The following is a 47,930-nucleotide window of genomic DNA, read 5'->3' on the forward strand; positions in this document are numbered from 1 at the left end:
GGATTCGCGGAAGGGGCATCCTGCCCCTGCCGCGAACGGCGCACATCCATGTGCGCCGCCCTTCGGGTTTTTCCCCGGTCCATCCGCCGCTGCGGAAGGGAACCCGGTAAAAGCAACAGCAGAAGCAACAGCAAAGCAGAGCAAAGCAGAAGCAGAGCAGAAGCAGAGCAGAGGCAGAGCAGAGGCAGAGCAGAGGCAGAGCAGAGGCAGAGCAGAGGCAGAGCAGAGGCAGAGCAGAGGCAGAGCAAAAGCAGGTGGCAACCGGGATCTGTTTAGCGTTTCAGATGCGTGTGCCGAAGTCCCGGTGGTTGTTCGCCCTGGCGCGCAATGGCGTCACAGCGATACGTGGTGATGGCAAGCGCGATCGCGATGGAAGCTGTCGCATGCATCGGCGGTGCGCATTGCAGCGCAGGCGCCAGCGCGCCCAGATCACCCGCGCGGCGGCAGCAGTTCCAGGCCGCGGATCTCGCGGATGCCCAGGCCCGGCGCGTCGGTGATCGTGATCTGCGAGTCGTTGAACAGCACTCCGCCCTGCACCGGGTCGAACAGGCCCAGCGACGGGCCGTCCAGGTCCACCTTGGTGATGACCTCCGCCTTGGCCACCGCCAGGTGCACCGCCGCCGCCACGCTGATGCTCGACTCGAGCATGCAGCCGATCATGCACTCCACCCCGTACAGCGCGGCGATGTCGGCGATGCGGATCGCGTTGGACAGGCCGCCGGTCTTCATCAGCTTGATGTTGACGATGTCCGCGGCGCGGCGCTGGATCAGGTCGAACACCTGCGCCGGCCCGAACACGCTCTCGTCCGCCATCACCGGCGTGTTCACGCGCTCGGTCACGTACTTCAGCCCGTCGATGTCCCAGGCCTTGACCGGTTGCTCCAGCAGCTCCAGCGCCACGCCGGCGTCTTCCAGCGCACGCATCGCGTACACCGCCTGTTTCGGCGTCCAGCCCTGGTTGGCGTCCAGTCGCAGCGAGGCGCGGCCTGCGACCGCGGTGTGGATCGCCTTGACCCGCGCGATGTCCACGTCGATGTCCTTGCCGACCTTGATCTTCAGCGCCGCGAAGCCGCGCGCGAGCGCCGACAGCGCATCGGCCACCATCTTGTCGATGGCGTCCACGCTGATGGTGATGTCGGTGGTGATGGCCGGCGTGCCGCCGCCGAGCATCCTGTACAGCGGCGCGCCGTACAGCTGCGCCCACAGGTCGTAGACCGCGATCTCCACCGCGGCCTTGGCGCTGCTGTTGCGCTCCAGCGCGCCCTGGATCCGCCCGGTGATCCGGTTGAGGTCGGCCACGTCCTCGCCGATCAGGCGCGGTGTGATGAAGCGGTCGATCGCCGCGATGATCGAACCGTGGGTGTCGCCGGTGATCGGCGCGGTGGCCGGCGCTTCGCCATAGCCGATGTGGCCGCTGTCGGTATGCACCAGCACCACCACGTCTTCGACCGTCTCCACGGTCCGCAACGCGGTCTTGAACGGGGTCTTCAACGGCACGCGCAGCATGCCCAGTTGGATGTCGGTGATCTTCATTCGATAGATAACGGGCGGACGCGTTGGATGCGGGTGATGCGGTCGATGAAGGGCGTGCCGTCGCCCAGCAGCATCGGCTCCAGCGGCGTCACCGAGACGCCGTTGAGGCGCACGCGCTGCAACTGTCCGGACGCGTCGCGGTAGCCGGCGCCGGCCACGTCGTGGATCACCCAGGTGTGGCCGCGGTCGTGGCCGATCACCATCATCACGTGGCCGGGGATGTACACCAGATCGCCGGCCTGCAGTCGCGCCAGCGTTCGCTGCCGTTGCGCCAGCGGCGCGGCAGCGACGTAGGGCACGCTGGCGAGAGTAGGGCTGCGCGCCTGGTCGCCGGTATTGCGCGGCAACGCGATGCCCAGGCTGCGGTAGATGTCGGAGACGAAGCCGCTGCAGTCGCGCGCGTCGTAGTCGTTGCCCCAGCCGTAGCGTTCGCCGAGGAACTTGAAGGCCTGCCGCAGCAGGTTGCGTTGCGTCGCCGCCAGCGGCGCGGCGGCGACGTCGGCACCGCGCGGCACCAGCGCGGGCGCCAGCCGCAGTCGGCCATCGTCGTCGCGCAAGGGCAGTTGCACCACGTAGGCGGCCAGCGGCGACTGGCCGTTGACCGCCTGTTGCGCCGGCCAGTCCTGCAGCAGCGGCAGGCTGCTGCCCATGTCCAGCGACAGGTGCGACGCCGCGGGCAATTCCGGGGTGAAGGCGGTCAGCGCGCGCGCGCCGGTTACCACCAGCCGGGGCGTGCGCTGCGCGTAGTCCAGCACCGTGGCGCGATCGCCTTCGGCCACGCGTTCGCGCGCGATCCACGCCGCGTAGTTCGGCGCCAGCACGAACAGCCACTGGCCGTCGCGGCTGGCATGCAGGATCGCCACCGCGGTGCCGGGATACAGCGCCGATTCCTGGAAGCGATCGATGTCGTGGTCGTCGCGGGTGCTGAAAACGCGTTGCCGGGTCGGGAAGGTACGCAGATCGGCGCGGCGCACCACCAGCGCGTAGCGCGGCGCGACCTGCGCGGGAATCGCATCCAGGGCGAGCGCCGATTGCAGGGCGGCCAGCTGCGCGGCGTCGAGTGCGGCGCCGTGCGCGTCGTAGAGCGTGCGCGTCGGCGGTGCCGACAGCGCCAGTACTTGCGCGCGCACCTGCGCTGCGCTGTAGCGCTCGGGCAGCGCCTGCAGGTCGTGCATCGAGGCATCGTGGCGCAGCAGGTGCGCGTTGAAGGCCTGCACCTGCGCCGCGTCGAGCAGCGGGCGCGGCGCATCGGGCAACCGCGCGATCCAGTACTCCGCCTGCAGTTGGCTGGCCTGCAACTGGAACGGCGCCTCGCTGGCGACGCTGGCCGCGGCGATGGGCGCGCTGAATGCGGCGGCCAGTAACAGGCACAGGCCACGCATCGTATTCATCGGACCCCGGGCGGTGGAAAGAATGCCGGACCGCTGCGCGCCGGCTTCCGAATAGTCTTTTCCTCGATGGGGCTTGTCAAGAATGCGCGATTGACATGCGATTTCGCAGCGTGCTACACCCGAAACGCAGGGGCGAGGAAGCGGAGGCGACAGGCGCCGTTCCCGTCAGCAGCGAGGCGCTGGCCTGGGGATCACGGGCGTACGTCGCAGGGGGCGCTGTTGGGCATCCGCACCTGGGGAAAGTAGCGAGTACAGAGAACGGCGCCGTGCTACGGCCGTGCGCCATGTTGTCCGCGTGGGTGCCCAGGGAAGGCGGCCGGCTGCCGGCCTGCGTCGACTTGGGGCGCCGTTGTCAGCGTCCGTCGTCGATTGCAGGAGAGAGCCGCATGCCCATCCGAGTCCAGCATTCCCGTTGCCACGTCCGACCGTCCCGCCTCGCGCTCGCGCTGCTGGCCGGATGCGCATTGCCGCCGCTCGCCGCGGCGCAGGACACCGCCGTCGCCACGCGCGACCTGGACAAGGTCACCGTCACCGGTTCGCGCATCGCGCGCTCGCAGGTGGAAGGGCCGGCGCCGGTGACCGTCATCACCGCGCAGGACATCCAGAAGCAGGGCTTCAGCACGGTGTGGGAATCGCTCGGCACGCTGACCCAGTTCAGCGGCAGCGCCTTCAACGAAAGCGACCAGACCGGCAGTTCGCCCAACGGCCAGTACCTCAACCTGCGCGGCCTGGGGCCCGGCTACCAGTTGATCCTGCTCAACGGCAAGCGCATGGCCGACTACCCGCAGTCCTACAACGCCAACGGCACCGCGGTCAGCCTGGGCAGCATTCCGGCGGCGGCGGTGGAGCGCATCGAGGTGATGAGCGGCGGCGCCTCGGCGATCTACGGTTCCGACGCGGTGGCCGGCGTGGTCAACATCATCACCAAGCGCGATTTCAGCGGCGACACGCTGCGCCTGCGCGGCGGCACCACCACGCGCGGCGGCGGCGACAGCGGCCAGCTGCAATGGAGCGGCGGGCGTACCGGCGATCGCTGGAGCCTGACCTACGCGTTCGAACGCCTGGACCGCGAAGCCATCGTCGCCAGCCAGCGCGACTTCCTGGATTCGTACGACGACCACCCCGGCAACAAGGCCGATCCGTCCAGCCCCAATGCCTCGATTTCCGGCGTCTACCTGCGTCGCGGCAATACCTATCTGTGGCCCAGCGGCGGCGCGCTGTCCACGTCGGCCGGGGCGCTGGACGCGGCGTGTGCGGCGACCAACCCGGCATTCAGGCCGTACAAGACCGCCGACAGCCTGGCCGCGGCCAACCGCTGCGGTGCGTTCGGCTACTACGAAGGCCGCTCGGTGCAGAACGGCTACGGCAAGACGTCCGCGTATCTGTCCGGCAGTTTCGATTTCAGCGAAGAAGTCACCGGCTATGCGCAGGTGCTGGCCAACCGCTCCAAGGACGAAAGCTCCAGCCAGACCCACTACTACATCGGCGAAGGCGCGTTCACCGTCTACGATCCGGACCTGGGCCTGGTCACCGCGCAGCGCATCTTCCTGCCCTCGGAAGTGGGCGGCATCAAGAACATCGAGTACGACGAGAAATCCTGGAACCTCAACGCCGGCGTGCGCGGCAAGCTGTTCGACGGCCGCTTCGACTGGGACGCGAGCGTGTCGATGTCGCGCTACGACATCACCACGCGGCGCCCGCGCTTCCTCACCAACGCGGTGCGCGATTACTACATGGGGCCGCTGCTCGGCTATCGGCCCGACGGCACCGAGATCCGCGAGTTCTACGCCGACAAACTGTTTGCGCCGGGCAGCGCGGCGTTGTACGACCAGCTCACCACCGAGGTGGTGAGCCGCGGCGAATCCAGCACCGACCAGGCCCAGTTCGTGTTCAGCGGCGACCTGTTCGCCCTGCCGGCCGGCATGGTGCAGATCGCCACCGTGCTGGAGGCGGCGCGGCAGAAGTACGACCTCGCGCCGGATCCGCGCACCACCGTGGACTACACCGGCAGCGAACGCATCTACAACCTGACCCAGACCCCGGGCGGCGGCCCGCGCGACCGCTACGCCGCAGGTCTGGAACTGCGCGTGCCGATCTTCCGCCGGCTCAGCGCGACGCTGGCCGCGCGCTACGACAAGTACGACGACATCACCGCGGTCGACGATGCCGCGACCTGGCAGGCGGGATTGGAGTGGCGGCCGTTCGACAGCCTGCTGCTGCGCGGCAGCCACGCCACCAGTTTCCGCGCGCCGGACCTGCTGTGGATCTACGCCGGCACCAGCGCCAACAATCCCACCGTCACCGACGAATACCTGTGCCGCCGCGACGGCCTGGATCCGCTGTCCGATGCCTGTTCGGCCGCGCACGAATACCAGACCTTTTCCACCCAGTCGTCCAATCCGCTGCTGGAAGAAGAGAAGGGCAAGTCGACCACGCTGGGTTTCGTGTGGGACGTGCTGCCGACCCTGTCGCTGAGCGCGGACTACTACCGCATCGAACTGGAAGGCCGGGTCGAGTCGATTTCCAGCGAGACCCTGCTGGAGAACAACGCCAACTGCCTGCTCGGCAGCGACCGCGCCGGCAATGCGGTCGATACCGCATCGGCGGCTTGCCAGTTCTACATCCAGTCGGTGACCCGCAGCCCGGGTACCGACCTCACCGCCGAAGGCCAGATCACCGCGTTCGAGACCTTCCCGATCAACCAGTCGCTGATGCGGACCGACGGCGTGGACGCCAACCTGCGCTACAGCTTCGACCTCGGCGACTGGGGTGCGTTCGGGTTGCAGGCCGGCTATACCCGCGTGCTGAAGATGGAAGTGGCGCAGTTCGCCGGGGCCAGGCCGGTGGACGTGATGAACGACGTCGACTACCTGGCGTTCCGCACCCGCGCCAACTGGCGTGCGAACTGGAGCGTCGGCGACTGGTCGACCAGCCTGTACGGCTACCGCTACGGCTCGCGTCCCAACTACGCCGAGAGCGGACGCGTGGCGCCGTACGTGATCTGGAACGCGGACATCGCCAAGCGGATCACCGACAAGGCCACGCTCGGCATCAGCGTGCTCAACGTGTTCGACAAGATCCATCCGCGCGACGACACCTACACCGCCTGGCCGTACTTCCCGCGCGTGTACAGTGCGATCGGGCGGCAGTTGTACGCCAATTTCACCTACACCTTTTGAGGGCGCGCGTGCGAGGCGACGCTGCCACGCTGGAGTCGACGAGACCGGGGACGCCATCGCGCAGCATTGCAAGCGCGGGACGCCTGCGCAGCGCGTTGCTCGCGGTCTGCCTGGTGTTGCCGGCGTTGGCGGCGGCCGCGCCTGGCGCTGCGGACGCGCCGCCGCCGCGCGCCGAGCTCGACCGCCTGTTCGAACAGGCCATGACCCGCTACCGGCTGCCGGGGTTGGCAGTCGGCGTGATCGACAACGGCGAAGTGGTCTACACGCGCAGCGCCGGCGAGCTGCGTGCCGGCAGCGGCGAGCGCATCGATGGCGCGACGCTGTTCAAGATCGCCTCCAACAGCAAGGCGATGACCACCGCATTGCTGGCGCGGCTGGTCGATGCCGGCAAGCTGCGCTGGGACGATCCGGTGACCCGGTATGTGCCGGAATTCCGCATGTACGATCCGTGGGTCACGCGCAACATCCAGGTGCGCGACCTGCTGATCCACAACAGCGGCCTGGGCCTGGGCGCCGGCGATCTGATGCTGTGGCCGGAACCCAACGCGTTCGGCCGCGCCGACATCATCGCCGGGCTGGCCTACCTGAAGCCGACCCACAGCTTCCGCGCGCACTACGCCTACGACAACCTGCTGTACGTGGTCGCGGGCGAAGTGGCCGCGCGCGCCGGCGGCAAGCCCTACGAGCAACTGCTGCGCGAGCAGGTGTTCGCGCCGCTGGGCATGCGCCGCTGCCAGGTCGGCGCCTGGGAGCGCGACGCGGTCGGCAACGTCGCCCAGCCGCATATGCGCCAGGGCGAGGCCAACGTCGTGGTGCGCGCGGACCCGGCGCGGATCGCGGATACGCCGTCGATGGCGGCTGGCGGCGTGCGCTGCAGTCTCGACGACATGCTGACCTGGATGCGCGCCTGGCTGTCGCCCGACACCGGCACTGCGCCCTGGCTGTCGCCGGCGCAGCGCCAGGCGTTGTGGACGCTGCACACGCCGATGCCGATCTCGGCGCAGATGCGCGACTGGGACGGCACGCGCCTGTACGGCTATGGCTACGGCTGGCGCCTGTCCGACGTGGACGGGCAGTGGCAGGTCGCGCACACCGGCACCCTGATGGGCATGTATTCGGCGCTGGTGCTGCTGCCGGATCGGCGCAGCGGCTTCGTCATCCTCAGCAACGGCGAGGGCGGCGAGATGCGGACCGTGTTGGGCGAGGCGCTGCTCAAGCAGTTCACCCGTCCCGGCGAGCGTGCGCTGGATGTCGTGCACTACGCCACGTTGCTCGAACGCGCGCGTGCGCAGGCCGACAAGGCGGCGCCTGCCGCAGTGGATACGTCTGCGCGCACACCGGTCGCCAGCGCCGCCTCGCGCGATCGGCAAGGCGTGTGGCGCGATCCGTGGTTCGGCGAGGTCGTGCTCTGCCCGCAGCAGGGACTGCTGCGCTTCCAGGCGCGCAAGTCGCCGCTGCTGCGCGGCCGGGTCATGCAGGCCGGCGCGCGCTGGCTGGTGGACTGGGACGACGCCAGCGTCGATGCCGAGCCGTGGCTGGACTTCGCTGTCGGTGCCGACGGCGTGCAACGGATGCAACTGGCGCATGTCGATCCGAACGCGGATTTCAGCTACGACTATGCCGACCTGGCGTTCGTGCGGGTGGGATCCTGTCCTGATCTTGTGGGAGGGACTTCAGTCCCGACGCTTTAGCGGTAAGGCCCGTCGGGACTGAAGTCCCTCCCACAACAAGCATCTCGTTCACCAAATTTCCAGATACTGCTATTGCTTGCGCTTGCCGCTCACTGTCAGATGCCCCGGAATCTTCTCCATGACCCGACGCTTCCCCCCTCCCGCATCGCCCCGCATCCGCTGGCTGGCACCGCTGGCGCTGGTCGCCCTGCTCGGCGCCTGCGCGCACGCGCCGCAGCGCAATCCGCTGGCCGAGTGGGTGCCGTCGCCGAACCAGGATCTGCGCCGGCCGATCCTGATCGTGATCCATTACACCGACCAGGACTCGGTGCAGCGCAGCCTGGACACGCTGCGTTCGCACAACAGCAAGGGCAAGGTCAGCGCGCATTACCTGATCGGTCGCGACGGCAAGCGCTACCAGCTGGTCAGCGACGAGCGCCGCGCCTGGCATGGCGGCGCCGGGCGCTGGGGCACGATCACCGACATCAATTCCGCCTCGATCGGCATCGAACTGGACAACGACGGCAAGACCCCGTTCGCCGCCGCGCAGATCGACAGCCTGCTGCTGTTGCTGGAGGACCTGTGCACGCGCCTGCGCATCCCGCGCACGCAGGTGGTCGGTCACGAGGACTTCGCACCCACGCGCAAGGTCGATCCGGGTCCGCTGTTTCCGTGGAAGCGCCTCGCCGACGCCGGTTTCGGCCGTTGGCCCGCCGCGGACACGCCCGCGGCGCCGCCCGGCTTCGACCCATGGCAGGCACTGGCGTTGATCGGCTATCCGATCGACGACCGCGCGGCCACGCTGCGCGCCTTCCACCACCATTACCGCGGCAACGACGCCACCGCGTTCGATGCCGAGGACCTGCGCATTCTCCATGCACTGACCCAGCCGGCGCAGGCGCGATCGCAGCCGCAGCCGACCCCGGCGCAGGAACAGGACGTGCCGTAGCGTTGCCGGGTCGTCCGGCACTGCATGCAGGCGACCACGCCTGTGGCGCCGCGCCGACCTGGCGCGGCATCCATTGGAGCCAACGCGTTCTTGGTAGCATGAGCGCGCCAAGAACTCCAAAGGACGCAGTGATGAGGCTCGCAAAGACAGCCCTGTGGGCGGCAACGCTCCTGTTGATCGGCGGTTGCACGGACAAGCACGCCGACCCCGCGCCGGCAGGCACGCAGGCGCAACCCGCGGCGACCGCTGCCGCCGCGCCTGCACCCGCGTCCGCGGCCGCACAACCCGAGCCGGTCGGCGTCGAGGTGCCGGCGCCCGGGCAGGTGCTCGCCGATATCTATGGCATGAAGGGCGACGGCTCGGCGTCCTACACGATCGACAACAACGCCCTGGCCAGCTTCTGGTACGGCTATCGCTTCGACCTCGGCGGCAAGCACTACTACACCGGCTTCGCCAATGCGGGTCCGGAGAAGTACGGCAAGTCGGAGGAAGAGAACACCCCGGATCCCGCCGTCGGCGTGAGCATCAGCCAGGCCACCTATGTGCTCGACAGCACCGACGGCAAGCCGACCTGGACGCTGTTCCATGCCCAGCAATGGGCCGGCGATTTCGGCAGCAACGAGAAGGCCGATACGCTGGACCAGAAGCGCAAGCCGCAGAGCACCGAGACCAAGGACGGCCACCTGCTGCTGGCGCTGCCGACCACGCACTTCGCCGACGGCATCACCAGCTCGGGGTTCGCCGTGTTCACCTTCGACCCCAACAAGAACGACCTGGGCGACTACAAGGGCTGGGTCTACCTGGGCACCGTGGCCACCGGCGAAGACAACGGCGCGGCCTGCGACGATCAGGGCACCATGAAGTGCGCGTCCAGCACCGGCACGCTGAGCTTCGAACCCGGCACCGGGCCGCTGCCGGGCCTGCGCGTGGCCATGAGCGGCACCGCCATCGCCGGCCCCGGCAAGGTCCGCACGCTCGGCCCCGCCGACGTGGCGACCTATACCTACGATCAGGCCAAGGGCAAGTACACGCCGCCGCTGGATCGCTGAACACCCGCCGACCGGCCCGCGCCGCGGCCGGTCGGAGGCAGGCGCGGAGGGGCGCTGCCCGCTGGTAGCCGGCAATGGAACTGGGTAAGATGCCGGCACGGGGCCTGATGATCAGGCGAGTCATTCGCGAGCGGCAATGGATGCTGCACTCGCCCGAAATGCCGGAGTGGATCGCCGGCTTGCGGTTCGCCATGCGCGAACGCCATCACCGCCCCTGCTTTGGGGCCGGATTGCAATCCACCGTTCTCTGTCCGAAGCCGCGCCTGCGAGGAGTTCTTCGTCCGCGTAGGTCGCGCTGTGTCTGCGATGCGCAAGATGGCGGCATCCGGATACGGCGGCGTGGCGTGTCGGGATTTTCAGGAGTGTTTTTCGGCTTCTTCAACGAATACAGGATGTTCTGCACATGTCCAATGACAACAAGCTCGCCGTCGCGACCGAAGCGCCGCCCTATCCGGGCAGCGTGCTGTATCTGATCTACGGGATCGACGGCGATGGCGCCCTCTCGTACGAGATCGACAACGGCGCCGTGGCCAGCTTCTGGCACGGTCAGCACTTCGATCTGGACGGCAAGCACTACTACACCGGCTTCGCCTATGCCACGCCGAACAAGTACGGCAACGACGACACCGAGACCTTTCCGGATCCGGGCGAAGGCGTGTCGATCAGCCAGGCCACGTTCCTGCTGACCGCGCCCGGCAGCGAGCGGCCGTGGATGCTGTGGCATGCGCAGCAGTACGTCGGCAGCTTCGGCGGCTACGAGCGCGCCGATGCGCTCGACGAGACGCGCAAGCCGCAGCAGCACGTCCTGGACAATGGCCACTTGCTGCTGGCGGTGCCGACCTCGAGCTTCGGCAATGGCGTCACCAGCGCCAGCTTCGCGTTGTTCACGTTCGATCCGGACAAGAACGACCTGGGCGACTACCGGGGCTGGGTATACCTGGGAACGGTCGCCGCCGGCGAGGACAACGAAGCCAGCAGCGACGAAGAAGGCGTCGTCCCGCATGTCTCCAGCGTCGGCACGCTGAGCTTCGAGACGGTACCGGGCGAACCCATGCCTGCTCTGCGCGTGGCGCTGAGCGGCACCGCGATCGCAGGTCCCGGCAGGGCGCACATGCTCGATGCATCCGACGCGGTGGTCTATGCGTACGACCAGGCGAGCGGACAGTACCTGCCGAAAGATGGCCCATGAATCCGCCGGCGCGCCGATCCGCCGATCGGCGCACCGGCAGCAGCAAGAACGCATTCCCCGCAGTACCCGAATTGTTTTGTTGACCGCGCACTAACAAGCTCACGGACGAGCTCGGTTGACCTTGTCGGCGCACGCCGCCGTATATCAACCTCAAGGAGTAACACGAGATGGCACGCGATTACACGAAGGCCGAGAACCTCGACATCATCGAGCGTGAGGCCAAGGAACGCCACATTCCGGTCGACGATTTCATGCGTTTCGCCTATATCGAAACCGGCGGCAAGTTCAACGAGCAAGCCAGCCGCGGCCCGAACAGCGCCAAGGGCCTGTTCCAGTTCACCCCCGGCACCGCAGCGGCCTACGGCATCAGCGGCCGCGAACTGGATGCAGTGGCCAATACCGACGCCGCGGCGCGCCTGTACCAGGACAACCAGCATTCGCTGACCCGGCAGCACGACAAGGACCACCGTCCGTACCTGTCCGGCAAGCCGCAGCCCGATGGCCTGGACATGTACATGGCGCACCAGCAGGGCGCCGGCGGCTACCGCTCGATCCAGGCCGCGGTCGCCACCGGCAGCTTCGCGCGCGAAGACACGCGTCCGAACATCCTCAACAACGTACCGCGCGAAAAGGATGCGGCCGGGGCCAGGCAGTTCGAGGCCTACACCGGATCTTCGCTGGCCGAGTTCAAGAAGATGTCCGACCAGGACATGGCCAAGACGTTCCTGAAGTACTGGGACACCAAGTTCGACCACATCGCGATCCCGGAAAAGGGCATCAAGCCGGTCACCGAGGGCCAGGCCCAGGCCACTCCGGCCCAGCACGCCGAGCAGCGCGCGCAGGCGCCGCAGGCTGCCGCGCAGGCCACGCCCGCCGCCGCCAAACAGCAGGGCGAGCATGCCGGCATCCAGCTCACCGCCGCGCACGCGATGGGCATCAAGTACGACGACGTGCAGTACGCGATCAATATCAAGGGCCACAAGCTTTACCACCCCGGCGTGGACGGCAAGCACCTGGAGCAGGGTTACATCGATTGCTCAGGCTGGGTGTCCGAGCTGCAGAACGCCACGATGCGGGAAATCAACCAGAAGGCCGGCCATACCGTGTTCGGCCGTCAGGACATGCTGTCGCAAGGCATGAACGGTTCCGGCGGCATCGTCAAGAAGGCCTTCGACAGTTCCGGCGTGCTGCTGCAGGGCCAGGACGTGTTCAAGCCTGGCGCGCTGAAGGAAGGCATGGTCATTGGTGTGGATGCCAGCCAGAAGTCAGGGCATGACCACTGGAAGGGCATCGACCACATCCTGATGGTGGTGCGCGATCCCAAGAACGGCGAACTGCTGGTCAGCCAGTCCAGCGGCAGCAAGGGCGTCAACACCATGCCGTTGGACGACTATCTGGCCGGCCACAAGAACGCCAAGCTGTTCGCGTCCGATCCGCTGGCCAAGGCACGCGACCTGCTGCAGGACAGGCAGCAGACGCAGTCGCAGACGCACGGCCAAGGCCATGACGCGCGCACCTCGCTGAAGCCGGGCGAGCAGGGCCCCGACGTGAAGGCGATGCAGCAGAGCCTGATCGAACTCGGCATCAAGGACAACAGCGGCAAGTTGCTGACCGGCACCGGCTACTACGGCGACAAGACCAAGGAAGTGGTGGCCAACCTGCAGCGCGAGAAGGGCATCGAGCCGACCGGCATCGCCGACAAGCTCACCCTCGATGCGCTGAGCAAGCTGCAGACGCAGGGCAAGACCGACGCCAAGCTCAACCCGGCCGCCGCCGAGGCGCAGCGTGCCGACAATCCGCTGTTCACCCAGGCTCTGGAGAAGCTGCAGAAACAGGGCCCGAACGGCGGGTTCAATAGCCGCGAGGAAATGCAGCGCGCGGCCGGGCAGGTGGCGTTCGAAGCCAAGGTCGGCGGCATGTCGCGCATCGACGACGTGGTCCACAGCACCGACGGCAAGGGCCTGATCGCGGTGGAGCGCAACCCGAACAACCCGCACGACGTGAACCGCGCCTACGTGGACAAGCAACATGCCGCGACGGTGCCGCTGGAACAGAGCCAGCAGCAGCTGGTAGCGGAAACCCAGCGGCAGGCGCAGGAGCAGAGCCAGGATCAGCGCACCCAGACGCAGTCGCAGACACCGACGCGCTGATGCCTGTCGCCAGCATCGGCTGCCGCCGGCGGGCGTGTCGGATGGCAGCCGATGCCGGTTCGGTCATCGATCGGACTGGCGTCCACGCGCGTTCGGAACTGCATGGCGTTCCTGCTGGGCGGCGCACGCGGCATCGAGCCGGTGCCGCGTGCGAAGCCCTCGATCGTGCCCGTGAAGTGGACGTTGCCGATGCAAGTCGCTTGCGGCTCGTCGAGACGTTGTCGGCAGACTGTCTGCGTTGTTTGAACGGCCGTGTAGCGGTGTCGTGGCAATCCGGCGATCCGATGGACACGGTTTCGACGATCGTTTAGAACTGCCCTCCCTTACACGCATCACCACAAGGCGAATTCCAACAGTGGCCATCGTCAAGGTTCTTCCCCTTTCCTGCCTGCTCGCGCTCTGCGGTCTGACCGCAGCATGCAACGGCGGGTCTTCCGCGCCGGCGCCGGCTGCGGCATCCGCCGCGCCAGCGCCAGCGCCAGCATCGGCACCGCCCGCGAGCGATGCGCCTGCGGCGAATCCGCAAGCGCCGAGCGCGCCGTCCACCCAGGCGGATGCCGCCGCCGCACCATCGAAACCTTCAGGAGAAAACGTCGTGCTGCGACCTTCCTATGACGCCTGCATCAGCGCCGCCGCAGGCGTGACCCCGACGATGCAGGACTGCATCGACACCGAATACGCGTACCAGGATGGCCGCCTGAACACGGTCTACAAGGCGCTGATGGCCAAGCTGGGCGACGCGGAAAAGAACGCGCTGCGCGAGCAGCAGCGCAAGTGGATCGCCGATCGCGACGAGAAGTGTTTCTACGATCCCGACAGCGGGCAGGCGGGGCGCGTGGATGCCGCCGAGTGCCGTCTCGACATGACCGCCAAGCGCGCGGACGAACTGGAAGCGCGCTGATTGCTGCAGTGGTTTTTGCGATGAACTTTTTTAGACAAGGAGATGGACGATGAGCGACAAGGATTGGGAACTGGGTCAGACCTCGAAGCATTACGAAACCGGCGGACGCGGCGCGAGCACGGTGTCCTCCGGCATCGACGATCCCGGCGGCGTGTCCTACGGTTCCTATCAGATGACCTCGCAGGTCAAGACCAAGGAAGGCACGGTCATCGTGGGCGGCACCGTCGCGGCCTTCGTGAAGGACAGCAAGTACGCCGACGACTTCGCCGGCCTGAAGCCCGGCTCGGTCGACTTCAGCGCGAAGTGGAAGGAGCTGGCCAGGACCGACGACAGCTTCGCGCAGGAACAGCACGACTACATCAAGCGCACGCACTACGACAAGCTGGTCGATCGGCTCAAGGACAAGGGCCTGGACCTGTCCGACCGCGGTCCGGCGGTGCAGGACGCGCTGTGGAGCACGGCGGTCCAGTACGGCCCCGGCAGCGACAAGAAGCCGGGCGGCTCGGGCGTGTTCCTGAAGGGGATGGAAGAGAAGTTCGGCAAGGACTACGACCTGTCCAAGCTCTCCGACAAGGACATCGTCGGCGCGGTGCAGGATTACAAGGCCGACCACGTCAAGGGGCTGTTCCCGCGGGTGGAGAAGCAGAAGACCCTGGATTCGCTGCAGAACCGCGCCGAGAACGAGAAGGCGGACCTGCTCAAGCTGGCCGACCAGGACAAGACGGTGACCCGGACCGGCGAGCAGCCGGCCAAGCATGAGCGCACCTCGCATGCGGACAAGGCGCATGGCGGCAATGGCCCGCATGCAGAAAACGGCGATGGCGTGCTCAAGCGCAACGAGCAGGGTGCTGCGGTGAAGGACATGCAGGAGAAGCTGTCCAAGCTCGGTTACCTGGACGCGAAGGACGCCATCGGCACCTACGGTCCGAAGACCGAAGCGGCGGTGGAGAAATTCCAGCAGGACAACCGGCTCAAGGGCGTGGACGGCAAGGCCGGCCCGGAGACGCTCGCCTCCATCGACAAGAGCCTGCAGCGGCAGCAGGGCGTGGACCAGTTGCGCCGCGACAATCCGATGTTCGACCAGGCGGTCAAGCAACTGGAGAAGCAGGGGCCGAACGGCGGCTTCGGCAGCCGCGAGGAGATGCAGCGCGCGGCCGGCCAGGTCGCGTTCGAGGCCAAGGTCAACGGCATGTCGCGCATCGACGACCTGGTGCACAGCACCGACGGCAAGGGCATGATCGCGGTGGAGCGCAACCCGAACAACCCGCACGACGTGAACCGCGCCTACGTGGACCGGCAGCAGGCCGCCACGGTGCCGCTGGAGCAGAGCCAGCAACAGCTGGCGGCCGAAACCCAGCGCCAGGCGCAGGTGCAGGAGCAGACCCAGGACCAGCAGCGCACCCAGGCGCAATCGGCACCGTCGCAAGGACGTTGAGGCCTATGGCGCCGGCGATTGTCGCCGGCGCCAACTGCGTTGCACCAGGCACCAGCTCGGGTTCACCGGGCTGGTGGCCAGTGTCTCTCGTGCAGCAGGGAGCCGCCGCGGCGCAGTCGCTTGTGGCTCGCACCGGCATTCGATTTCGCTTGTCCTGCCATGCAGCGCCGCGCATCGGAAGCTGCTGCATGTACGGGACATTTGCAGGAACGCTGCGCCAGCGTCTGCCTGGCTCGCGCAAGGACACAACGTTCGGGCGACATTGCTGACGCAAGCGGCAGCAATGCTCCCGCTCATCGCCCCGCGTGGTCGCCGCGCGTGCCCAGGCTGGCCGAGAGATGGTCGATCCACACGCGCAGTTTGGGCAGCACGTGGCGGTGCGAAGGCCACAGCATCCAGAACGTGCCGTCGACGACGTTGTAGTGCTCCAGCGCCGTCTGCAGCAGGCCCTGCTGCAGCGCGTCGTCCACTGCGAAATCGGGCAGGTAGGCGATGCCCATGCCGCCGATGGCCGCGCTCAGCGTGGCTTCGATGCTGCCCAATGTCATGGTGGTGGGCACGCGCAGTTCGGCCAGGTCGGCACCCGCCTCGCTCAGGCGCCACTCCTGCAGCTTGCCGCTCGAGGGGTACTTGAAGCGCAGGCAGCGATGGGCCGCCAGGTCCAGCGGGTGCGCGGGCATGCCGTGGTTGGCGAAGTACTGCGGCGAGCCGCACAGCCTGAAGCGGAACGGGCACAGGCCGCGCGCCGAAAGCCGCGAGTCCGCCAGCGTGCCGCTGCGGATCGCCATGTCGAAGCCTTCGTCGACGACGTCCACCAGCCGGTCGCTGAAATCGATGTCGAGCTCCACCTCCGGATACGCCTGGACGAAAGCCGGCAACACCGGCATCAGCAGCCGGTGCCCCGCGGCAGGCACGCTGATGCGCAGGCGTCCGCGCGGTGCGCTGGCGTTCTTGCCGAGCGCAGCCTGCGCATCTTCCAGGTCTTCCAGGATCCGGCGGCAGCGCTCGAAGAACTGCATGCCTTCCTCGGTGAGGGCGATGCTGCGCGTGCTGCGATGGAACAGGCGCACGCCGAGCTTGGCTTCGAGCCGCGCGATGCTCTTGCCGATGGCCGAGGGCGACAGCCCCAGCACTCTGGATGCGGCGACGTAGCTGCGGGTCTCGGCGGCACGGACGAACGCGGTCAGCCCGCTCACATGGTCCATTTTTTTGGCCTTTTCGGGGAACGGATTGACGACTATTTGTCGTTTCTGTCCGGAATCATGGCTTGTTCCAAGCCGATTGGAGCCATCCTATCTTTTGTCGATCCATTTTGTGGATGCGCTCGACAAAGGATCCGACATGCATTTCCCCGACCCCACGCACGCTGCCAACGCGAAAAAATGGGTGCTTCTCGGCGCGGTCCTGCTCGCTGCCCTGTCCATGCCGCTGAGCTTCACCGGCCCGGCGGTGGCGCTGCCCGCCATCGGGCAAAGCCTGGGGGGCAGTCCCGTCGCCCTGAACTGGGTGACCAATGCCTTCATGCTGGGCTTCGGCGGCTGCCTGATGGCGGCCGGCGCGCTCGCCGACCAGTTCGGCCGTCGCCGCTTGTTCGTTCTCGGCGTGGGCGGGTTCGCCGCCGCCTCGCTGGCCCTGGTCTTCGTGCCGGACATCGTCTGGCTCGATGCGCTGCGCGCCGTGCAGGGCGTGGCCGGCGCGGCGGCCTTTGCCGGCGGCGCGGCGGCACTGGCCCAGGAATTCGACGGCCATGCGCGGGCGCGGGCCTTCAGCCTGCTGGGCACCACCTTCGGCGTCGGCCTGGCGTTCGGGCCGGTGCTCTCCGGGTTGCTGATCGAGCGCCTGGGATGGCGTTCGGTCTTTTTGAGCGCCACCGTGCTCGGTGCGCTGGCGCTGTTCTGCGGCTGGCGCGGCATGCCCGAATCGCGCGACCCGGAGGCGCAAGGCTTGGACTGGCTCGGCGCCCTCGGTTTCACGGCGGCGTTGACGCTGTTCACCTATGCGCTGCTGCAGGTGCCGGAGCACGGCTGGGGCGACCGCAGGGTGGCCGGCCTGCTGGCTGCTGCGGCCGCGCTGCTGGCGGCCTTCGTGCTGATCGAGACCAGGGCGAAGCGGCCCATGCTGGACCTGTCCCTGTTCCGCTACCCGCGCTTCGTCGGCGTGCAGTTCCTGGCGGCGGCGCCGGCCTATTGCTACGTCGTGCTGCAGGTGCTGTTGCCGGCGCGCTTCATCGGCATCGAGGGGTACAGCGCGCTGGCGGCCGGACGCATGATGATCGCGCTGTCCGCACCGATGCTGATCGTGCCGATCCTGGCGGGCATGCTGACGCGCTGGCTGTCGGCCGGGCTGATCTCCGGCATCGGATTGCTGACCGCCGCCGGCGGCCTGGCGTGGCTGGCGCAGTGCACGCCGGGACAGCCTGCCGCGCATTGGCTGGCGCCGCTGCTGGTGATCGGCCTGGGTACCAGCCTGCCCTGGGGCCTGATGGATGGCTTGGCCGTGAGCGTGGTGCCCAAGGAGCGCGCCGGCATGGCCATGGGCATCTTCAGCACCACGCGCGTGGCCGGCGAAGGCGTGGCGCTGGCCGTGGTGGCGGCCATGCTCGCCGGCCTGGTGCAGTCACGCTTGCGCGACGTGGGCCCGGCGGATCTCGCGCACGCCCTGCCCGAGGCCGCGCAGCGCCTGGCGATGGGCGACCTGGCGCATGCGGGGAGCGTATTGCCCGGTATCGATCAGGCCTTGCTGGTGCACGGCTACGGCGACGCCTTTCGCATCCTGCTCTACATCCTCAGTGCAATCACGGTGCTGTCGAGCGGCATGGTCTTCGGTTTGCTGACGCATCGCCCGGCTCAGGAAGCAGCATCGGAGCCTGCTCTGCAGCCGTGGCCCGACACGGCGGTGGGCGGCGGTCCTGCGCCGTCGCCCGCGCGCAAGGCCATGGGCAAGCTGGCGCCGCGTCGCGGGCGCAAGGCGACGAGCACCATGAGCAACGACGTCTGAGCGGCAGACGGGCGATCGCCTTTATGTGCCCGTGAGCGAAGCGAATGGGGGAGAGCCGTCGTGTGGCGTGATGGCCTATGCTGGGCCCATGCCGTATTTCTGCTCCGTTGTGCTGCATCCGGTGCCGCATCAGCTGCGCCAGGCATTGCGCGCGCGCCGGGTCGCGCTCGTGCTGTTCGCCGCATGTGCGCTTGCCGGCCCGGGCAACGCGCTGAGCGCGGCGGCCACGCCGGCCGTATCGCCGGCGACCACGCCCGCGCAAGCCGGATTGGTGGACGTGCACGACGTCGTGCCGGACATCGCGATGGACATCCGCTACGCCGGCCACGACAACTTCACCGGCCGCCCGGTGCCCGGCTACGACGCGCCGAAGTGCTATCTGCTGGCCCCGGCCGCGCAGGCGCTGGCGCGCGTGCAGCGCGCGTTGCGCGCCGAGGGTTACGGCCTGCAGGTGTTCGACTGCTACCGGCCGCAGCGTTCGGTGCGCGCCTTCGTGGCCTGGGCGGGCGACCTCGGCGACCAGGTCGCCAAGGCGCGCTACTACCCGCACCTGGACAAGCGCGTGCTGCTCGGCGACTACATCGCCGAGAGCTCCGGCCACAGCCGCGGCGCGACGGTGGACCTAGGCCTGCTCGACTGCCGCAGCGGCCATTGCGCGCCGCTGGACATGGGCACCGGCTTCGACTTCTTCGACCCGTTGGCGCACACCGATGCGGCCGCGATCGATGCGGCGCAGCGCGCGAACCGCCAGCGCCTGCTGCGCGCGATGGCGGCGCAGGGCTTCGCCAACTACCCGCTGGAATGGTGGCACTACACCTTCCAGCCCGAACCCAGTCCCGGCACCGCCTACGACGTACCGGTACGCTAGCCGTTCGTCTCGCTTCCCAGGCCAACATCATGTCCGGCATGCAACAAAGCTTCATCGACCTGCAGTGCCCGTATTGCGGCGAATGGATCGACCTGGCGCTGGACCCGTCGGTCGAGGCGCAGCAATACGTGGAGGATTGCCAGGTGTGTTGCCGACCGATGCTGGTGACGGTGCGCTGGGACGAAGACGGCGCACCGGTGGTGAGCGCCACTGCCGAGAACGATGGCTGATGCGTGCCTGTCGGTCGATTGCCAGCGTGAGCGCGGCTCCCGGCGGCCTCGGGCAATAGTCACGCAGACGGCGCCGACATCGCCCTTTGCGACGATGCCCGTATGCGCGGTGAGGACCGCACACCGGCCGCCACACCACCTAGACTGGCGCCCTCCCCGACAACCAGGAAGCACCGCAATGAATCTCCCGCTGCACTTCGGCCTGCTGGGCTCGCTCGAAGCCGGGCTGATCGCGTTCGCGGTCGGGTTCCTCGTGTACGCGTTGTGGCACCGCCTGTGCCGCTGGCTGCAATGGTCCGAAGGCCATGCGCTGGGCTGGTCGTGCCTGATCGCGGTCGCGGTGTCGGCCGGGATCGATTGCTGGAACCTGTTCTACACCGGCATCGTGCGCCTGGAGTCGCCGTTGTATGCGCGGCTGGCGCTGGCCAGCATCCACGATCCGAACGAGTTGGGCTCGCGGGTGGTGCTGGAAGTCTCCGGTGCGCTTGCCGGTGTCGCCGCGGCCTGGGTCGCGTTCAGTTCGCGTTCAAGCGAAAAGTCCGGCGAGCGCGACCGCGAAATCGTGTGAAACACACGGTTTTTTTCTGGTTTACAAACACCTCGAACGAATGGCTTACCGCACGCTCACCGCTTGCTAACCAAGCCGGTAACGCGTGTTTTCCACGCTGTGGTTAACGAAGCGTTGCCTGCGTTTTTTCGCAAGGGAATGGATTCAGCCTGGCACCGGCACGGTGTGGCCATGCACCGGATTCAACCGGGCATGCCACAACCGAGAGAGCACAGGAGACCACCCATGAACATTCGCAACCGCACGCCGTTGATCGGGACCGCCGCCATTCTCGCCGCCGCACTGGCCCTGCCGGTCTTCGCCCAGGATGCGCAGAGCGATGCCGCCACCCAGGCGCAGTCGCCGACCAGCGCGACCGGGCAGCCCGCACAATCCGGCGCTTCGGGCGGCGGCCAGACCTGGGCCGATGTCGATACCGATAGCGACGGCGCTATCAGCAAGCAGGAAGCGCAGGTCAATGCAGGCCTCAGCCAGATCTTTGCGCAGGCCGATGCCGATCACAACGGCAAGTTGACCCCGGACGAATACAAGGCGTACGTCGCCAAACAGCAGCAGGGCGGCGCCGCCGCCGGCAGCAACGGTCAGTAACGCCGACGGCGGCAAGGCGCCGCGGCCGGTACGCGCAGAGACGAGGGTGCGTGCCGACCGCGGCGCGGACACGGCGTAACGGCCCAATCGAACGTGACAGATGCATAGGAGGAAGGGCGGCTCGTGCCGCCCTTCCGCTTTTGCGCTGCTACCGAAGAATCTGCACGGCCGGGTATCGGTGCGGCCATCAGCAGCGCCGCAAGGAGTAGGGTGTCCATTCGCCGTTGGATGGGGCTGCCCATGAGTTCTTCACGCTATTCGCTGCGCCTGTGCCTGGCGTCGTCGTTGGCGGCTGTTGCCGCAGCCGGCACGGCCGCGCCGCAGCAGGATCCTGCCGCACCGGTCCTGCCCATCCCTGTGCCGACACCCGCGCCCACCCCGGCGCCGGCCGCACTGCCGCCGTTGCCTGCGCCGCCGGCGTCGACCCTGCCGGTGCCGGCAGCGCCGGCCAGCGACGTCGGTGCCGCCGCAGGCGCCCGCAGTTTCGCCGCCCTGGACCTGGATCGCGATGGCCGCATCGGCCGTCCCGAGGCCGCCGCCGACCCTGTCCTGCGCGAAACCTTCGATACGTTCGACGCCGATGCCGACGGGGCGCTGTCGCGCGAGGAGTACGCGCACTACCAGCCCGGCCCCGGCGATCCTGCGGCGCAATAGGCGGCGCTGCTATGCTTGCGCGATGCCTACTCCTACCGCTCTGCGCTCCTCCGCCATCGCCCTGGTCGGCTTCGACGGCGACGACACGCTGTGGAAAAGCGAGGACTACTACCGCGACGCCGAAGCCGCGTTCGAAGCCATTCTCGGCCACTACCTGGATCTGCGCGACGTCGCCACCCAGCAGCATCTGCTGACGGTGGAGCGGCGCAACCTGAAGGTGTTCGGCTACGGCGCCAAGGGCATGACCCTGTCGATGATCGAGGCGGCGATCGAGCTGACCGAGGCACGCATTTCCGCGCGCGATCTGCAGCGCATCGTCGAGATCGGTCGCGCGACGCTGCAGCATCCGGTGGAGGTGATCGCCGGCGTGCGCGAGGCGGTGGCGGCGATCGCCGCCGATTTCGAGGTGGTGCTGATCACCAAGGGCGATCTGTTCCACCAGGAAGCGAAGATCGCGCAATCCGGACTCGGCGCGCTGTTCCCGCGCATCGAGATCGTGTCGGAAAAGGACCCCAAGACCTACGCCAAGGTGCTGGCCGAATTCGGCGTCGGTGCCGAGCGCTTCGCGATGATCGGCAACTCGCTGCGCTCGGACGTGGAACCGGTGATCGCGCTCGGCGGCTGGGGCATCCATACGCCCTATGCCACCACCTGGGCGCACGAGGCCGAGCATGGCGTGGCCGCCGACGAACCGCGTCTGCGCGAGGTGGCCACGGCGGCCGAGTGGCCGCAGGCGGTGGCCGACCTGAACCGGCATGCGGCGGCGCAAGGTGGCTTGCCGCCGGCGTGAGGGCGCTCGCGGCGCCTGTCCCCCGAGGCCTCGATCTCCGCGCCGCCAGTGCGTGCAGCGAGTACGAAAGCAGGCGCTGGTAGCGGCAGCACGTGAGCGCGCGCCTCGCGTTGGCCGGTGCGCCGCGGGAGCGGCCCGAGCGGAGTGGCCGCATACCATCGGTGCCGGTGCTTCCTTATCGGAAGCGCGCTTGTGCGGGGCGGTAGCCGAGCCTATCTGCCATGCCAGGCGGATGCGGCGCCTCGCGGGCCTTGCTTGACGACCGTACCGACCGCGCCACCCTGACAGCGATGCCGGCATCCGGCAGAATCGACGCATGCCGTCCCGCCTGCGCTCCGTCTGTCTGATCCTGCCGCTGGCGCTATGCATGGCGAGCGCCGCAGTGGCCCAGGAGGCGGCGCCGCCGAGCGCTGCAGTGGCGGATGCGGCCGCGCCCGGCAGCGGCGATGCCTGGGTCGACCGCCAACTGCTGGACATCGACCGCTATGCCGCGCGCTATCCGGACAGTTTCCTGGATGAGGTAGCGCGCTACGCGCAGTTGCCGCGCGGCTATGCCGAGGCGCTGCTGCGCGAGCGCCGCTGGCTGCCGCGCGACATCTACTTCGCCGGCTTCCTGGCCAAGGCGGCGGGGCTGCCGTACCGCGAGGTGGTGCGTGCGCGGGCCAGCGCCGGCCCGGACGCCAGCTGGGCGGACGTGGCGAGCGCGTTGCAGGTCGAACCGGGTTCGCTGACCTACCGCGCGCTGCGCCATGCCATCGTCGCCAGCTACGACCATTGGGACCGGCCGATCCAGCTGGATGCGCTGTTGCGCCGGCAGCTCGGCGACCGCGCGCAGCGTGACCAAGCGGCGGCGCAGTAGGCGCCGCCGACGCCGTACGGGAAGCGGTCGGCGGCGCGCGGCCGATGCGGAGGCCCCGCTCGAATGCCCGCAATACCAAGCCAATCCAGCGAAACCCCTGTGGGAGCGACTTCAGTCGCGACGCGTCGATCTCGTCCTTCGCTTGCCAAGCCTGAGTCGGTTGTCCCTGGAAACCGCCAAGCGCCGCTTGCTGGCGCGTCGCGACTGAAGTCGCTCCCACAAGAGGCTTGCGGCCAACTTGCAAGCCCTCACCGCCTGGTACCTGGCGGCAAGCGTGCCGATCCTGCTGCCGACCGCCTCCGGCTCGATTCCAGGTCAAGCCACCCAAGCCAGGACCTTTCGCTTCCATTGCACGCGTCATGGCGGCGATCCACGCGGACGACTGGCCGCGCCGCCGCCGCGGCGCGAGAATAGGCATTCTGCCGGACCTGGTGCCCGGCGCTACCGCCGCTCCGGACCGTCCGATGACCACTGCTTTCGTTTCGCCCGATGCCATCCGCAGCCTGTTCGCGCAGGCCATGTCCGACATGTACCGCACCGAGGTGCCGCTGTACGGCGCGCTGATGGAGCTGGTGGCGCAGGTCAACGCGGCGACCCTGGCCGCCGATCCGGCGCTGGACGCGCAGTTGCAGCGCAACGACGAGCGCGCGCGGCTGGACCAGGAACGGCATGGCGCGATCCGCGTCGGCAGCGCCGAGGAACTGGCCACGCTGCGGCGGTTGTTCGCGGTGATGGGCATGCATCCGGTCGGCTATTACGACCTGTCGGTGGCCGGGGTGCCGGTGCATTCCACCGCGTTCCGCCCGCTCGACGCGGCGGCGCTGGCGCGCAATCCGTTCCGCGTGTTCACCTCGCTGCTGCGGCTGGAACTGATCGAAGATCCGGCGCTGCGCGCGCAGGCCGCGCAGATCCTCGCGCAGCGTCGCATCTTCACCGATGGCGCGCTGCAGCTGATCGAACGCTGCGAGCGCGACGGCGGGCTGGGCGAGGCCGACGCGCAGCGCTTCGTCGCCGAGGCGCTGGAGACCTTCCGCTGGCACAGCGACGCCACCGTGACGCTGCCGACCTATCGCGCGTTGAGCGATGCGCACAAGCTGATCGCCGACGTGGTCAGTTTCCACGGCCCGCACATCAACCACCTGACCCCGCGCACGCTGGACATCGACGCCGCGCAGGCGGACATGCTGCGCCGGGGCATCGACGCCAAGGCGGTGATCGAAGGCCCGCCGCGGCGGCGCTGCCCGATCCTGCTGCGCCAGACCAGCTTCAAGGCGCTGGAGGAAACGGTGCGCTTCCCGGCCGGCGACGGCGCCGCCGAGGCCGGCACCCACACCGCGCGCTTCGGCGAGATCGAGCAGCGTGGTTTGGCCCTGACCCCGAAGGGCCGCGCGCTGTACGACGCCTTGCTGGAGCGCGCGCGCGCCGCCGACGGCAGCGCCGGCGGCGACTACGCCACGCGCCTGCAGGCCGCGTTCGCCGAGTTCCCCGACGACTACGCCACGCTGCGCCGCGAAGGCCTGGGCTATTTCCGCTATGCGCTGACCGAGGCCGGCCGCGCCGCCGGTGCCGCGGGCCTGGCCGGCCGGCCCGCCGAGTCGCTGATCGCCGACGGCCTGGCCAGCGCCGATCCGATCGTCTACGAGGACTTCCTGCCGGTCAGCGCCGCCGGCATCTTCCAGTCCAACCTGGGTGGCGGCGAACAGCGCGCCTATGCCGCGCACGCCAACCGTGCCGCATTCGAACAGGCGCTGGGCGCGGCGGTGCACGACGAATTCGCGATCTACGCCGGCATCGAGCGCGCCTCGCTGGAAGCGCTGCAGGGCTGAGCGGCCGAAAGCCCCTCTCCCCACGGGAGAGGGGTTGGGGTGAGGGTCTGGCGCGAAGCGTCTCGCGGTGTTTGGGCGCATGAGGCTGCGCCCGTACCCTCATCCGCCCCTTCGGGGCACCTTCTCCCGGTGGGAGAAGGAACAGCCGCTAGCCCCTCTCCCCTCGGGAGAGGGGGTGGGGTGAGGGTCCGGCGCGCAGCGTCTCGCGGAGTTGGGGTGCGCGAGGCTCCGCCCGTCCCCTCATCCGCCCCTGCGGGGCACCTTCTCCCGATGGGAGAAGGGAACTGCCATGGCACCAGGCGCCGCGCGGGAAGGGCGACCTCGGCTAGTGCAATGCAGCCGCTTGCGGTGCGGTGCGCGCCAGGCGCCGCTCGCGCTTGCGTGCCCGCCGCGCGCGCCAACGCTCGCGCAGGCACGAGAAGATCACATACAGCGCCGGGGTGCTGAGCAGGGTCAGGCTCTGCGAGATCAGCAGGCCGCCGATCATCGCGATGCCCAGCGGACGGCGCAGCTCCGAGCCTTCGCCCAGGCCCACCGCCAGCGGCACCGCCGCCAGGATCGCCACCATCGTGGTCATCATGATCGGGCGGAAGCGCACCACGCAGGCCTCGCGCACCGCCTCCAGCGGCGATTTGCCGTGCTGGCGCTCGGCGACCAGCGCGAAGTCGATCATCATGATCGCGTTCTTCTTGACGATGCCGATCAGCAACACCAGCGCGATCATCGAGATCACCGACAGCTCGGTGTTGGTGACCCACAGCGCCAGCAGCGCGCCCATGCCCGCGGCCGGCAGCGTGGACAGGATCGTCACCGGGTGCACCAGGCTCTCGTACAGCATGCCCAGCACGATGTAGACCACCACGATCGCCGCCAGCACCAGGATCAGCATCGAGTTCGGCTGCAGCGCCACGCCGAAGCCGCCGCCGTCGGCGATGCGGATGTCGCCGGGCATGCGCAGGCCGGCAACGGTGGCGGCGATGATCGCGTCGCCTTCGCCGGTGCTCACCCCGGGCGCCAGGTTGTAGCTCAGATCCATCGTCGTGTACTGGTTCTGATGGGTGATCTGCGGCGGCGCCAGGCCCGGCACCTGGTGCGCCACCGCGGTGAGCGGCACCATCGCGCCGCTGCGCGTGGGCACGTAGATCCGGTCCAGCGCCGCCGGCGTGGCGGTCTGCTCGGGCAGCGCGTTGACCACCACGCTGTACTGGTTGAGATCCGAATAGATCGTGGAGATCTGGCGCTGGCCGAACGCGCCGTACAGCGCGCCGTCGATCGCGCCGATCGACACGCCCAGGCGCGCGGCCTGGGCGCGGTCGATGACGATGTTCTGGCGCAGGCCGGCGGTGTCCACGTCGGTGCCGACGTCGCGCAGCTTCGGATTCTGTTTCAGCGCCGCCTGCAGCTTGGGCAGCCATTCCTGCAACTGGGCGTTGTCGTTGCCCTGCAGCGAGACGCGGTATTGCGCGCCCTGGCTGGTGCCGCCGCCGCCGTCGCTGGGCAGGTCCTGGATCGCGCGCAGGCGCAGCTGCAGGTCCGGGTAGCGGTCGGCCTTGGCGCTTAGCCGCGACAGCACCTGCGCGGTGGTCTCGGTGCGGCCCTCGTCGTGGCGCTTGAGCTCGATGTTGAAGCTGGCGCTGGAACCCTGGCGGCTGCTGCCCAGGCGCGCGCCGACGATCTTCACCGCCGGATCGGACATCAGCATGTCGGTGATGCGGCGCTGGCGCTTGACCATGTCGGCGAAGGACACGGTGGCGCTGGAGCTGGCGCGGCCCCAGATCAGGCCGGTGTCCTGGGCCGGGAACGAGCCCTTCTTCACCGCGCCGGCCAGGAACACGGTGGCGGCGATCAGCAGCAGCGGGGTCAGCGCCAGCAGCAGCGCATGGCGCAGCGAGAAATCCAGCGCCACGGTGTACACGCGCAGCATGCCGGCGTGTACGCGCTCCAGCCAGGCGCCGAAGCGGCTCGGCCGTTCCGGTTCGGCATGCGCGGACAGGAAGCGGCTGCACAGCGCCGGGGTCAGGGTCAGCGAGACCACCGCCGAGACGCAGATCGCCGCGACCAGGGTCACGGTGAACTCGCGGAAGAACGTGCCGATCATGCCGCTGGCGAACAGGATCGGGATGAACACCGCCACCAGCGAGGCGGTGATCGAGACGATGGTGAAGCCGATCTCGCGCGCGCCGGCCAGCGCCGCGTCCAGCCGCGACATGCCTTCGTCGAGGTGGCGCATGATGTTCTCGATCACCACGATCGCATCGTCCACGACGAAGCCGATCGCGATCACCAGCGCCAGCAGGCTCAGGTTGTTCAGGGTGAAGCCCATGACGTACATCGCCAGCGCCGCGCCGGCCAGCGACAGCGGCACCGTGGCCGCGGCGATCAGCGTCGGCGCCAGCCGGCGCAGGAACAGCGCCATGGTCAGCACCACCATCGCCAGGCTGATCAGCAGCGTGGCCTGGACCTCGTTCAACGAGGCGCGGATGGTCGGCGTGCGGTCGAAGTAGGCGGACATCTTGGTGCCCGGCTGCAGGTAGCCGCGCAGCATCGGGATCTGCGCCTTGACCCGGTCCACCGTCTCCACGATGTTGGCGCCGGCGCGGGTGAACACGTACATCACCACCGCCGGCTTGCCGCCGAACCAGGCCGCCTGGTAGGCGTCCTGCTGGCCGTCGTAGACGTTGGCGATGTCGCGCAGGCGTACGGTGCGGCCGTCCTGCTGCGAGATCACCAGCTGGGCGAAGTCGGCGGCCTTGGCCACCGAATCGTTGGCCACGATCGCGGTGGTGGAGCTGCCGTCGCTGAGGAAGCCGGTGGGCGAGGTCACGTTGGCCGCGCGCACCGCATTGCGCAGGTCGTCCGGGGTCAACCCCATCGCGTTGAGCGCGCGCAGGTTCACGTCCACCCGCACCGCCGGGGTCGAGGCGCCGCCGATGTCGACCGAGGCCACGCCGCTGATCTGGCGCAGGCGCTGCGCCAGCAGCGAGTCGGCGACGTTGTACAGCTCGTCGGCCGATTGGGTGTCGGAGGTCAGCGCGATGGCGATGACCGGATCGTCGTTGGGATTGGCCTTCTGGTAGCGCGGCGTGGACAGGCCCGAGGGCAGGTCCGCCTGCGCGGAATTGATCGCGGTCTGCACGTCCTGCGCCGCCGAATCGATGTTGCGGTCGCTCTGGAACATCATGAACACCTGGCTGTTCCCCTCCGAACTAGAGGAACGCATGGTGTCGATGCCGGGGATCTGGCCCAGGTGCCGTTCCAGCGGCGCGGTGACCGTGGACGCCATCGTCGAGGCATCGGCGCCGGCCTGGCTGGCCTGCACGAAGATCACCGGAATCGAGATGTTCGGCAGCGCCGCCACGCCCAGGCGCAGGTAGCACATCATGCCGATCACGAACAGGCCGATGGCCAGCAGCGTGGTGCCGATCGGGCGGCGGATGAAGGGGCCGGAGATGTTCATGGAGCCGGGATTGGGGATTGGGGATTGGGGATTCGGAAAGCGGCGCGCTTGCACGCTCCTTGCTCGCGCAAGTCGTCAGGCGTTCGTGGGGACCGCAAGCCGCAGACGCCGTGCGATTCCCGATTCCCGATTCCCCATTCCCGGCAACTCATACCGTCCGCCCCGCCGCCGCCACTGCCGCGTCGCGCCGCGCCGCGCGGCGTTCGCGGTAGGCGCGCATCCGCTCGGAGGCGCGTTCCATGTACAGGTAGATCACCGGCGTGGTGTACAGGGTGACCAGCTGCGACAGCAGCAGGCCGCCGACGATGGCGATGCCCAGCGGGCGCCGCAGCTCCGAGCCGATGCCGTCGCCCAGCGCCAGCGGCAGCGCGCCGAGCATCGCCGCGGCGGTGGTCATCATGATCGGGCGGAAGCGCAGCAGGCAGGCGCGGCGGATCGCATCGTGCGCATTGGCGCCCTCGCGGCGCGCGTCGATCGCGAAGTCGATCATCATGATCGCGTTCTTCTTGACGATGCCGATCAGCAGCACGATGCCGACGATGCCGTCCACCGACAGGCTCAGCCCGCACAGCATCAGCGCCAGCAGCGCGCCGACGCCGGCCGGCGGCAGCGTGGAGATGATCGTCAGCGGATGGATGTAGCTCTCGTAGAGTACGCCGAGCACGATGTAGATCAGCACCACCGAGGCCAGCAGCAGCCACACGATGTCGGTCTGGCTGCCGGTGTATTCGGCGGCCTTGCCGATGAATTCGGCATGCAGCTGCGGCGGCAGCTGCAGTTGCTCGTTGGTCTCCTCGATCGCCGCCACCGCCTGCGACAGCGAGTAGCCCGGCGCCAGGTTGAACGAGACGGTGATCGCCGGCAGCTGCTGCTGGTGGCTGACCACCAGCGGCGTGGTCGCGATCCTGGCCTCGGCCACCGCGGCCAGCGGCACGGTGCCGCCGCTGCCGACCGAGATGCCGGTGTTCTGGTTGCCGATGCCGGTGGCGGTGGACGAGTTGCTGGAGGTGGTCTGGCCGAAGTTGGTGGCGTTGCTGGCGGTCAGCGCGCCGCTGCCGTTGCTGGACACCGCCAGCTGGTGCAGCAGCGCGGTGCTGTTGCGGAACTGCGGCGCCACTTCCAGCACCACGCGATACTGGTTGAGCTGGGTGAAGATGGTGGAGATCTGGCGCTGGCCGAAGGCGTCGTACAGGGTGTCGTCGATGGTCTGCATCGGCACGCCCAGCGCGCTGGCCTTGTCGCGGTCGACGGTCAGCTCCAGCGCGCGGCCCTGGTTGGCCAGGTTGTTGTCCACGTCGGCCAGTTCCGGGCGCTTGCGCAGCGCCTCGGTCAGGCGCGCGGCCTGCGTCGCCAGTTCGGCGCTGTCCACGTCCGACAGCGAGTACTGGTATTCGGTGGCCGCCACGCGCGTGTCCAGGGTCACGTCCTGCACCGGCTTCAGATACAGCGCCACGCCGGGCAGGCCGGCCACCGCCTTCTGCAGCCGCGGCAGCACCTCCTCCAGGCTGTCGCGGTCGCCGCGGGTCTTCAGCACGATGCTCAGCTGGCCCTGGTTGAGGGTGGGATTCATCGAGCCGGCGCCGATGAACGCGGCCACGCCGGTCACCGCCGGATCCCGGCGCAGCGCCTCGGCCACCGCCTGGGTGCGCTGCTGCATCTGCGGGAACGCCACGTTCTGGTCGGCCTGGACCACGCCGGTGATCAGCCCGGTGTCCTGCTCGGGTAGCAGGCCCTTGGGGATCACCACGTACAGCACCACGGTCAGCACCATCGTCGCCAGCGCGATCGCCAGGGTCAGCGGCTGGTGCCCGAGCACCCAGTCCAGCGAGCGCTCGTACAGCGCCACGGTGCGCGTCCACACGGTGGTCTTGCCGGCCGCGGCCGCCCGTTCGTGCGCGTCCTCGCCTTCGGGCAGCGCGTCGGGCTTGAGCAGATAGGCGCACATCATCGGGGTCAGCGTCAGCGACACCAGCATCGAGATCGTCACCGCGATCGACAGCACCCAGGCGAACTCGTGGAACAGGCGCCCGGTGACGCCCGGCATCAGCAGCAGCGGCAGGAACACCGCCACCAGCGACACGGTCAGCGACAGCACGGTGAAACCGATCTGCTTGGCGCCGATCTCCGCCGCCTCCGGTCCGCTCTTGCCCTGTTCGATGTAGCGCACGATGTTCTCGATCATCACGATCGCATCGTCGACCACGAAGCCGGTGGCCACCACCAGCGCCATCAGCGACAGGTTGTCCAGCGACATGCCGGCGAAGGCCATCACCGCGAAGGTGCCGGCCAGCGACAGCGGCACCGCCACCGACGGGATGATCGTGGCCCACAGGCGGCGCAGGAACACGAAGATCACCGCGACCACCAGGCCGATGGTCAGGATCAGGGTGAACTTGACCTCGTGCACCGAGGCGCGGATGGTCTCGGTGCGGTCGGAGAACACGTCCAGGTGCACGCCGCTGGGCAGCACCGCCTGCAGTTGCGGCAGGATCGTGCGGATCTGTTCCACCGTCTGCACGATGTTGGCGCCGGGCTGGCGACGGATCTCCAGCAGCACCGCCGGCTTGCCGTCGGCCCAGGCCGCGAGCTGGTCGTTCTCCACCCCGTCCACCACCTGCGCCACGTCCGACAGCCGTACCGGCGCGCCGTTCTTGTAGCTGATGACGGTGTCGCGGTAGTCGGCGGCGCTGGACAACTGATCGTTGGTGCCGATGCTGTAGGACTGGGTCTTGCCGTTGAGCGAGCCTTTCGGCGCGTTGACGTTGGTCTCGGTCAGCGCGCTGCGCAGCGCCTCCATGGTCAGGCCCATGTTCGACAGCTGCGCCGGATTGACCTGGATGCGCACGGCCGGGCGCACGTTGCCGGCGATCGACACCAGGCCCACGCCGGGCACCTGCGACAGGCGCTGCGCCAGGATCGAGTCGGCGTAGTTGTTGACGTCGCGCAGCGGCAGCGTCTCGGAGCTGAGCTTGAGGGTGATGATCGCCGCGTCGGCCGGGTTCACCCGGTTGTAGACCGGCTGGTAGGGCAGCGACGAGGGCAGGGTGGACTGGCGGATCGCCGCCTGCACGTCCTGCGCGGCGATGTCGATGTCGCGATCCATCGCGAACTGCAGGATGATCGTGGACAAGCCCGCCGACGAATCGGAGGTCATCATCTGCAGCCCGGAGATCTGCCCCAGCTGCCGCTCCAGCGGCGTGGTCACCAGCGAGGCCATGGTGCTGGCGTTGGCGCCGGGGTACTGGGTGGTCACCACCAGGCTCGGCGAGTCGATCTCCGGCAGCGCCGACACCGGCAGCTGCCGGTAGCCGAGGATGCCGAGCAACAGCACGCCTGCCATCAGCAAGGTGGTGGCGATCGGGCGGCGGATGAAGATCGTCGAAAAGCCCACAGGAATATCCTTGCTGGTGAGGTCCCGGACCCGGACGGACCGGGGCCGGGGAAAGCCGTTGCGTCAGTCGTCGAGTGACATCTGGTCGAACAGGTTGGTCAGATCGCTGTTCGGGGCGACCGTGACGAAGTTGCCCTGGAACGCGTATCCGTGCGGCCCCCATTGCCCGTAGACGTCGGTGGTCGAGGCGATGACGGTGCGGCTCAACGCGTTGGCGATCCGCTCGGCGGGCGTCAGCAGGTCGCTGCCGAAGTTCAGGCTGCCGGCGCTGCACACGATCAGCACCACCTCGAACGCGACGTCCATCGGAAAGTCGGTGTGCTGCAGCAGCGCCTGCAGGAACGCGCTGCCGTCGCCCAGTTCGTTGTCGTGGGCGACGATCCACAGCTGGTTGCCGTTCTGCAGCGCGTCGAGCGGCGGACCGGCGACGAAGCCCTGCTGGTTGATCAGAAACGTCTGCAGACTCTGCGCAAGCGGGTCTTGGGAGGCGATGACGACATTGGTCATGATGGGATTCCTCTTGAGGGTGACGGGCGAGGAGCGAGTGCTCTGCCCGTCATCCAGACGCGCCGCCACCGCGGGTGTGAACCGCATGCCGCGCGTGCCGATGCCGGCCTGCTCAGCGCGGTCCGCCGCCGCGACGGCCGCCGCCGCCGTCCTTGCGCTGCTGCTTGCTCTCGGCCGCCTTCAGCTCGGCCTCGCTCGGCTGCGGCGGCGCCTCGCCCGGCTTCAGCGGGGCGACCTTGCTGCCCGGCTTGAGCCGGAACTGGCCTTCGGTCACCACCCGTTCGCCGGCCTTCAGGCCCTGCGCCAGCTGCACCTGGCTGTCGCCGACTTCCGCGCCCTGCTTGACCGTCTGCATCTTGACCGTGTTGTCGCCCTGCACCACGTACACGTAGTCGCCGTCGGGGCCGCGCTGCACCGCCTGGGTCGGCACCACCACGCCGCTGTCCAGCGTGCGCAGGGTCAGCCGCACGTTGACGAACTGGCCCGGCCACAGCGCGTTGCCGGGGTTGGGGAACACCGCGCGCACCTTGAAGGTGCCGGTGTCGCTGCTGATCTGGTTGTCGACCACGTCGACCTTGCCGTCGCCGGCGATCACGTGCGCATCGGTGCGGTCCAGCGCCGCCACCGTCAGCGGGCCGGCCGCCTGCGCCTCGCGCAGCCCCTGCAGCTCGCGCTCGGCCAGGTTGAAGACCACGTAGATCGGATGGATCTGGGTGATGGTGACGATGCTGCTGCTGGTGCTGACGATGTTGCCCACGTCCACGCCGCGCAGGCCGGTGATGCCGTCGATCGGGGCGAGGATACGGGTGTACTGCAGTTGCACCTGCGCCGCGCGCATCGACGCGTCGTTGGCGGCCACCGCGGCCTCGTACTGCGCCACCTGGTTGCGCTGCGTGTCCAGGTCGGTCTTGGCCACGTACTGGCGGTAGGCCGGCGAATCGGAGCGCTGGAAGGTGGAGCGGGCGGTGGCCAGCAACGCCTGGTTCTGGCGCTTGCTCGCCGCCGCCTCGTCGTAGCTGGCCTGCAGCGAGCGCGGGTCGATCTGCGCCAGCACGTCGCCCTTCTTCACTTCCTGGCCTTCACGGAAGTTCAGGCTCATCAGCTGCCCGCCGACCTGCGGATTGACCGTGACCGTGGCCAGCGCGGTCACCGTGCCGGTGGAGGTGGCGTAGATCGGCACCGCCTGGCTGCTGGCGGCGACCACCGTCACCGGGATCGGCGTGCTGTCGTCGCCATCGCCGCCCGCCTCCGCGCCGCCGCGGCCATGGCCGTGACCGCTGCGCAGGAAGTGCGCGCCCACCAGCACCACGACCACCGCTGCGACGATCAGCAGCGCAATCTTCCAGAAACGCGACATCCGGGGGGAACTCCTGTGGCGAGGCGGGGTAGGGGACCCTCCCGCAATGGCTGGTGCGACAAGCGGTGAAGCATATCGCCGGCGCGTTGCGATTGGACCATGACTTAAGGGAGGGGGGAGGTGCGCCTGCGGCAATGGGCGCTGATAGCGGCAACGCACCGGCGGTGGATCGGTTGACACGGATTCCTAAGGGTTTTTTCGCCGTGGCGACGCGCCGGCCGGTGCCGGCGCGCCGCGAATGCAATACATTGACTGAACGCCATGCAAAGAACCGATCGGAGATTGCCCATGCCGCGCCTGTCCCGCCTGCTGTCCGCCCTGCTGCTCGCCGTCCCCGCGCTGGCCTGCGCCCAGTCCGCCGAACGCCCGGAAGTGGCGGCCGCCGCGGCCAAGCTGCAGGCCAAGGTGGTCGACTGGCGGCGCGATTTCCACCAGCACCCGGAGCTGTCCAACCGCGAGGAGCGCACCGCGGCCAAGGTCGCCGAGCGGCTGCGCGCGCTGGGCCTGAAGCCGCAGATCGGGATCGCCCACCACGGCGTGGTGGCGATCATCAAGGGCGCGCTGCCGGGGCCGAAGATCGCCCTGCGCGCGGACATGGACGCGCTGCCGGTGACCGAGCAGACCGGCCTGGCGTTCGCGTCCAAGGCCACCGGCGAGTACCGCGGCGAAACCGTCGGGGTCATGCACGCCTGCGGCCACGACGCCCACACCAGCATCCTGCTGGGCGTGGCCGAAGCGCTGGTGGCGATGCGCGCGCAGCTGCCGGGCGAGGTGATGCTGGTGTTCCAGCCTTCCGAGGAGGGCGCGCCGGGCAACGAGGAGGGCGGCGCCTCGCTGATGCTGAAGGAAGGCCTGTTCCGCGACTTCAAGCCCGACGCGATGTTCGGCCTGCACGTGTTCTCCAGCGTGCAGGCGGGCAAGATCGCCGTGCGCGGCGGCCCGCTGATGGCCGCCTCGGACCGCTTCAGCATCAAGGTGATCGGCCGCCAGACCCACGGCTCGGCGCCGTGGAACGGGATCGACCCGATCGTGGCCAGCGCCGACCTGATCGGTGCGGCGCAGACCGTGGTCAGCCGCCGCGCCAACATTTCCAGGCAGCCGGCGGTGCTCAGCTTCGGCGCGATCAAGGGCGGCATCCGCTACAACATCATTCCCGACGACGTGGAGATGGTCGGCACCATCCGCACCTTCGACGAAGGCATGCGCCAGCAGATCTTCGCCGACCTGAAGACCGTCGCCGAGCACACCGCCGCCGCGCACGGCGCCAAGGCCGAGGCGCACGTGCCCGACCAGGACGGCAACCCGGCCACGGTCAACGACCCGGCGCTGACCGCGAAGATGCTGCCCAGCCTGCAGGCGGTGGTCGGTGCCGACAACGTCTACGAGCCGCCGCTGCAGATGGGCGCGGAGGACTTCTCGTTCTACGCGCAGCAGGTGCCGTCGATGTTCTTCTTCGTCGGCGCCACCGGCCCCGGCATCGACCCGGCGACCGCGCCGAGCAACCACTCGCCGCAGTTCCTGCTCGACGAATCGGCGCTGGACGTGGGCCTGCGCGCGCTGCTGCAGGTCTCGCTGGACTATCTGGGGATGAAGCGGTGATTGGGGAGTCGGGATTGGGGATTCGTAGAAGCGGTTGCCCGGGGCGGAGATAGCGCCGCACACCCTGGCACTTTCTGGATCCGGATGGATTGGCCAAGCCGCAGCTCGCGCGGTGCGCTTTTACCAATCCCGACTCCCGACTCCCCAATCCCGGCCTCCCATACACCTTCCAGCCAGACCGCCAACGCTAGACTGGCCGGCATGAACACCCCCCAGGATTCCAGTCTCGGCCGCGAGGTCGCGTATCCCTCGCAGTACGACCCCGCGCTGCTGTTCCCGATCCCCCGCGCCGGGGGCCGCGCCGAGATCGGCCTGGACGCCGCGCCGCTGCCGTTCTTCGGCCTCGACCGCTGGCATGCCTACGAACTGGGCTGGCTGGACGCGCAGGGCAAGCCCTGCGTGGCCACCGCCACCTTGCAGGTGCCGTGCACCTCGCCGCAGCTGATCGAATCCAAGTCGCTCAAGCTCTATCTCAACTCGCTCAACGCGATGCGCTTCAACAGCGCCGAAGCGGTGCGCGCCTGCATCGTCACCGACCTGTCGGCGCGCGCCGGCGCCGACGTGACCATGGAGTTCGGCCTGCCGCCGGTGGATCCGCTGGGCGACGGCGAGTCGCTGGATGTGCTGGACATCGCCATCGACTGCTATGGCCCGCCACGTCCGCAGTTCCTGCTCGCCGCGGCCGAGGACATCGTCGAGGAGACGCTGAGTAGCGAACTGCTCAAGTCCAACTGCCCGGTCACCGGCCAGCCGGACTGGGCCACACTGTGCGTGCGCTATCGCGGCGGCCGCATCGACCGCGAAGGCCTGTTGCGCTACCTGATCAGCTTCCGCGAGCATGCCGGCTTCCACGAACAGTGCGTCGAGCAGATCTTCCACGACCTGCTGACGCGTTGCCGCCCGCAGTCGCTGCAGGTCGAGGCGCGCTACACGCGCCGCGGCGGCCTGGACATCAATCCCTGGCGCGCCACGCCCGACGTGGCCGAGCCGATCGCCTTCCACCGCGACCCGCGCCAGTAGCGCGGGGGCTGAATCGGGCCAACGCCGTTCACGGCTGCGCGATCCGCTTTTAACAAATCCTGTGCAACCGTGGTGGCATCCCATCCACGCACGGAGCCACATGCGATGAACAGCGACAAGCGCGCCGATTTTTCGGCAGTCACCGCCAAGGTGGACACCACCGCCGACGTCACGCCGAAGGCGGATTTCTCCGCAGTGCAGGCGCAGGTGGACACCACCGCCGAACAGGTGCAGCAGGTCTACGTGGTCAAGTCGGGCGATTCGTTGTCCAAGATCGCCAAGCTGCACTACGGCGACGGCAACGCCTGGACCCGCATCTTCGAAGCCAACCGCGACGTGCTCGACGATCCGGACAAGATCTATCCCGGGCAGACCTTGAAGCTGCCTGCCCGCGCCTGACGCGCCGAACCACGCGCGCGATCCGTCATTCCATCCAAGGAGCACCACCTCATGAAGATCCATTCGAAGACATTCACCTCTCCGCTGCTGCTGGCGCTGGTCGGCACGCTGGCCCTGGCCGGTTGCAAGAAGCAGGAGCAGAGCCAGACCGCCACGCCGGATCCGACCTCGTCGGCTCCGACCGAGGCGATGCCGGGTCCGGCAGAGACGGCGCCCGCCGCGGCCAACGCCGGCGCGGTCACGGTCGCGTCGGTGACCGTGGGCAACACCGCCGGCGCCGACAAGACGGTGGCGCCGCTGACCACGCTGAGCAGCAAGGACACCATCATCGTCTCGGTGAAGACCGAGGGGTCCTCCACCAACACCGCGATCGGCGCCAAGCTGCTGTTCCAGGATGGCCAGACCGCCGGCGAGCAGAGCGCGACGCTGACCACGGCCGGTGCGGAAACCACCAATGTCTCGTTCACCAACGCCAAGGGTTGGCCGGCGGGCAAGTACAAGGCCGAGGTCACCGTGAACGGCCAGCCGGCCGGGACGGCGCAGGAATTCGAAGTCAAGTGATGCGCATCGCGTCCCGCTAGGGACACCGCAGTCACGGATCGCGCCAGCCGACTCTCTCCCGGCCGGCGCGGCACGCTGGGCGCAGTCGCGAGACTGCGCCCTTTTTTATGGGCGAACGTGCGTGCCGGGACACGCAAGGCGCCTATCGCCGATGCCTGCATCGCGCGTGGCGCCGCGCACGCCGCACCGCATGCCCCGCTGCGACCATGCGCCGGCGCATGGCGTGCCCGCGTCGCTGCGCCACCGATGGCATCGGCATGCGCTGCAGCGTGTTCCATACGCATGCGCAGGGAAGGCGCGTCGCCTTGTGCCGCAAGCGATGGCGGAATTTGTCCTGCGAGCCAACGCAAGCCATCGCCGCTGCGCCATGCCGCACGCAGTGCAAGCGCATGCGCCGTTACGGTGCCGGCGATCTCCACCGTTCCATGCAAGCGCTTTCTCCGGCCCGCAGAAAACGCGACAATCGGCGGCCGTCATGCCATCGCCGTCGCAGGGTTTCCCTGCGTCGCAAGCGCTGCACTCCGCACGCCGTCCGCGCCGTGCCACCCGCAGTCTTGTTCGCGGCAACGTGTCCTTCCCGAATCGCAAGAGAGCCTACGTCACTCATGTCGAATACGCCCAAGATCCTGTACACGCTCACCGACGAAGCCCCGTACCTGGCGACGCAGTCGCTGTTGCCGATCGTCGCCGCCTTCGCCGGCACCGCCGGCATCGCCGTGGAAACCCGCGACATCTCGCTGGCCGGCCGCTTGATCTCGCAGTTCCCCGAATACCTGCGCGAGGATCAGCGTATCGCCGACGACCTGGCCGAGCTGGGCCAGCTGGCGACCACGCCGGAAGCCAACATCATCAAGCTGCCCAACATCAGCGCCTCGGTGCCGCAGCTCAAGGCCGCGATCAAGGAACTGCAGCAGCAGGGCTACGCGCTGCCGGACTATCTGGACGAGCCGCAGGACGACAAGCAGAAAGAGGCCAAGGCGCGCTACGACCGGGTCAAGGGCAGCGCGGTCAATCCGGTGCTGCGCGAAGGCAATTCCGATCGCCGCGCGCCGCTGTCGGTGAAGAACTATGCGCGCAAGCACCCGCACCGCATGGGCGCGTGGAGCGCCGACTCCAAGTCGCATGTGGCGCACATGGACGCCGGCGATTTCTACGGCAGCGAGCGCTCGGTGCTGATCGAGCAGGCCGGCAACGTCAAAATCGAACTGGTCGGCAAGGACGGCGCGGTGACCGTGCTGAAGGAAAAGACCGCCGTGCAGGCCGGCGAGATCATCGACGCGGCAGTGATGAGCAAGCGCGCGCTGGCCAGCTTCGTGCAGGCGCAGATCGCCGATGCCAAGCAGCAGGGCGTGCTGTTCTCGCTGCACCTGAAGGCGACGATGATGAAGGTCTCCGACCCGATCATGTTCGGCGTGGTGGTCGGCGCGTTCTACCAGGACGTGCTGGACAAGCACGCCGAGGCGCTGAAGCAGGTCGGCTTCGATCCGAACAACGGCATCGGCGACCTGTATGCGCGCATCGCCACCCTGCCGGACGCGCAGCGCGCGCAGATCGAAGCCGATCTGCAGGCGGTGTACGCGCAGCGCCCGGCGCTGGCGATGGTCAATTCCGACAAGGGCATCACCAACCTGCACGTGCCCAGCGACGTGATCGTCGATGCGTCGATGCCGGCGATGATCCGCGACTCCGGCAAGATGTGGAACGCCGAGGGCAAGCTGCAGGACACCAAGGCGCTGATCCCGGACCGCTGCTACGCCGGCGTGTACCAGGCGGTGATCGAGGACTGCAAGCGGCATGGCGCGTTCGATCCGGCGACGATGGGCAGCGTGCCCAATGTCGGCCTGATGGCGCAGAAGGCCGAGGAGTACGGTTCGCACGACAAGACCTTCCAGATCGCCGCCGACGGCGTGGTGCGGGTCAGCGATGCCGGCGGCAAGCTGCTGCTCGAGCATGCGGTCGAAGCCGGCGACATCTGGCGCATGTGCCAGGTCAAGGACGCGCCGATCCAGGACTGGGTCAAGCTGGCGGTCAGCCGCGCACGGCTGAGCGAGACCCCGGCCGTGTTCTGGCTGGATCCGCAGCGCGCGCACGATGCGCTGATGATCCAGAAGGTGGAGCGCTACCTGCAGGACCACGACACCAAGGGCCTGGACATCCGCATCCTGTCGCCGGTGGAGGCGACCGCCTTCTCGCTGCAGCGCATCCGCAAGGGCGAGGACACCATCTCGGTCACCGGCAACGTGCTGCGCGACTACCTCACCGACCTGTTCCCGATCATGGAGCTGGGCACCAGCGCCAAGATGCTGTCGATCGTGCCGCTGATGGCCGGCGGCGGCCTGTTCGAGACCGGTGCCGGCGGTTCGGCGCCCAAGCACGTGCAGCAGTTCGTCGAAGAGAACTACCTGCGCTGGGATTCGCTGGGCGAGTTCCTGGCCCTGGCCGCGTCGCTGGAGCATCTGGGCCAGCGCGAAGGCAGCGCGAGCATCGGCGTGCTGGCGCGGACCCTGGACCAGGCCAACGGCCAGTTCCTGGACAACGACAAGTCGCCCTCGCGCAAGGTCGGCGAACTCGACAACCGCGGCAGCCATTTCTACCTGGCCCTGTACTGGGCGCAGGCGCTGGCCGCGCAGGAGGAGGACGCGGCGCTGAAGGCGCGCTTCGCACCGCTGGCCAAGCAGTTGGCCGAGCACGAGGCGGCCATCGTCGCCGAACTCAACGGCGTGCAGGGCAAGCCGGTCGACATCCAGGGCTACTACCGCCCGAACCTGGCCCTGGTCAGCGAAGCGATGCGGCCGAGCGCGACGTTCAACGCCGCGCTGGCGACGCTGACGGCGTAGTAGTCAGCTAGCGAGACCGTCAACCGAACCCGGCCGGCGCGCATGCGTCGGCCGGGTTTTTTTGTGCGCGTGCCGCCCGACTGCGCCATCGCCTCAGCGCAATGGCGACAGCGCAGCCATCGTGCGGTGCAGCAGCGCGCGCGATGGTTCTCGTCTGTCGCACGCGCGTGCGCCGCCGTGCACGCGGGTAGACTGCGGCCATGACCGACACGCCCGCGCCGCCGATGCCCGCCGAACCCCGCGCCGACCCCGTGGCGCGCAGCATCCGCGACGCCTTCGAGGACTACCACGCGCGCTTCGCGCAGATCAGCCGCCGTGCCCGCCGCCGCTTCGAGAGCCGCGACTGGAACGCCGCGCGCAACGACGCGGTCGAGCGCATCGCGCTGTACGACCAGTGCATCGACGAGTGCATGCTGCGCCTGCGCACGCTGTTGCTCGGCCAGACCCACGACCGCACGCTGTGGGCGCAGGTGCGCGACAGCTTCGCCGCGCAACTGCACGGGCTGATCGACCAGGAGCTGTACAAGACCTTCTACAACACCCTGACCCGGCGCTTCTTCCGTACCCAGGGCGTGGATGCGCGGATCGAGTTCGTGGCGTTGGACATCGAACCCACCGACGCGATCACCCATCCGGTGGCGCGGCACAACTACGTGGTCTCCGAGACGCGGCCGGTGGATGCGTTCGTGCGCGTGCTCGGCGACTACCCGTTCGACGTGCCGTACGCGCACCGCACGCGCTGCGCCGCGGCCATCGCGGTGCGCCTGCAGGACGACCTGGCGCACTGGGGCGAGCAACCGGTGCGCGGCATCGAACTGCTGGAGACGGTGTTCTACCGCGAGCGCCGCGCCTACCTGGTCGGCCGCGTGTTCGGCGAACACCGCTTCTCGCCGTGCGTGATCGCACTGGTCAACGACGCCGACGGCCTTCGTGCCGAGGCGGTGCTGACCAGGCGCAACGACGTGGCGCAGCTGTTCGGCATCTCGCGCAGCTATTTCCAGGCCGACCTGGCCACCGTCGGCGACGCGGTGGTGTTCCTGCGCAGCCTGCTGCCGCACAAACCGATCGACGAGCTGTACACCATGCTCGGCCGCGCCAAGCAGGGCAAAACCGAGCGCTTCCGTACCTTCTTCCGTCACTTCCAGGCCCAGCCCAACGAGCAGTTGGTGCACGCCGACGGCACGCCGGGCATGGTCATGGCGGTGTTCACCCTGCCCAGCTACCCGCTGGTGTTCAAGCTGATCCGCGACCGCTTCGCCTACCCGAAGACGATGAGCCGCGAGCAGGTCGAGGACAAGTACGCGCTGGTGTTCAACCTGGACCGGGTCGGCCGCCTGCTCGACGCGCAGCCCTACCGTTCGCTGCGCTTCCCGCGCGCGCGCTTCGCGCCGGCGCTGCTCGCCGAGCTGCTGCAAGGTTGCGCGCGCAGCCTGCGCGAGGATGGCGACGATCTGATCTTCGAGCTGTGCTACGTGCAGCGGCGGCTGCGCCCGCTGAACCTGTACCTGCGCGAGCAGACCGCCGAGGCGGCGCGCGAGGCGGCGCTGGACTACGCGCAGGCGATCAAGGACATGGCGCGCAACAACATCTTCCCCGGCGACATGCTGCTGAAGAATTTCGGCGTGTCGCGGCAAGGGCGCGCCGTGTTCTACGACTACGACGAACTGTGCCTGGTCACCGATTGCACCTTCCGCGACTGGCCGCAGCCGCGCAACGACGAGGAAGCCATGTCCGCCGAACCCTGGTTCCACGTCGCCGCGCGCGACGTGTTCCCGGAGCGCTTCGCGCTGTTCATGGGGTTGCCCGCCGCGTCGCTGGAGGCGGTCAAGCGCGCGCACGGCGAACTGTTCGACCCGCAATGGTGGCGCGAGCTGCAGGCGCGGCTGCGCGAGGACGACTATCCGGACGCGCCGCCGTATCCGGAATCGCTGCGCCTGGCCTGACCTGCCGGCCTGACTTGTCTGTGTCAGCCTGCTGCGTTGTAATCGGCGCCTCATCCATGCAAAGGACAGCGCGATGCACCGCAAGTCAGGAATCTCGATGTGGCGTTGGGGCGGCCTGCTGTTGGTGTTGTTCGCCGCCACCGCGTTCGCCGCCGGCGCCGGGCCGGGCGCGGTGCGCAAGCAGGTCGAAAACAGCCTGCTGGTGACCGGCAAGATCGACATCGAGCCCGACGGCGCGGTCTCGGCGCTGGCGATCGATCGGGAAGACAGGTTGCCCGAGGGCGTGATCCGCTTCGTGCGCGATTCGGTGAAACAGTGGAAATTCGAACCGGCGCTGCGCGACGGCAAGCCGGTGCCGGCGCGCGCGCCGATGACGCTGCGCATCGTGGCCAAGCGCCAGCAGGGCGACAGCTATCAGGTGGAGATCCGCCATGCCAGCTTCGCCGCCTACGATCCCAAGGATCCGCGCGCGGTGACGTCGCTGAAGATGGCGCCGCCGTCCTATCCGGAAGCGGCGTACCGGGTGGGCGCGTCGGGCTCGGCGTACCTGGTGCTCAAGGTGGCGCGCGACGGCACTGTCGCCGATGCCGCGGTCGAGCAGGTCAACCTGCGCATCGTCGGCTCGGAGGGCGAGATGAAGAAGCTGCGCGAGATCTTCGCCCAGAGCGCACTGGCGGCGGCGCGCAAGTGGACGTTCCGCCCGCCGACCGAAGGCGAGGACGTGTCGAAGCCGTACTGGGCGGTGCGCGTTCCGGTCAACTATTCGCTGCGCGACCAGCCCAACGAAGGCATGGACAGCAGCTACGGGCATTGGATCAGCTATGTCCCCGGTCCGCGCGCGCGGGCGCCCTGGGACACCGGCAAGGACGCGTCGGGTTTCTCGCCCGACACGCTGTCGGCCGGCGGCGTGTACATGGTCGACAACAACGGCCCGCGCCTGCTGACGCCGCTGCAGCAGGGCGGCTGAACGCGCCGGGCGGCGCTCCCGGCGCCGGTGTCCGGTTTCGATGGAACATGCCCCGCGTCGCGGGGCGTTTTCCTGCAGCGCCGAGAGCTACCTGGTGGTCGCAGCGATCGCGCGATGGCGAGTGCTGGCATACAGCACCGCGACCAGGATCCCAGCCAGCACCAGCGACGCGCCGACAGTGCCCAGATCCAGTCCGCCCTGCGCCGTCGGCTTGGTCAGCAGATCGCCGAGCGTAGCGCCGAACGGTCGGGTCAGCACGAAGGCGGCCCAGAACAGCGCCACGCGGTCGATGCGGGTGAACGCGCCGGCCAGCGCGATCGCAGCCAGCGTCGCCCCGATCAGCGATGCGCCGCCGAGGAAGCCCAGCCCCGAGTCGTCGGCGAGGTAATCGCCCAGCGCGGTGCCGAGGGTGTTGGAGAACAGGATCGCCACCCAATAGAAGACTTCCGCGCGGCCGCCATCGATCCGCTCGACCGACAGGCTGCGTTCGCTCAGCCACCACGCGCCGAGGGTCAATGCCAGGCCGCCGCTCAGGAGTAGCGCGCCCTGCGCATAGCCCAGCCCCAGGCTGCGATCCATGTAGTCCGACACGGTGGTGCCGGCGGTGCTGGTGGTCAGGATCACCCACCAGTACAGCCACGGGCGGAAACGGCGCGCGCGCAACTGCGCCCACAGCGACAGTGCGAACACGCCGAGCAGCACGGCGCTGCTGAGCGCATAGCCGACCTCCCAGGTCATCGACAGCAGGTCGCCAGCGGTCTCGCCGAGCGTGGTGGCGCAGATCTTCATCGCCCAGAACGCCAGGGTGACCGGTGCGACTTTGGCGACAGTGGACTGCATGGGGCGGCACGCCGGATCGGGACCGGGCCAGCATCGCCAGCGGCATGTCGAAAACCGGTCGGATCGCGCGATGCCGGAGCGCCGCGGCCGCGGCTCGCGCAGATGGCCCCGCACAAACGCAGACGCCCCGCCGAAGCGGGGCGTCCGGGTCGCGCCGGCGCTGGACTCAGCGCTTCATCGAACCGAAGAACTCGTCGTTGGACTTGGTGTTCTTCATCTTGTCCAGCAGGAATTCCATCGCCGCGATCTCGTCCATCGGATGCAGCAGCTTGCGCAGGATCCAGATCTTCTGCAGCAGCTCCGGCTCGATCAGCAGGTCTTCGCGACGGGTGCCGGAACGGTTGATGTCGATCGCCGGGTACACGCGCTTCTCGGCGATACGGCGGTTCAGGTGCACTTCGCTGTTGCCGGTGCCCTTGAACTCTTCGTAGATCACCTCGTCCATCTTGCTGCCGGTTTCCACCAGCGCCGTGGCGATGATGGTCAGCGAGCCGCCTTCCTCGACGTTGCGCGCCGCGCCGAAGAAACGCTTCGGGCGGTGCAGCGCATTGGCGTCCACGCCGCCGCTGAGCACCTTGCCGGAGGACGGCACCACGTTGTTGTAGGCGCGGGCCAGGCGGGTGATCGAGTCGAGCAGGATCACCACGTCCTTCTTGTGTTCGACCAGGCGCTTGGCGCGCTCGATCACCATCTCGGCGACCTGCACGTGGCGCGCGGCCGGTTCGTCGAAGGTGGAGGAGATGACCTCGCCGCGCACGGTGCGCTGCATTTCGGTCACTTCTTCCGGCCGCTCGTCGATCAGCAGCACGATCATGTGCACGTCGGGATGGTTGGTGGTGATCGCCGTGGCCACCTGCTGCATCAGCATGGTCTTGCCGGCCTTGGGCGGGGACACGATCAGCGCGCGCTGGCCCTTGCCCTGCGGCGCCATCAGATCGAGGATGCGCCCGGAAATGTCTTCCGAGGAACCGTTGCCGCGTTCCAGGGTGAAGCGCTTGCGCGGGAACAGCGCGGTCAGGTTCTCGAACAGGACCTTGTTCTTGCTCGCTTCCAGCGGCTCGCCGTTGATCGTGTCGACGATCGACAGCGCGAAGTAGCGTTCGCCGTCCTTCGGGAAGCGGATGCGGCCGGACAGGTGGTCGCCGGTGCGCAGGTTGAAGCGGCGGATCTGGCTGGGCGAGATGTAGGTGTCGTCCGGGCCGGCCAGGTAGCTGGCCTCGGCCGCGCGCAGGAAGCCGAAGCCGTCCGGCAGGATTTCCAGCACGCCGTCGGCGGCGACGCCTTCGCCGTGGCGGGTCAGCACCTTCAGCAGCGCGAAGATCACATCCTGCTTGCGCGCGCGGGCCACGCCGTCCTGGATGTTGAGCTGCTCGGCGATGTCCAGCAGCTTCTGCGCCGGCATCCGCTTCAGGTCGCTCAGCGAGTAGATCGGGAAGCCTTCCGGCACGTTGGCGTGCGGGCGCGGCACGAACACTTCGTTGGCGCCGTTGTCGTTGGGCAGGCCGTTGTCCGGAAAGCGACCGCCGCCACCACCACCGCCACCGCCACCACCGTTGCGATCGCGATCGCGGCGATTGCGGAAGCGGTCGCGGCGATTGCCCTGCTGGTTGTTCTGGTTGTTCTGGTTCTGCGGATTCTGGTTGTTGAAGCGCGGGTTGCCGCCTTCGCGCGGCTCGCCGCCGTCGTTCTGGTTGCCGCCGCCCTGGCCCTGGGCATCGCCGCCGGAGGCGGGAGCGGGCTGGGACTGGGGCTGGGACTGCTGCGACGGGGCCTGCGCGTGTTCCTGCGGCGCGGCGCGCTCCTGGCGTTCCTGCGGCGCCGGACGCGGCGCGTCGGCCTGGGCCGGCGCCGGGTTCAGCGGCAGATTCGGCTGCGCCGGCGCGCCGTGCTCGGCTCCGCCGTCAGCGCCGGCGACGGCCTTGCTGACACGCGGCTTGCGCGCGCGCTTCTCGGCGGGGGCGTCGACGCTCCCGGGTTCGGTGGTGGTGTTATCGGACAAGTGGTGATTCCTCGCTATGAGTGCGAGCGCCCAGCGTGGGGGCAAACGGGTTGGGAAGGGGTCTAGAAGAGAATCTTCCAGAGGGGGTGCGGTGCGCGAATGCCACCGGATGCGCCGACACTATCATCGCCACGCAACCACGGCAAGCAGGCGTTACCGGGCGATTCAGCCGGCCGGCAGCGTCGCTGCAGGCCGGTATCACAGCGGCCGCTCCGATCCGGAACGGCCGGCGACAGACTCAGGCCGCGGCGCCGCCCAGGGTCTTGTCGATCATCTGGGTCAGCTGGCCCTTGCCGACCGCGCCGATCTGGGTGGCCTGGACCTTGCCGTCCTTGAACAGCAGCAGCATCGGGATCGAGCGCACGTGGTACTTGATCGCGGTGGCGCGGTTCTCGTCCACGTTGACCTTGGCCACCTTGAGCTTGCCGTCGTAGGTGTCGGCCAGGTCGTCCAGCACCGGGGCGATCATCTTGCACGGGCCGCACCATTCCGCCCAGAAGTCCACCAGGACCGGCTCGCCGGATTGCAGCACGGCGGTATCGAAATCGGCGTCGCCGACGTGTAGGACCTTATCGCTCACTAGGGGTATCTCCTGGGCCAATGCGACCGGCCGGACCGGGTGGCCGCCGCATTGCGGTAAACTGGGGCATTGCGCGGCGAAATCAAGGGATTCCCCCTGTCGCGCGACCCGGCATGGAAGTAGCCAGTGTGCGACGCTGCCGGGGCCGATGCAAGCCGCGACCTTACGCTTCGGGCGGGGTGGCCTGACGAAGATGGAATGATGAGCGACAAACCGCTGACCGATGTGACTTTTTCCGCGTTCGAGCTGCAACCGGCGCTGCTGGCCGGCCTCGAAGGCGCCGGCTTCACCCGCTGCACGCCGATCCAGGCGCTGACCCTGCCGGTGGCCCTGCCGGGCCGCGACGTGGCCGGCCAGGCCCAGACCGGCACCGGCAAGACCCTGGCGTTCCTGGTGACGGTGATGAACCGCCTGCTCAGCCGCCCGGCGCTGGCCGACCGCAAGCCCGAGGATCCGCGCGCGCTGATCCTGGCCCCGACCCGCGAACTGGCGATCCAGATCCACAAGGACGCGGTCAAGTTCGGCGCCGACCTGGGCCTGCGCTTCGCGCTGGTTTACGGCGGCGTGGACTACGACAAGCAGCGCGAACTGCTGCAGCAGGGCGTGGACGTGATCATCGCCACCCCGGGCCGGCTGATCGACTACGTCAAGCAGCACAAAGTGGTGTCGCTGCACGCCTGCGAGATCTGCGTGCTCGACGAAGCCGACCGCATGTTCGACCTGGGCTTCATCAAGGACATCCGCTTCCTGCTGCGGCGCATGCCCGAGCGCGGCACCCGGCAGACCCTGCTGTTCTCGGCCACGCTCAGCCACCGCGTGCTGGAGCTGGCCTACGAGCACATGAACGAGCCGGAAAAGCTCGTGGTCGAGACCGAGAGCATCACCGCCGCGCGCGTGCGCCAGCGCATCTACTTCCCCTCCGACGAGGAGAAGCTGACCCTGCTGCTGGGCCTGCTGTCGCGCAGCGAGGGCGCGCGCACCATGGTGTTCGTCAACACCAAGGCCTTCGTCGAACGCGTGGCGCGTTCGCTGGAGCGCAACGGCTACCGGGTCGGCGTGCTGTCCGGCGACGTGCCGCAGAAGAAGCGCGAGACCCTGCTCAACCGCTTCCAGAAGGGCCAGCTGGAGATCCTGGTCGCCACCGACGTGGCCGCGCGCGGCCTGCACATCGACGGCGTCAAGTACGTCTACAACTACGACCTGCCGTTCGACGCCGAAGACTACGTGCACCGCATCGGCCGCACCGCGCGGCTGGGCGAGGAAGGCGACGCGATCAGCTTCGCCTGCGAGCGCTATGCGATGAGCCTGCCGGACATCGAGGCCTACATCGAGCAGAAGATCCCGGTCGAGCCGGTCACCGCCGAACTGCTGGTGGCGCTGCCGCGCACTCCGCGCGCGGTGGTCGAAGGCGAAGCGGTCGAGGTCGACGCGGATGCCGACGAGAGCATCGGCGACATCTTCCGCGAGGCGCGCGCGCAGCGCGAGGCCGACGAGCAGCGGCGCGGCGGCAGCAGCCGCGGCAAGCCCGGCGGCGGCCGCAGCGGTCCTGGCGGTGCCGGCGGCCGCGGCGAAGCGCGCGGTGCCGACGGCAAGCCGCGGCGCCCGCGTACCCCGCGCCCGGCCGACGCCGCGGCAGCGCCCCCCGCC

At 68.6% G+C, this 47,930-nt stretch carries 35 protein-coding genes; 25 read left to right on the plus strand and 10 right to left on the minus strand.

The genetic code is table 11. The annotated features are described in order from the left end of the window. Window positions 1-429: 429 nt before the first annotated feature. Entirely contained in the window at window positions 430-1,533 is a 1,104-nt protein-coding gene (locus H9658_RS08975; protein ID WP_179567824.1) for a dipeptide epimerase, read from the minus strand. Beyond that, entirely contained in the window at window positions 1,530-2,924 is a 1,395-nt protein-coding gene (locus tag H9658_RS08980; RefSeq protein ID WP_191825100.1) for a C40 family peptidase, read from the minus strand. The genes H9658_RS08975 and H9658_RS08980 overlap by 4 nt, the downstream gene beginning before the upstream one ends. Window positions 2,925-3,310: 386 nt before the next feature. On the opposite strand from H9658_RS08980, the gene H9658_RS08985 reads away from it, so the two are divergent. From H9658_RS08985 to H9658_RS09020, 8 genes are all read left to right on the plus strand, one after another. After that, window positions 3,311-6,103, plus strand: a complete 2,793-nt coding sequence (locus H9658_RS08985) for a TonB-dependent receptor plug domain-containing protein (protein WP_191825101.1) — start codon at window positions 3,311-3,313, stop codon at window positions 6,101-6,103. A 95-nt stretch (window positions 6,104-6,198) separates the two neighbouring features. Beyond that, window positions 6,199-7,794, plus strand: coding sequence for a serine hydrolase (locus tag H9658_RS08990; protein ID WP_225209856.1), 1,596 nt, complete (start codon window positions 6,199-6,201; stop codon window positions 7,792-7,794). Window positions 7,795-7,912: 118 nt separating this feature from the next. Beyond that, window positions 7,913-8,722: an N-acetylmuramoyl-L-alanine amidase gene (locus H9658_RS08995; protein ID WP_191825102.1), complete on the plus strand. Its 810-nt coding sequence runs from the start codon at window positions 7,913-7,915 to the stop codon at window positions 8,720-8,722. Window positions 8,723-8,853: 131 nt separating this feature from the next. Further along, window positions 8,854-9,771, plus strand: coding sequence for a hypothetical protein (locus H9658_RS09000; RefSeq protein ID WP_191825103.1), 918 nt, complete (start codon window positions 8,854-8,856; stop codon window positions 9,769-9,771). 403 nt (window positions 9,772-10,174) lie between these two features. Next, window positions 10,175-10,960, plus strand: coding sequence for a hypothetical protein (locus H9658_RS09005; protein ID WP_191825104.1), 786 nt, complete (start codon window positions 10,175-10,177; stop codon window positions 10,958-10,960). 167 nt (window positions 10,961-11,127) lie between these two features. Further along, window positions 11,128-13,110: a peptidoglycan-binding protein gene (locus tag H9658_RS09010; protein WP_191825105.1), complete on the plus strand. Its 1,983-nt coding sequence runs from the start codon at window positions 11,128-11,130 to the stop codon at window positions 13,108-13,110. A gap of 355 nt (window positions 13,111-13,465) precedes the next feature. After that, on the plus strand, window positions 13,466-14,011 hold the full coding sequence (locus H9658_RS22900; RefSeq protein WP_318241261.1) for a lysozyme inhibitor LprI family protein: 546 nt from the start codon (window positions 13,466-13,468) through the stop codon (window positions 14,009-14,011). 49 nt (window positions 14,012-14,060) lie between these two features. Continuing rightward, window positions 14,061-15,446 (plus strand): peptidoglycan-binding domain-containing protein, encoded by a 1,386-nt coding sequence (locus H9658_RS09020; RefSeq protein WP_191825106.1) that lies wholly within the window; start codon window positions 14,061-14,063, stop codon window positions 15,444-15,446. Between the two features lie 293 nt (window positions 15,447-15,739). On the opposite strand, the gene H9658_RS09025 is transcribed toward H9658_RS09020, so the two are convergent. Beyond that, entirely contained in the window at window positions 15,740-16,651 is a 912-nt protein-coding gene (locus H9658_RS09025) for a LysR substrate-binding domain-containing protein (RefSeq protein ID WP_179567806.1), read from the minus strand. Window positions 16,652-16,676: 25 nt separating this feature from the next. Here H9658_RS09025 and H9658_RS09030 point away from each other — a divergent pair, with 25 nt between their 5' ends. The 9 genes from H9658_RS09030 (at window position 16,677) to hglS (ending at window position 24,826) form a co-directional block, all read left to right on the plus strand. Further along, entirely contained in the window at window positions 16,677-18,443 is a 1,767-nt protein-coding gene (locus tag H9658_RS09030) for an MFS transporter (protein ID WP_225209857.1), read from the plus strand. A gap of 88 nt (window positions 18,444-18,531) precedes the next feature. Then, window positions 18,532-19,311 carry a M15 family metallopeptidase gene (locus H9658_RS09035; RefSeq protein WP_225209858.1) on the plus strand — a complete coding sequence of 260 codons (780 nt, stop codon included), beginning with the start codon at window positions 18,532-18,534 and terminating at the stop codon, window positions 19,309-19,311. A 29-nt stretch (window positions 19,312-19,340) separates the two neighbouring features. Further along, window positions 19,341-19,541 (plus strand): CPXCG motif-containing cysteine-rich protein, encoded by a 201-nt coding sequence (locus H9658_RS09040; RefSeq protein ID WP_191825107.1) that lies wholly within the window; start codon window positions 19,341-19,343, stop codon window positions 19,539-19,541. A 178-nt stretch (window positions 19,542-19,719) separates the two neighbouring features. Further along, entirely contained in the window at window positions 19,720-20,109 is a 390-nt protein-coding gene (locus tag H9658_RS09045) for a hypothetical protein (protein ID WP_179567800.1), read from the plus strand. A gap of 225 nt (window positions 20,110-20,334) precedes the next feature. Continuing rightward, the gene (locus tag H9658_RS09050) at window positions 20,335-20,697 is read left to right on the plus strand and encodes an EF-hand domain-containing protein (RefSeq protein ID WP_191825108.1); all 363 of its coding nucleotides are present in this window, start codon (window positions 20,335-20,337) and stop codon (window positions 20,695-20,697) included. 285 nt (window positions 20,698-20,982) lie between these two features. Then, a complete protein-coding gene (locus tag H9658_RS09055; protein WP_406848117.1) occupies window positions 20,983-21,351 on the plus strand; it encodes an EF-hand domain-containing protein in 369 nt (122 codons plus the stop codon). A 22-nt stretch (window positions 21,352-21,373) separates the two neighbouring features. Beyond that, a complete protein-coding gene (locus tag H9658_RS09060; RefSeq protein WP_191825110.1) occupies window positions 21,374-22,141 on the plus strand; it encodes an HAD family hydrolase in 768 nt (255 codons plus the stop codon). Between the two features lie 316 nt (window positions 22,142-22,457). Further along, complete coding sequence (locus H9658_RS09065; protein WP_191825111.1) at window positions 22,458-23,000, plus strand: hypothetical protein; 543 nt, start codon at window positions 22,458-22,460, stop codon at window positions 22,998-23,000. A 464-nt stretch (window positions 23,001-23,464) separates the two neighbouring features. Next, complete coding sequence (hglS, locus tag H9658_RS09070) at window positions 23,465-24,826, plus strand: 2-oxoadipate dioxygenase/decarboxylase HglS (protein ID WP_179567790.1); 1,362 nt, start codon at window positions 23,465-23,467, stop codon at window positions 24,824-24,826. A gap of 325 nt (window positions 24,827-25,151) precedes the next feature. On the opposite strand, the gene H9658_RS09075 is transcribed toward hglS, so the two are convergent. The 4 genes from H9658_RS09075 to H9658_RS09090 all read right to left on the minus strand — a co-directional run bounded on the left by H9658_RS09075 (window position 25,152) and on the right by H9658_RS09090 (window position 33,538). Continuing rightward, window positions 25,152-28,283 carry an efflux RND transporter permease subunit gene (locus tag H9658_RS09075; RefSeq protein ID WP_191825112.1) on the minus strand — a complete coding sequence of 1,044 codons (3,132 nt, stop codon included), beginning with the start codon at window positions 28,281-28,283 and terminating at the stop codon, window positions 25,152-25,154. Window positions 28,284-28,431: 148 nt separating this feature from the next. After that, window positions 28,432-31,674, minus strand: coding sequence for an efflux RND transporter permease subunit (locus H9658_RS09080; RefSeq protein WP_191825113.1), 3,243 nt, complete (start codon window positions 31,672-31,674; stop codon window positions 28,432-28,434). 63 nt (window positions 31,675-31,737) lie between these two features. Then, window positions 31,738-32,181, minus strand: a complete 444-nt coding sequence (locus H9658_RS09085; protein WP_179567784.1) for a hypothetical protein — start codon at window positions 32,179-32,181, stop codon at window positions 31,738-31,740. Between the two features lie 112 nt (window positions 32,182-32,293). After that, a complete protein-coding gene (locus H9658_RS09090) occupies window positions 32,294-33,538 on the minus strand; it encodes an efflux RND transporter periplasmic adaptor subunit (RefSeq protein ID WP_179567782.1) in 1,245 nt (414 codons plus the stop codon). Between the two features lie 288 nt (window positions 33,539-33,826). Between H9658_RS09090 and H9658_RS09095 the strand changes: the two genes are divergently transcribed. The 7 genes from H9658_RS09095 (at window position 33,827) to H9658_RS09125 (ending at window position 42,864) form a co-directional block, all read left to right on the plus strand. After that, entirely contained in the window at window positions 33,827-35,137 is a 1,311-nt protein-coding gene (locus H9658_RS09095; protein WP_191825114.1) for a M20 family metallopeptidase, read from the plus strand. Window positions 35,138-35,338: 201 nt separating this feature from the next. Beyond that, entirely contained in the window at window positions 35,339-36,157 is an 819-nt protein-coding gene (gene queF, locus H9658_RS09100) for an NADPH-dependent 7-cyano-7-deazaguanine reductase QueF (RefSeq protein ID WP_191825115.1), read from the plus strand. A gap of 105 nt (window positions 36,158-36,262) precedes the next feature. After that, entirely contained in the window at window positions 36,263-36,556 is a 294-nt protein-coding gene (locus H9658_RS09105; protein ID WP_179567776.1) for a LysM peptidoglycan-binding domain-containing protein, read from the plus strand. A 51-nt stretch (window positions 36,557-36,607) separates the two neighbouring features. Further along, on the plus strand, window positions 36,608-37,117 hold the full coding sequence (locus tag H9658_RS09110; RefSeq protein WP_058361222.1) for a hypothetical protein: 510 nt from the start codon (window positions 36,608-36,610) through the stop codon (window positions 37,115-37,117). 605 nt (window positions 37,118-37,722) lie between these two features. After that, complete coding sequence (locus H9658_RS09115) at window positions 37,723-39,954, plus strand: NADP-dependent isocitrate dehydrogenase (RefSeq protein ID WP_191825116.1); 2,232 nt, start codon at window positions 37,723-37,725, stop codon at window positions 39,952-39,954. Between the two features lie 200 nt (window positions 39,955-40,154). Then, entirely contained in the window at window positions 40,155-41,897 is a 1,743-nt protein-coding gene (gene aceK, locus H9658_RS09120) for a bifunctional isocitrate dehydrogenase kinase/phosphatase (protein ID WP_191825117.1), read from the plus strand. Between the two features lie 73 nt (window positions 41,898-41,970). Then, window positions 41,971-42,864, plus strand: a complete 894-nt coding sequence (locus tag H9658_RS09125; RefSeq protein WP_191825118.1) for an energy transducer TonB — start codon at window positions 41,971-41,973, stop codon at window positions 42,862-42,864. 87 nt (window positions 42,865-42,951) lie between these two features. Here H9658_RS09125 and H9658_RS09130 read toward each other — a convergent pair whose 3' ends face one another. From H9658_RS09130 to trxA, 3 genes are all read right to left on the minus strand, one after another. Further along, window positions 42,952-43,704 carry a COG4705 family protein gene (locus H9658_RS09130; protein WP_191825119.1) on the minus strand — a complete coding sequence of 251 codons (753 nt, stop codon included), beginning with the start codon at window positions 43,702-43,704 and terminating at the stop codon, window positions 42,952-42,954. A gap of 166 nt (window positions 43,705-43,870) precedes the next feature. After that, window positions 43,871-45,703 (minus strand): transcription termination factor Rho, encoded by a 1,833-nt coding sequence (gene rho / locus H9658_RS09135; protein WP_179567764.1) that lies wholly within the window; start codon window positions 45,701-45,703, stop codon window positions 43,871-43,873. 238 nt (window positions 45,704-45,941) lie between these two features. Then, a complete protein-coding gene (gene trxA / locus H9658_RS09140) occupies window positions 45,942-46,283 on the minus strand; it encodes a thioredoxin TrxA (RefSeq protein WP_003465432.1) in 342 nt (113 codons plus the stop codon). A gap of 201 nt (window positions 46,284-46,484) precedes the next feature. Between trxA and rhlB the strand changes: the two genes are divergently transcribed. After that, window positions 46,485-47,930: ATP-dependent RNA helicase RhlB (gene rhlB, locus H9658_RS09145; RefSeq protein ID WP_225209859.1), on the plus strand; the 1,446-nt coding region annotated here is incomplete at its 3' end.

Source organism: Xanthomonas bonasiae (genome assembly GCF_014836395.1).
Lineage (GTDB): Bacteria > Pseudomonadota > Gammaproteobacteria > Xanthomonadales > Xanthomonadaceae > Xanthomonas_A > Xanthomonas_A bonasiae.

Excerpts from the sequence above, each read along its gene's own strand:
- H9658_RS09060 (WP_191825110.1), top strand. The coding sequence starts at position 21,374 with ATGCCTACTCCTACCGCTCTGCGCTCCTCCGCCATCGCCCTGGTCGGC.
- H9658_RS08995 (WP_191825102.1), top strand. The coding sequence starts at position 7,913 with ATGACCCGACGCTTCCCCCCTCCCGCATCGCCCCGCATCCGCTGGCTG.
- H9658_RS08985 (WP_191825101.1), top strand. The coding sequence starts at position 3,311 with ATGCCCATCCGAGTCCAGCATTCCCGTTGCCACGTCCGACCGTCCCGC.
- H9658_RS09005 (WP_191825104.1), top strand. The coding sequence starts at position 10,175 with ATGTCCAATGACAACAAGCTCGCCGTCGCGACCGAAGCGCCGCCCTAT.
- H9658_RS09130 (WP_191825119.1), bottom strand. The coding sequence starts at position 43,704 with ATGCAGTCCACTGTCGCCAAAGTCGCACCGGTCACCCTGGCGTTCTGG.
- H9658_RS08975 (WP_179567824.1), bottom strand. The coding sequence starts at position 1,533 with ATGAAGATCACCGACATCCAACTGGGCATGCTGCGCGTGCCGTTGAAG.
- H9658_RS09025 (WP_179567806.1), bottom strand. The coding sequence starts at position 16,651 with ATGGACCATGTGAGCGGGCTGACCGCGTTCGTCCGTGCCGCCGAGACC.
- H9658_RS09090 (WP_179567782.1), bottom strand. The coding sequence starts at position 33,538 with ATGTCGCGTTTCTGGAAGATTGCGCTGCTGATCGTCGCAGCGGTGGTC.
- H9658_RS09085 (WP_179567784.1), bottom strand. The coding sequence starts at position 32,181 with ATGACCAATGTCGTCATCGCCTCCCAAGACCCGCTTGCGCAGAGTCTG.
- H9658_RS09040 (WP_191825107.1), top strand. The coding sequence starts at position 19,341 with ATGTCCGGCATGCAACAAAGCTTCATCGACCTGCAGTGCCCGTATTGC.
- H9658_RS09115 (WP_191825116.1), top strand. The coding sequence starts at position 37,723 with ATGTCGAATACGCCCAAGATCCTGTACACGCTCACCGACGAAGCCCCG.
- aceK (WP_191825117.1), top strand. The coding sequence starts at position 40,155 with ATGACCGACACGCCCGCGCCGCCGATGCCCGCCGAACCCCGCGCCGAC.
- queF (WP_191825115.1), top strand. The coding sequence starts at position 35,339 with ATGAACACCCCCCAGGATTCCAGTCTCGGCCGCGAGGTCGCGTATCCC.
- H9658_RS09125 (WP_191825118.1), top strand. The coding sequence starts at position 41,971 with ATGCACCGCAAGTCAGGAATCTCGATGTGGCGTTGGGGCGGCCTGCTG.
- H9658_RS09095 (WP_191825114.1), top strand. The coding sequence starts at position 33,827 with ATGCCGCGCCTGTCCCGCCTGCTGTCCGCCCTGCTGCTCGCCGTCCCC.
- H9658_RS09110 (WP_058361222.1), top strand. The coding sequence starts at position 36,608 with ATGAAGATCCATTCGAAGACATTCACCTCTCCGCTGCTGCTGGCGCTG.
- H9658_RS09000 (WP_191825103.1), top strand. The coding sequence starts at position 8,854 with ATGAGGCTCGCAAAGACAGCCCTGTGGGCGGCAACGCTCCTGTTGATC.
- H9658_RS09105 (WP_179567776.1), top strand. The coding sequence starts at position 36,263 with ATGAACAGCGACAAGCGCGCCGATTTTTCGGCAGTCACCGCCAAGGTG.
- H9658_RS09035 (WP_225209858.1), top strand. The coding sequence starts at position 18,532 with ATGCCGTATTTCTGCTCCGTTGTGCTGCATCCGGTGCCGCATCAGCTG.
- H9658_RS08980 (WP_191825100.1), bottom strand. The coding sequence starts at position 2,924 with ATGAATACGATGCGTGGCCTGTGCCTGTTACTGGCCGCCGCATTCAGC.
- H9658_RS09075 (WP_191825112.1), bottom strand. The coding sequence starts at position 28,283 with ATGAACATCTCCGGCCCCTTCATCCGCCGCCCGATCGGCACCACGCTG.
- H9658_RS09020 (WP_191825106.1), top strand. The coding sequence starts at position 14,061 with ATGAGCGACAAGGATTGGGAACTGGGTCAGACCTCGAAGCATTACGAA.
- hglS (WP_179567790.1), top strand. The coding sequence starts at position 23,465 with ATGACCACTGCTTTCGTTTCGCCCGATGCCATCCGCAGCCTGTTCGCG.
- H9658_RS09065 (WP_191825111.1), top strand. The coding sequence starts at position 22,458 with ATGCCGTCCCGCCTGCGCTCCGTCTGTCTGATCCTGCCGCTGGCGCTA.
- H9658_RS09010 (WP_191825105.1), top strand. The coding sequence starts at position 11,128 with ATGGCACGCGATTACACGAAGGCCGAGAACCTCGACATCATCGAGCGT.
- H9658_RS09050 (WP_191825108.1), top strand. The coding sequence starts at position 20,335 with ATGAACATTCGCAACCGCACGCCGTTGATCGGGACCGCCGCCATTCTC.
- H9658_RS09045 (WP_179567800.1), top strand. The coding sequence starts at position 19,720 with ATGAATCTCCCGCTGCACTTCGGCCTGCTGGGCTCGCTCGAAGCCGGG.